This window comes from Pseudomonas sp. 13B_3.2_Bac1, assembly GCF_025466205.1.
In the GTDB taxonomy this organism is placed as follows: Bacteria; Pseudomonadota; Gammaproteobacteria; order Pseudomonadales; family Pseudomonadaceae; genus Aquipseudomonas; species Aquipseudomonas fluorescens_H.
This window is the reverse complement of the sequence record NZ_JANLOG010000023.1, coordinates 1-57,671: the sequence shown is the minus strand read 5'-3', so window position 1 is coordinate 57,671 and position 57,671 is coordinate 1. Positions and strand designations below refer to the sequence as shown.

The 57,671-nt window shown below is 61.1% G+C and carries 45 protein-coding genes, 1 pseudogene and 1 riboswitch (1 of these 47 running past the window's edge); of the genes and pseudogenes, 11 read left to right on the top strand and 35 right to left on the bottom strand.

Features of this window, described 5'->3' with window-relative positions:
* The 9 genes from NTD85_RS03850 to NTD85_RS03810 form a co-directional block, all read right to left on the bottom strand.
* On the bottom strand, positions 1-285 hold the 5' end (the start) of the coding sequence (locus NTD85_RS03850) for a membrane integrity-associated transporter subunit PqiC (RefSeq protein ID WP_003221076.1). 426 nt of this gene lie to the left of the window's left edge; only the first 285 of its 711 coding nucleotides appear in the window; its start codon is at positions 283-285; its stop codon lies beyond the left edge, outside the window.
* A 186-nt stretch (positions 286-471) separates the two neighbouring features.
* On the bottom strand, positions 472-2,736 hold the full coding sequence (parC, locus tag NTD85_RS03845) for a DNA topoisomerase IV subunit A (protein ID WP_003221074.1): 2,265 nt from the start codon (positions 2,734-2,736) through the stop codon (positions 472-474).
* Between the two features lie 7 nt (positions 2,737-2,743).
* Positions 2,744-3,268, bottom strand: a complete 525-nt coding sequence (locus NTD85_RS03840; protein WP_103485526.1) for a TIGR02281 family clan AA aspartic protease — start codon at positions 3,266-3,268, stop codon at positions 2,744-2,746.
* Positions 3,265-4,254, bottom strand: coding sequence for an esterase-like activity of phytase family protein (locus NTD85_RS03835; protein WP_262141470.1), 990 nt, complete (start codon positions 4,252-4,254; stop codon positions 3,265-3,267). The genes NTD85_RS03840 and NTD85_RS03835 overlap by 4 nt, the downstream gene beginning before the upstream one ends.
* Positions 4,254-6,161, bottom strand: a complete 1,908-nt coding sequence (gene parE / locus NTD85_RS03830) for a DNA topoisomerase IV subunit B (protein ID WP_003221068.1) — start codon at positions 6,159-6,161, stop codon at positions 4,254-4,256. The genes NTD85_RS03835 and parE overlap by 1 nt, the downstream gene beginning before the upstream one ends.
* Positions 6,162-6,203: 42 nt before the next feature.
* The gene (locus NTD85_RS03825) at positions 6,204-6,812 is read right to left on the bottom strand and encodes a YqiA/YcfP family alpha/beta fold hydrolase (protein ID WP_003221066.1); all 609 of its coding nucleotides are present in this window, start codon (positions 6,810-6,812) and stop codon (positions 6,204-6,206) included.
* Between the two features lie 241 nt (positions 6,813-7,053).
* Entirely contained in the window at positions 7,054-7,869 is an 816-nt protein-coding gene (gene cpdA, locus NTD85_RS03820; RefSeq protein ID WP_262141469.1) for a 3',5'-cyclic-AMP phosphodiesterase, read from the bottom strand.
* Positions 7,870-7,968: 99 nt separating this feature from the next.
* Positions 7,969-8,421 carry a DUF1249 domain-containing protein gene (locus NTD85_RS03815; protein ID WP_007967395.1) on the bottom strand — a complete coding sequence of 151 codons (453 nt, stop codon included), beginning with the start codon at positions 8,419-8,421 and terminating at the stop codon, positions 7,969-7,971.
* Positions 8,412-9,029, bottom strand: a complete 618-nt coding sequence (locus tag NTD85_RS03810) for an NUDIX domain-containing protein (RefSeq protein ID WP_103485530.1) — start codon at positions 9,027-9,029, stop codon at positions 8,412-8,414. The genes NTD85_RS03815 and NTD85_RS03810 overlap by 10 nt, the downstream gene beginning before the upstream one ends.
* 228 nt (positions 9,030-9,257) lie before the next feature.
* Here NTD85_RS03810 and NTD85_RS03805 point away from each other — a divergent pair, with 228 nt between their 5' ends.
* Positions 9,258-10,004 (top strand): RsiV family protein, encoded by a 747-nt coding sequence (locus NTD85_RS03805; protein ID WP_103522583.1) that lies wholly within the window; start codon positions 9,258-9,260, stop codon positions 10,002-10,004.
* Here NTD85_RS03805 and cytX read toward each other — a convergent pair.
* Entirely contained in the window at positions 9,973-11,265 is a 1,293-nt protein-coding gene (gene cytX / locus NTD85_RS03800) for a putative hydroxymethylpyrimidine transporter CytX (RefSeq protein WP_003221056.1), read from the bottom strand. The genes NTD85_RS03805 and cytX overlap by 32 nt on opposite strands.
* Positions 11,266-11,453: 188 nt before the next feature.
* Positions 11,454-13,343, bottom strand: coding sequence for a phosphomethylpyrimidine synthase ThiC (thiC, locus tag NTD85_RS03795; RefSeq protein WP_262141468.1), 1,890 nt, complete (start codon positions 13,341-13,343; stop codon positions 11,454-11,456).
* A gap of 145 nt (positions 13,344-13,488) precedes the next feature.
* A riboswitch (TPP riboswitch) is annotated at positions 13,489-13,594 on the bottom strand.
* A gap of 206 nt (positions 13,595-13,800) precedes the next feature.
* Here thiC and NTD85_RS03790 point away from each other — a divergent pair.
* The gene (locus tag NTD85_RS03790; protein ID WP_003221054.1) at positions 13,801-15,234 is read left to right on the top strand and encodes a TolC family outer membrane protein; all 1,434 of its coding nucleotides are present in this window, start codon (positions 13,801-13,803) and stop codon (positions 15,232-15,234) included.
* A 147-nt stretch (positions 15,235-15,381) separates the two neighbouring features.
* Here NTD85_RS03790 and waaA read toward each other — a convergent pair whose 3' ends face one another.
* Complete coding sequence (waaA, locus tag NTD85_RS03785) at positions 15,382-16,656, bottom strand: lipid IV(A) 3-deoxy-D-manno-octulosonic acid transferase (protein ID WP_262141467.1); 1,275 nt, start codon at positions 16,654-16,656, stop codon at positions 15,382-15,384.
* Positions 16,657-16,667: 11 nt separating this feature from the next.
* Positions 16,668-17,570, bottom strand: coding sequence for a LysR family transcriptional regulator (locus tag NTD85_RS03780; RefSeq protein ID WP_262141466.1), 903 nt, complete (start codon positions 17,568-17,570; stop codon positions 16,668-16,670).
* Between the two features lie 102 nt (positions 17,571-17,672).
* Here NTD85_RS03780 and NTD85_RS03775 point away from each other — a divergent pair, with 102 nt between their 5' ends.
* The 4 genes from NTD85_RS03775 to NTD85_RS03760 all read left to right on the top strand — a co-directional run bounded on the left by NTD85_RS03775 (position 17,673) and on the right by NTD85_RS03760 (position 21,192).
* On the top strand, positions 17,673-18,005 hold the full coding sequence (locus tag NTD85_RS03775) for a DMT family transporter (RefSeq protein ID WP_003221050.1): 333 nt from the start codon (positions 17,673-17,675) through the stop codon (positions 18,003-18,005).
* A gap of 205 nt (positions 18,006-18,210) precedes the next feature.
* Entirely contained in the window at positions 18,211-19,386 is a 1,176-nt protein-coding gene (locus tag NTD85_RS03770; protein ID WP_262141465.1) for an NAD(P)/FAD-dependent oxidoreductase, read from the top strand.
* Entirely contained in the window at positions 19,383-20,195 is an 813-nt protein-coding gene (locus NTD85_RS03765) for an aldo/keto reductase (protein ID WP_262141464.1), read from the top strand. The genes NTD85_RS03770 and NTD85_RS03765 overlap by 4 nt, the downstream gene beginning before the upstream one ends.
* Before the next feature lie 31 nt (positions 20,196-20,226).
* A complete protein-coding gene (locus tag NTD85_RS03760; protein ID WP_103485534.1) occupies positions 20,227-21,192 on the top strand; it encodes a metal ABC transporter ATPase in 966 nt (321 codons plus the stop codon).
* Between the two features lie 3 nt (positions 21,193-21,195).
* Here the strand turns inward: NTD85_RS03760 and NTD85_RS03755 are convergent, their stop codons facing one another.
* The 5 genes from NTD85_RS03755 to msbA form a co-directional block, all read right to left on the bottom strand.
* Positions 21,196-21,996: a hypothetical protein gene (locus NTD85_RS03755; RefSeq protein ID WP_103485535.1), complete on the bottom strand. Its 801-nt coding sequence runs from the start codon at positions 21,994-21,996 to the stop codon at positions 21,196-21,198.
* 60 nt (positions 21,997-22,056) lie between these two features.
* Positions 22,057-22,758 carry a hypothetical protein gene (locus tag NTD85_RS03750; protein WP_103485594.1) on the bottom strand — a complete coding sequence of 234 codons (702 nt, stop codon included), beginning with the start codon at positions 22,756-22,758 and terminating at the stop codon, positions 22,057-22,059.
* 3 nt (positions 22,759-22,761) lie between these two features.
* A complete protein-coding gene (locus NTD85_RS03745; RefSeq protein WP_262141463.1) occupies positions 22,762-23,736 on the bottom strand; it encodes a glycosyltransferase in 975 nt (324 codons plus the stop codon).
* A gap of 127 nt (positions 23,737-23,863) precedes the next feature.
* Positions 23,864-25,285: a bifunctional D-glycero-beta-D-manno-heptose-7-phosphate kinase/D-glycero-beta-D-manno-heptose 1-phosphate adenylyltransferase HldE gene (gene hldE, locus NTD85_RS03740; protein WP_103485537.1), complete on the bottom strand. Its 1,422-nt coding sequence runs from the start codon at positions 25,283-25,285 to the stop codon at positions 23,864-23,866.
* Positions 25,286-25,575: 290 nt separating this feature from the next.
* On the bottom strand, positions 25,576-27,378 hold the full coding sequence (gene msbA / locus NTD85_RS03735; protein WP_103485539.1) for a lipid A export permease/ATP-binding protein MsbA: 1,803 nt from the start codon (positions 27,376-27,378) through the stop codon (positions 25,576-25,578).
* Between the two features lie 154 nt (positions 27,379-27,532).
* Here msbA and NTD85_RS03730 point away from each other — a divergent pair, with 154 nt between their 5' ends.
* Positions 27,533-29,398 (top strand): O-antigen ligase family protein, encoded by a 1,866-nt coding sequence (locus tag NTD85_RS03730; RefSeq protein WP_262141462.1) that lies wholly within the window; start codon positions 27,533-27,535, stop codon positions 29,396-29,398.
* A gap of 69 nt (positions 29,399-29,467) precedes the next feature.
* On the opposite strand, the gene NTD85_RS03725 is transcribed toward NTD85_RS03730, so the two are convergent.
* The 17 genes and pseudogenes from NTD85_RS03725 to NTD85_RS03645 all read right to left on the bottom strand — a co-directional run bounded on the left by NTD85_RS03725 (position 29,468) and on the right by NTD85_RS03645 (position 48,108).
* The gene (locus NTD85_RS03725; protein WP_103485595.1) at positions 29,468-30,352 is read right to left on the bottom strand and encodes a glycosyltransferase; all 885 of its coding nucleotides are present in this window, start codon (positions 30,350-30,352) and stop codon (positions 29,468-29,470) included.
* Between the two features lie 14 nt (positions 30,353-30,366).
* A complete protein-coding gene (locus NTD85_RS03720; RefSeq protein WP_103485541.1) occupies positions 30,367-31,521 on the bottom strand; it encodes a glycosyltransferase family 4 protein in 1,155 nt (384 codons plus the stop codon).
* On the bottom strand, positions 31,518-32,954 hold the full coding sequence (locus tag NTD85_RS03715; RefSeq protein ID WP_262141461.1) for a PIG-L deacetylase family protein: 1,437 nt from the start codon (positions 32,952-32,954) through the stop codon (positions 31,518-31,520). The genes NTD85_RS03720 and NTD85_RS03715 overlap by 4 nt, the downstream gene beginning before the upstream one ends.
* 8 nt (positions 32,955-32,962) lie before the next feature.
* Positions 32,963-33,859, bottom strand: coding sequence for an antimicrobial resistance protein Mig-14 (locus NTD85_RS03710; RefSeq protein ID WP_262141460.1), 897 nt, complete (start codon positions 33,857-33,859; stop codon positions 32,963-32,965).
* Positions 33,859-34,989, bottom strand: coding sequence for a glycosyltransferase (locus tag NTD85_RS03705; protein WP_262141459.1), 1,131 nt, complete (start codon positions 34,987-34,989; stop codon positions 33,859-33,861). The genes NTD85_RS03710 and NTD85_RS03705 overlap by 1 nt, the downstream gene beginning before the upstream one ends.
* Positions 34,973-36,730: a carbamoyltransferase gene (locus NTD85_RS03700; protein WP_003221021.1), complete on the bottom strand. Its 1,758-nt coding sequence runs from the start codon at positions 36,728-36,730 to the stop codon at positions 34,973-34,975. The genes NTD85_RS03705 and NTD85_RS03700 overlap by 17 nt, the downstream gene beginning before the upstream one ends.
* A gap of 228 nt (positions 36,731-36,958) precedes the next feature.
* Positions 36,959-37,114, bottom strand: a pseudogene (locus tag NTD85_RS03695) (DUF3800 domain-containing protein); the annotation flags it as partial.
* 128 nt (positions 37,115-37,242) lie between these two features.
* The gene (locus tag NTD85_RS03690) at positions 37,243-37,578 is read right to left on the bottom strand and encodes a YceK/YidQ family lipoprotein (protein WP_201135965.1); all 336 of its coding nucleotides are present in this window, start codon (positions 37,576-37,578) and stop codon (positions 37,243-37,245) included.
* A gap of 213 nt (positions 37,579-37,791) precedes the next feature.
* Positions 37,792-39,243, bottom strand: coding sequence for a lipopolysaccharide kinase InaA family protein (locus tag NTD85_RS03685; protein WP_262141458.1), 1,452 nt, complete (start codon positions 39,241-39,243; stop codon positions 37,792-37,794).
* Positions 39,243-39,995 carry a lipopolysaccharide kinase InaA family protein gene (locus tag NTD85_RS03680; protein WP_262141457.1) on the bottom strand — a complete coding sequence of 251 codons (753 nt, stop codon included), beginning with the start codon at positions 39,993-39,995 and terminating at the stop codon, positions 39,243-39,245. The genes NTD85_RS03685 and NTD85_RS03680 overlap by 1 nt, the downstream gene beginning before the upstream one ends.
* Positions 39,992-40,726 (bottom strand): lipopolysaccharide kinase InaA family protein, encoded by a 735-nt coding sequence (locus tag NTD85_RS03675; protein ID WP_003221011.1) that lies wholly within the window; start codon positions 40,724-40,726, stop codon positions 39,992-39,994. The genes NTD85_RS03680 and NTD85_RS03675 overlap by 4 nt, the downstream gene beginning before the upstream one ends.
* Entirely contained in the window at positions 40,726-41,532 is an 807-nt protein-coding gene (gene rfaP, locus NTD85_RS03670; RefSeq protein WP_098966890.1) for a lipopolysaccharide core heptose(I) kinase RfaP, read from the bottom strand. Before rfaP ends, NTD85_RS03675 begins: the two co-directional genes overlap by 1 nt.
* Complete coding sequence (locus NTD85_RS03665) at positions 41,533-42,654, bottom strand: glycosyltransferase family 4 protein (RefSeq protein ID WP_103485548.1); 1,122 nt, start codon at positions 42,652-42,654, stop codon at positions 41,533-41,535.
* Positions 42,654-43,715, bottom strand: a complete 1,062-nt coding sequence (gene waaC / locus NTD85_RS03660; protein ID WP_262141456.1) for a lipopolysaccharide heptosyltransferase I — start codon at positions 43,713-43,715, stop codon at positions 42,654-42,656. The genes NTD85_RS03665 and waaC overlap by 1 nt, the downstream gene beginning before the upstream one ends.
* Position 43,716: 1 nt before the next feature.
* A complete protein-coding gene (gene waaF / locus NTD85_RS03655; RefSeq protein ID WP_262141455.1) occupies positions 43,717-44,751 on the bottom strand; it encodes a lipopolysaccharide heptosyltransferase II in 1,035 nt (344 codons plus the stop codon).
* A gap of 295 nt (positions 44,752-45,046) precedes the next feature.
* The gene (gene glnE / locus NTD85_RS03650) at positions 45,047-47,986 is read right to left on the bottom strand and encodes a bifunctional [glutamate--ammonia ligase]-adenylyl-L-tyrosine phosphorylase/[glutamate--ammonia-ligase] adenylyltransferase (protein ID WP_262141454.1); all 2,940 of its coding nucleotides are present in this window, start codon (positions 47,984-47,986) and stop codon (positions 45,047-45,049) included.
* A complete protein-coding gene (locus NTD85_RS03645; RefSeq protein ID WP_256198919.1) occupies positions 47,983-48,108 on the bottom strand; it encodes a hypothetical protein in 126 nt (41 codons plus the stop codon). Before NTD85_RS03645 ends, glnE begins: the two co-directional genes overlap by 4 nt.
* A 262-nt stretch (positions 48,109-48,370) precedes the next feature.
* Between NTD85_RS03645 and aceE the strand changes: the two genes are divergently transcribed.
* The 4 genes from aceE to NTD85_RS03625 all read left to right on the top strand — a co-directional run bounded on the left by aceE (position 48,371) and on the right by NTD85_RS03625 (position 57,590).
* Entirely contained in the window at positions 48,371-51,016 is a 2,646-nt protein-coding gene (gene aceE / locus NTD85_RS03640) for a pyruvate dehydrogenase (acetyl-transferring), homodimeric type (protein WP_003220999.1), read from the top strand.
* A gap of 11 nt (positions 51,017-51,027) precedes the next feature.
* Positions 51,028-52,983: a dihydrolipoyllysine-residue acetyltransferase gene (aceF, locus tag NTD85_RS03635; protein WP_262141453.1), complete on the top strand. Its 1,956-nt coding sequence runs from the start codon at positions 51,028-51,030 to the stop codon at positions 52,981-52,983.
* A 273-nt stretch (positions 52,984-53,256) separates the two neighbouring features.
* On the top strand, positions 53,257-54,654 hold the full coding sequence (locus NTD85_RS03630; RefSeq protein ID WP_262141452.1) for an alkaline phosphatase D family protein: 1,398 nt from the start codon (positions 53,257-53,259) through the stop codon (positions 54,652-54,654).
* Between the two features lie 239 nt (positions 54,655-54,893).
* A complete protein-coding gene (locus NTD85_RS03625; protein WP_003220992.1) occupies positions 54,894-57,590 on the top strand; it encodes a putative bifunctional diguanylate cyclase/phosphodiesterase in 2,697 nt (898 codons plus the stop codon).
* Positions 57,591-57,671: the final 81 nt, after the last annotated feature.

Here is a 57,671-nt window from a genome sequence, read left to right as displayed (position 1 = left end):
CTGACGCATCAGCAATTGATCAATATCCGACGAAAGGCTGCCGGCCCAGCGACCGTCGGTCGAGGCTTGCAGGCTGCCGTCCGGTTGACGTTGCAGCAGGGTTTCACGTTGCAGGTAGTCGGCCACGACTACCGGACCCAACAAAACCGCCATGCCTGCGCTTTGCGCAGGCTGAACCGGACTTCCACTGTCCAGTTGATACAGCGACACCGGCTGGTGAACGCTGCAGCCCGCCAGGCCCAAAACGCCAGCGAGCAGGAAAATAAGGGGGCGCAGAGCAGTCATCATCCCGTCCAGGTGGCCGCCACAAGGCTGACCACAGTGAAAATACTCAATAAATATGAAGAACGCTCGGCCACGCCGGCGTTTGGAAAGGCCATATCATCCGTGAATATGCGTTCCGACTCCAGCGCCAAAGCGTCGATCTACGCGTTAAATCGCAGATCGAGCTCTCTAGGAGGGCGTTCTCGCCTAATTGAGGTTTTCGACGAGCAGCGCATCTACTCGCTGGAAGCCACGTGGCAGCTTATTGCCACGACGTCCGCGTTCACCCTTGTAGTGTTCGAGGTCGTCGGCCTTCAGCGACAGAGTCCGCTTGCCGGCCTGCAGCACCAAGGTGGCGCCTTCCGGAAGCACGGCGATGTCCGTGACATATTCTTCGCGGCTGGCCACGCGCTCACCGGAAATCCCGATGATCTTGTTGCCTTTGCCCTTGCCCAGCTGTGGCAGATCGCTGATTTTGAAAATCAGCAGGCGCCCTTCGGTCGTGACCGAGGCCAGCCAGTTCTGTTCACGATCGGCGACCGGACGCGGCGCGATGACTTTGGCGTTGTTCGGCAGGCTCAACAAAGCTTTACCAGCCTTGTTCTTGGCTTGCAGGTCTTCGCCTTTGACCACAAAACCGTAACCGGCGTCGGAGGCGATCACGTACAGCGCATCGTCTTCCGGCATCAGCACGCATTCGAAGGTCGCGCCCGGTGGCGGGGTCAGGCGGCCGGTCAACGGCTCGCCCTGGCCCCGGGCCGATGGCAAGGTGTGCGCGGCCACCGAGTAACTGCGGCCGGTGGAGTCGATAAACACCGCAAACTGGTTGGAACGCCCCGCCGCCGAGGTCTTGAAGCCGTCGCCAGCCTTGTACGACAGACCGGTGGCGTCGATGTCATGCCCCTTGGCCGAGCGAATCCAGCCTTTTTCCGACAGGACAACGGTGACTTTCTCGTTCGGCAGCAGATCGTGCTCGGTCAGCGCTTTGGCTTCAGCGCGCTCGACGATTGGCGAACGACGGTCATCGCCATAGGTTTCCGCGTCTTTCAGCAGCTCGGTGCGCACCAGCTTCTTCAGCTTGGCTTCGCTGCCCAGCAGGGCTTGCAGCTTGGCCTGTTCCTTGAGCAGTTCGTCCTGCTCGTCGCGCAGTTTCATCTCTTCCAGTCGCGCCAACTGCCGCAGACGGGTGTCGAGGATGTAGTCGGCCTGGATTTCGCTGAGGGCGAAACGCTCGATCAGCTTGGCTTTCGGGTGTTCCTCGGTGCGGATGATGTGGATCACTTCATCCAGGTTGAGGTAGGCGATCAACAAACCGTCCAACAGGTGCAGACGACGTTCGACCTTGTCGAGGCGGAATTGCAGGCGGCGACGCACAGTCAGCACGCGGAACTCCAGCCATTCGACCAGCAACGCACGCAGGTTTTTCAGCTGCGGTTTGCCGTCCAGACCGATGATGTTGACGTTGACCCGGTAGGTCGACTCCAGCTCGGTGCTGGCGAACAGGTGCTGCATCAGCGCTTCGTGATCGACGCGGCTGTTGACCGGAATGATCACGATACGGCACGGGTTTTCGTGGTCGGATTCGTCACGCAGGTCGGCGATCTGCGGCGCTTTCGACGGTTTGGCCTGCATCAGCGCGGCGATCTGCTCCAGCACTTTGGCCCCGGAGACCTGGTGCGGCAGCGCGGTGACGATGATGTCGCCGTCCTCGACGTGGTACACGGCGCGCATGCGCACCGAGCCCTTGCCGGTTTCGTACATTTTCAGCAGGTCGGCGCGCGGGGTGATGATTTCCGCTTCGGTCGGATAGTCCGGGCCTTGAATGTGCTCGCAGAGCTGTTCGACCGTGGCCTTCGGCTCATCGAGCAGACGCACGCAAGCGGTGGCGACTTCGCGCAGGTTGTGCGGCGGTACATCGGTGGCCATACCGACAGCGATGCCGGTGGTGCCGTTGAGCAGGATGTTCGGCAAACGTGCCGGCAACACCAGCGGTTCCTGCAAGGTGCCGTCGAAGTTCGGCCCCCAGTCAGCGGTGCCTTGGCCCAATTCGCTGAGCAGCACTTCGGAATAACGCGACAGACGGGCTTCGGTGTAACGCATGGCAGCGAAGGACTTCGGATCGTCCGGCGCACCCCAGTTGCCCTGGCCGTCGACCAGCGTGTAGCGATAGCTGAACGGCTGGGCCATCAGCACCATCGCTTCGTAGCACGCCGAATCGCCGTGCGGGTGGAACTTGCCGAGCACGTCACCGACGGTACGCGCCGATTTCTTGTGCTTGGAATCGGCGTCCAGCCCCAGTTCGCTCATGGCGTAGACAATACGCCGCTGTACCGGTTTCAGGCCGTCGCCGATATGCGGCAGGGCACGGTCCATGATCACGTACATGGAGTAGTTGAGGTAGGCATTTTCGGTGAAGTCAGCCAGCGAGCGGCGTTCTACACCGTCCAGGCTGAGATCAAGGGAGTCGCTCATGCGGGCCTCATCGGTTCGTTGTCTGGCGCAGCAGCATGGTGCCACCGCGCTGGGTAAATTCAAGTTTGTTCAGGGCGCTCATGCCGAGCAGCACCTGATCGCCATGCAGCCCCGGCGCCACCAGTGCGCGGACATCCCGCAGCACGATGTCGCCCAGTTGCAGGCGGTCGATTTTTGTACGATAGCCCTGGCTCAGGCCGTTGGCCGTGCTCAGGGTCACACCGAAACCTTCTTCCAGTTTCAAGCGTTTGGCCAGATCCGCCGGGATCGCCACATCGGTGGCGCCGGTGTCGAGCATGAACTCCACCGGTTCCCCGTTGATCTGGCCGCTGGCGACAAAATGCCCTTGGGCGTTGCCGGCCAGTTGCACTTCGATCACCCCGTCATGCTGCTCGGACGTGACCACGACGTTCGGATTCTGCTGCCGTTCTTCCCACTGGCCGAAAAACCGCGTGGCCAGAAACAGCCCCGCGCACCAGGCCAGAATCATCAACACCCGACCGGCGCGCTTGCCCGGCGGTTGCTGACTCACGGCTTGGCGCTCCAGCCACCTTCAGGCGCGGCGAAACGCCAGACGATCGGCCGAACCTCACCGTCGGCCCGCGGGCCGAAATTATTGTCGACGCCGACCCACGCACCCTCAGCGTCAACGATCAATGCTTCTTCCAACCCGAAGTTCTGCGCGTAACGGCGGTTGGCCTGCAACAGTTCAGCGGCGTACGACCAGCAGCGCTCGACCTTGGCAGTCTGCGCATCGCGCCGACAAATCTGGAAGGCGTTGCGTTCAAGGGTAAACAATTTGCCGTTGAACAACGAAAGGTCGGAAAAGTCGCGGTCGACCGCTTTGGCGTGCGGAAACTGCGGCGGCTGCATCTCCTTGCCGCCCTCGCTGAGCAGCACGCAACGACCGTCGCAATCCCACACCGTCTGCTGACGCTTGATCAGCAGCAGGCCGCGGTTTTGCCGTTCGCCGGCCAGCCACATCTGATCACCCGCCGGGTTGATCGCCAGACCTTCGAAGATCGCATTGAAATGCAGGAGCATGCCACTGGCCCGCGCTTCGCGAACCATCATCGGCGAAATCTTCAGCCAGTTGACCGGGCCGCTGACGGGCACCTGCAAGACCGCCGCGTGGCCCTCGCTGACGATGTAGCGATTGCCGGCGCTGTCGCAGCTGATGCCTTCGAAATCGAGGTCGCCACCGCGCACGAACGACGCGGCCCAATTGCGCGAGCGCAACCCCCACGGCAAACCGGTCTCCGGCACTGGCGGCACGTCGATGTGCAAGGCCTCGGCCTGCCAGACCTGATCGGCGGTATTGAGCCGGTAGATCTGATCGTCATCACGGTCCGACACCGCCCACAACTCGCTGCCACACATGGCCAGTCCCGACAGGTTGCCGCCACGCATGCCTTCGACCGGATGTTCCGAGAGCACGCGCAACTCCTGCAGCGGCTCCGCCGACACGCCCATCGCACTCAGCAGCAATGCACCCGCCAAGGCCCAGCCAAACCGCATCAGGCCAGCACCTCGGCAAGGTTGCCCTTGGATTCGAGCCAGGTCTTGCGGTCACCGGCGCGTTTCTTCGCCAGCAACATGTCCATCATTTCCGAGGTTTCGGCAAAATCATCGCCCAGCGTCAACTGCACCAGGCGCCGGGTGTTCGGGTCCATGGTGGTTTCACGCAGTTGCGGCGGGTTCATTTCACCCAGACCTTTGAATCGGGTGACCTGCGGTTTGCCGCGCTTCTTCTCGGCCACCAGACGGTCGAGAATCCCGTCGCGCTCGGCTTCGTCGAGGGCGTAGTAGATCTCTTTGCCGAGGTCGATGCGGTACAGCGGCGGCATCGCCACGTAGACGTGACCGGCATCCACCAGCGGGCGGAAGTGCTGGACGAACAACGCGCACAGCAGCGTGGCGATGTGCAGACCGTCGGAGTCGGCGTCGGCGAGGATGCAGATCTTGCCGTAGCGCAGCTGGCTCATGTCTGCGGCGCCCGGATCGACCCCGATCGCTACGGCGATGTTGTGCACTTCCTGGCTGGCGAGCACTTCGCTGCCATCGACTTCCCAGGTGTTGAGGATCTTGCCGCGCAACGGCAGGATCGCCTGGAATTCCTTGTCCCGCGCTTGCTTGGCGGAACCACCGGCGGAGTCACCCTCGACCAGGAACAGCTCGGAACGCATCGGGTCCTGACCCGCGCAGTCAGCCAGTTTGCCCGGCAGCGCAGGGCCTTGGGTAACGCGCTTACGCTCGACCTTTTTGCTCGCCTTGAGGCGGCGACCGGCGTTGTTGATTGCCAGTTCGGCCAGCGCCAGACCGGTTTCCGGGTTGGCGTTGAGCCACAGACTGAACGCGTCCTTGACCACACCGGAGACAAACGCCGCCGCTTCACGGGACGACAGGCGCTCTTTGGTCTGGCCGGAAAATTGCGGTTCCTGCATCTTCATCGACAGCACGAAAGCGATGCGTTCCCAGACGTCTTCCGGCGCCAGCTTCACGCCGCGCGGCAGCAGGCTGCGGAATTCGCAGAACTCGCGCATCGCATCCAGCAGGCCCTGACGCAGACCGTTGACGTGGGTACCGCCCTGCGCCGTCGGGATCAGGTTGACGTAGCTTTCCTGCACCGCGTCGCCACCTTCCGGCAGCCACAGCAGCGCCCAATCGACCGCTTCCTTGTTACCGGCGAGGCTGCCACAGAACGGCTCGTCCGGCAGGCGCTCGAATTCGCTGACCGCGTCCACCAGATAGGAGCGCAGACCGTCTTCGTAATGCCACTCGACTTTCTCGCCGGTGCCTTTGTCTTCGAAGCTGACCAGCAGCCCCGGGCACAGCACAGCCTTGGCCTTGAGCACGTGCTTGAGGCGGCTGATGGAGAATTTCGGTGAATCGAAGTATTTCGGATCCGGCGCGAAGTACACGCTGGTCCCGGTGTTGCGCTTGCCGACGGTGCCGACGATTTCCAGTTCGGTGGCCTTGAAGCCATCGGCGAAGGTCATCTGGTATTCGTTGCCGTCACGTTTTACCCGTACCCGGACTTCGGTCGACAAGGCGTTGACCACGGAAATACCCACCCCGTGCAGACCGCCGGAGAACTGGTAGTTCTTGTTGGAAAACTTGCCGCCCGCATGCAGCTTGGTGAGGATCAGCTCGACCCCCGACACACCCTCTTCCGGGTGGATGTCGACCGGCATGCCGCGACCGTCGTCGCTGACTTCCAGCGAGTGATCGGCGTGCAGAATGACCTGCACCGATTTGGCGTGGCCGGCCAGGGCTTCGTCGACACTGTTGTCGATGACTTCCTGGGCGAGGTGGTTCGGCCGACTGGTGTCGGTGTACATGCCGGGGCGTTTACGCACCGGGTCGAGGCCCGAGAGGACTTCGATGGCGTCGGCGTTATAAGAGCTAGCGCTGGGAGTGGCCATAGGGTCTCGTCGTCAGTGATTCAATGAAAAAGGGGCAAGACTTCACAGTGCGGTGAAATCGATTGCCTGATACAAATCGGCGCCAATGCCGGCAAAACTCAGCAACGCCGGCAACTGCCCGGCAAAACCCTGGAAACCATGGTCGCCGCCGGCCTGAATGCGCAGAGCACAGGCCCGGTAATACTGCTGGGCGAGGCGATAATCCAGTGTTTCATCGCCGGTCTGCAACCACACCTGATAACGCTGTGCATCCACGGGCGCCGGCACTTCCAGCTCGGCCAGGGCCGTCACATGGTCGCGGGTCAATTCCCAGGTCTCATCGGTATACAGGTTTTTCTGCGTGCCCAGGTATCCGTCGAACATCCGGTGCGGGCTGACCGCCGGGTTGACCAGCAGGGCTTTCAAGCCGTGGCGCTCAGCCAGGTGAGTCGCATAGTAGCCGCCGAGCGAGCTTCCCACCAGCAACGGCCGGCCCAGCTCGGCAATCGCCTGCTGCAACTGACCGATGGCTTCACGCGGATGGTGATGCAGCGCCGGGACACGCAATTGGTCGCTCAAACCCAGCCGCTCCATTACCTCGACCAGCTGACAGGCCTTTTTCGAAGCCGGGGCGCTGTTGAAACCGTGGATATAGAGGATCGAACCGGACATTTGAGCTCCCTGAGTGTCGGCGAAAGATAGCGGAGTTTACAGGGAGAAAGCCCCTCACCCTAGCCCTCTCCCGGAGGGAGAGGGGACTGAATGGGGGATATTCAAGAGCTACACCGACTTGAGCGAGTTTCAGCGAATCCATAATCGACACATTCTTTCAGGTCGATGGATAACGCCAGACACCTCGGTCAGCTCCCTCTCCCTCCGGGAGAGGGCTGGGGTGAGGGGCTCTTGATCGAAATCAGTAGCCTTCGGAGCCGTAATCGACGGTGAATTGGAAGTCGGTAACGCGCTCGACACCGGTTTCCAGCCGTCCATCCGGCAACAGCCGCAACCAGCGATATCCCGGCGCCTGCTCGCCCACCTTGAAGTCTTCACTCCCCGGTTCGAACTGAATGCAGGTCGAAGGCGAGGCCATCAGCCGAACGCCGTTGCGCTCGCGGTCGAATTCCTGATGCACATGCCCCCAGAGCACTGCGCGGGCCTGCGGAAAACGATCCAGCACCGCGAAAAACGCTTCCGGGTTACGCAAGCCGATCGGCTCCGCCCACGCGCAACCGATCGGCACCGGATGATGGTGGAAACACACCAGATGATGGCGCTGCGGGGCTTCGCTCAGCGAACGTGCGAGCAGCTGCAACTGATCGTCCTGCAGATAACCCGGCACAGAACCCGGTACCGCCGAATCGAGCAAGGTCACCCGCCAGTTACCAATGTCCACCACCGATTCCAGCAATGCGCTTTGCTCCGCGGCCTCGGCCATGATTCGCGGCTCATCGTGATTGCCGGGAATCCAGCGCGCCGGCGCATCGATCTGCGCGGTCATCTGGCGAAACTGTTGATATGAGTCCAGCGTGCCGTCCTGGGAAATATCCCCGGTGGCCAGAATCAGGTCGATCCGCGGTTGCTGCCTGAGCACCTGTTCGATGACCTTCTGCAGGCTCTCGCGGGTGTTCATGCCCAGCAGCGTGCCGTCCGCCTCGGCGAACAGATGACTGTCGGATAACTGCACCAGCAACGCCGGATCGGCGGTGGTCAATGTGGATACGCTCGGCAAGGCGTTCTCCCAGGGCAAAAGCACGGAATCGGTTGAGTGCCGCAATTATGCTGGGGGATGACACAAAGAGGAAACCGACGAACCGGACGCAGTTCACAACTAGCGTACGACTTCGTACTCGTGCCCCAGGGCCAGACAATGGCTCAGCCATTCCCCCAGGAACAGATTGAGCTGGGCCTTTTCATCCGGCTGATGCATCGCGGCGTTCGGGTAAGGATAGATGCCGCGAAAGCGTCGTGCATGTTCGGCGCTGATTACCTCGGCCATGCGCGCGTCGTGGTAGACCTGCACTTCCAGCTGCGGCACCGGCAGCCACGGCAGACTGTGCTCCTGACGCACCTGCAAGGTGGTGGTGTACGGACAGGTCTGCAGCACTTCGAGGGCCAGCACGCCGAGCATCTGCTCGCCCTGGGTCACGGCGATCCGCCGCGCCTCGGGGTCGTTGCGCATATCCGGCACCAGTCGCATCAGGCGCGCGTAGTTGGCCTCGCAGGCGGCTTGCAGCCCCGCGAGGTCGACTCGATAACGATCGCGCAGCTTGTTTACGACCATAACCCCCTCACTTCGGCGCGGTTCAGCGCCAGCCATTGCAAGGCGATGATGCTCGCCGCGTTGGCAATGCGTCCGTCACGGACGGCCTGCAAGGCATCTTCGAACGCCCAGACCGTGACGCGGATATCTTCTGCTTCTTCCTCCAGCCCATGCAGGCCGCCTACGCCGTCGGTGCTGCAGTGCCCCAGGTACAAATGCACGAATTCATTGCTGCCGCCCGGCGACGGAAAATACTTGGTCATCGGCCACAAGGACTTGATGTCCAGTCCAGCTTCCTCCTGCGCCTCGCGGTGAGCAACTTCTTCCGGCACTTCAGCCTTGTCGATCAGACCGGCGACCAGTTCGACCAGCCACGGGTTGTCGGTCTTGCCCATGGCGCCGACGCGAAACTGCTCGAGCAGCACAACTTCATCGCGCTGCGGATCGTAGGGCAGCAGGCACACGGCATCGTGACGCACGAAGACTTCGCGGTTGATCTCGCGGCTCATGCCGCCGGCGAACAGCTCATGGCGCAGGTGCAAACGGTCGAGCTTGTAGAAGCCCTCGTAGCAGCGCTCGCGCTTTACAACATCGACGGTGGCCGGAGTGGCGTTGGCAAAATCAGTCATGAGCATCCTCTCTACTGCAAATCCGATTCGAGGTTGCTTTGGGTGACCGGCAACCTCGACTTCGCGCCATCCTAACGCGCCCGCGATGATTGATGCAGCCCCTTTACCGTCAGCGGGATGGACGGTGGAGGCGAAACCCACTCTAATTAGCTTAGTGGCGAACTGACTGCCTCGACGAGAGTCGAAGCGGATAACTTTTTGCCTTCCTCTGTTTCACAAAGGACGCCCATGTCGCTCTTCAAAATTGCCTCCGTGGCCGCCATCGCCCTGACTCTTGGCGCATGCTCGAGCCTGTTCCAGCCCAGCTACCGCACGCCGCTGGAAACCACCCGCGATGCGTCGGAAACCCTGAAACCCGGCTGTTCCGGCCCGGACTGCCCACTGGTAAACATCGATACCCTGCGCTTCCCGGCTGAGCCGGCACTGGATGGCATCATTGAAAAGCGTCTGCTGCAAATGACCCGCAGCGAGCCGAATGCGCCGGTGGCACCAACGCTGGCCGCCTATCGTGATCAGTTCCTGCGCACCGCCGACCCACACTACGGCAGCTATTTGCAGGCCAAGGTACGTGAGCAGCATGACGGCTTGGTGATCATCGAGTTGTCGAGCTACCTCGACACCGGTGGCGCTCATGACACACCGGGGCGCGGCTTCATCAACTATTCGCGTCAGCAGCACAAAGTGCTGAGCCTGTCGGACATGTTGCTGCCGGGTCAGGAAGAAATGTTCTGGAAAGCCGCACAGGTGGTGCACAACAGCTGGCTGATCAACACCAGGCTCGATCAGGAGCCGGAGTTCGTGAAGAATTGGCCATTCGTGAAAACCCCGAACGTGGCCCTGACAACCGGCGGCGTGGTGCTCAAGTACAACGTGAGCACCATCGCGCCTTACGCGCTGGGCCTGATCGAAATGACGATCCCTTACTCGCGCCTGAACGGCATCCTCAAGCCCGAGCTGTTTCCGGGCCGTAGCTGAAGGCTCGGCCGAGCACCAGCTGTAGCAGCCCTGCCAGCACCAGCGCCGGCAGGGTCGCGCCGACATCCGGATACAGATTCGCCAGCAAGTGGTAGGTGCTGATACCGCCCAGCCACGCCAACAGCGCCGGCCAGCGCAACGCGGCCGCAGCGACCTGACCCCGGCGCTTGCGCAGGATGAAGTGATCGACCAGCACCACGCCGAACAGCGGCGCAAACACCGAGCCGATCAGCAGCAGGAAGTTCTGGTACTGCGCCAGTGGCGCCAGCAGCGCGATCAGGGTGCAGAGCACGCCGATGGCCAAGGCCAGATGCTCGACTTTCAAACGCAACAGAATCCCGCTCGACACCGCCGCCGAGTGAATGTCGGCGAAGGCGTTTTCCGACTCGTCCAACAGAATCAGCAACAGCGGAATCCCCAGGCCAGCACCGGCCAAAGCCAACAGCAACGCGTTGACTTCACCGCTCGGCGCGAACGCCAGGGTGTAGGCCACGCCGAGGCTCATCAACCAGAAATTGCCGATGAAGAAACCGATCGCGGTGCCACCAAATACGTTCTTCGCGCGCTTGCCGAAACGCGAGTAGTCGGCGATCAGCGGCAGCCACGACAGTGGCATCGCGATGGCAATGTCGAAGCCCACGGCGAAGGGCATCGAACCGTCCCCGGTACGCGCCCAAAGCGCAGCCAGATCGGCCTTGGCAAACAGGTTCCAGGTCAGCCAGATGCAGGCCGCGAGGATCAGCCAGATGCCCCATTTGCGCAGGATCTTGCGCACGAACGTCAGCGGCCCGCTGACGGCGAGCAGGGTCGCCAGCGCACCAAAGCACAAGGTCCAGAGCATCGGGCTGGCCCACAGCGAACCTTCGCTGAACGCACGGGTGCCGAGCAGGCTGGCGGCGTCACGCATGACGATGATTTCGAACGAGCCCCAACCGATCAGTTGCAGCAGGTTGAGCAGCGCCGGCAGGCCCGCGCCTTTGCTGCCGAGGCTGAGTTTCAGCGCGGCCATCGACGACAGGCCGGTGTCGCTACCGATCACCCCGACTGCTGCCAGCAATAGCACGCCGACCAGGGTGCCGAGAAAAATCGCCAGCAGTGAACCGGACAGGCCCAGACCGGGCGCCAGCAAGGCACCGGTCTGCAACACCATCAGGCCGATGCCGAGGGAAAACCACAGGGAAAACAGATCGCGACCGCCGAATACCCGCTTGTCGGCGGGTACGGCGAGGTCGGGGGAATAAGTGCTGGGTTGAATGCTCAAGGGTGTTATCTCGGAGGAGTATTTTTGTCATTGAGATCCTTGGCGCCTGTTCTGACGCCTTCGCGAGCAAGCCCGCTCCCACACTGGATCTCCCGTGAACACAAGTTTTGTGAACAACTGGATTCAGAATGTGGGAGCGGGCTTGCTCGCGAAGAGGCCAGCACAGACACCGCAGACTTCAGGTCAGATCAAACCTTCTTGTACAGCTGACTGCCTTCCTTCTTGAACCGCTCGGCCTGTTCCGCGAGGCCTTGGGCGACATCCACGTCGACCGCGTCGATCCGCTGGTTGGCCGCGTACTCGCGGACTTCCTGAGTGATCTTCATCGAGCAGAATTTCGGCCCGCACATCGAACAGAAGTGCGCGACCTTGGCCGAGTCCTTCGGCAGGGTTTCATCGTGATACGAACGGGCAGTGTCCGGGTCGAGACCGAGGTTGAACTGGTCTTCCCAACGGAATTCGAAACGCGCCTTGCTCAAGGCGTTGTCACGAATCTGCGCGCCCGGATGGCCCTTGGCAAGGTCGGCGGCATGGGCGGCGATCTTGTAGGTGATGATCCCGGTTTTCACGTCATCCTTGTTCGGCAGGCCGAGGTGTTCCTTCGGCGTCACGTAGCAGAGCATCGCGCAACCGAACCAGCCGATCATCGCCGCACCGATACCCGAGGTGATGTGGTCGTAACCCGGAGCGATGTCGGTGGTCAGCGGGCCGAGGGTGTAGAACGGCGCCTCGTCGCAGCACTCCAGCTGCTTGTCCATGTTCTCTTTGATCAACTGCATCGGCACATGGCCCGGGCCTTCGATCATGCACTGCACGTCGTGTTTCCAGGCGATCTTGGTCAACTCGCCGAGGGTCTCCAGTTCGCCGAATTGCGCTTCGTCGTTGGCGTCGGCAATCGAGCCCGGACGCAGGCCATCGCCCAGCGAGAAGCTGACGTCGTAGGCCTTCATGATTTCGCAGATTTCGTCGAAGTGGGTGTAGAGGAAGTTCTCTTTGTGGTGCGCCAGGCACCACTTGGCCATGATCGAACCACCACGGGAAACGATGCCGGTCACACGCTTGGCGGTCAGCGGCACGTAGCGCAACAGCACGCCGGCGTGGATGGTGAAGTAGTCGACGCCCTGCTCGGCCTGTTCGATCAGCGTGTCGCGGAACAGCTCCCAGGTCAGGTCTTCAGCGACGCCGTTGACCTTCTCCAGCGCCTGATAGATCGGCACGGTACCGATCGGCACCGGCGAGTTGCGGATGATCCACTCGCGGGTTTCGTGAATGTGTTTGCCGGTGGACAAGTCCATCACGGTATCCGAACCCCAGCGAATGCCCCAGGTCAGTTTCGCCACTTCTTCTTCGATGGACGAACCCAGGGCGCTGTTGCCGATGTTGCCGTTGATCTTCACCAGGAAGTTACGGCCGATGATCATCGGCTCCAGCTCGACGTGGTTGATGTTGGCCGGAATGATCGCGCGGCCACGGGCGATTTCTTCACGGACGAACTCGGGGGTGATTTCTTTCGGGATGCTCGCACCGAAGCTGTGACCGGCGTGCTGCTGGGTCATCAGGCCAGCGGCGCGGGCCTCTTGCAGCTTCATGTTTTCGCGGATGGCGACGTATTCCATCTCGGCGGTGATGATGCCTTTGCGCGCGTAGTGCATCTGGCTGACGTTGGCCCCGGCCTTGGCCCGGCGCGGGTTGTTGACGTGAGCGAAACGCAGTTTGGTCAGCTCCGGGTCAGCGAGGCGTTCCTGACCGAAGTTCGAGCTCAAGCCTGGCAGACGCTCGGTGTCGCCACGGTCGTCGATCCACGCCGAACGCACGTCGCCCAGACCTTTGCGCACATCGATCACCACGTTCGGATCGGTGTACGGGCCCGAGGTGTCATAGACGGTGACCGGCGCGTTGATTTCGCCACCGAAGTCAGTCGGGGTCACATCCAGGGTGATTTCGCGCATCGGCACGCGGATGTCCGGGCGCGAGCCCTGAACGTAGACTTTCTGCGAACGAGTGAAGGGTTGAACGGACTGTTCATCGACCTTGGCCGAGTCACTCAGGTTGATCGCGTTTTTTGATTTTGTCGTCATCACGGGCTCTCCAGACAGCATCCAGCAGTGGATTGTCGGAGCAGAACCTGAAAGGCACGGACGCACCAGGACTGGTGCTGTGCATCGTCGTCGAGCGTTCGATTGTCGAACAATTTCCCGGACGAAGCACAAGAGGACTCGCCGGGTGACGAGAAATCTTGTTCCCTACGCAGGCGCTAACCTGATCAGGTTCAACGGGATCCGAAATTATTCGATCTCAGCCTCATAGCAAGGCACCCCGACAAGAACCCGGCCAGTCTAGACACAACCGGCAAAGAACGCCAACACCGCAGCAAACACCTTGATGAATGGCGTAATTAGCGGGACTTGCAGGATTGTTGCCGCACGTTTGCACAACTACACTCGCTGTGCCTTGCGCGCCTTGACGCTGCCGGGGCCGCGCCGTAGCCTTGGCGCGCACATTATTTTCATAATATTTTTTGCTAGGGATCGCCTCATGCTGCGCAAACTTTCACTGGCTCTTGCCGTGTCTTGTGCGTCCAACGCAATGGCCTGGGCAGCAGAAGCGCCCTTGTCGACCAAGACCGATCTGGTCAGCGTCTATCAGGAAGCGGTCGACAACAACGCCGATCTGGCCGCCGCCCGCGCCCAGTACGGTGCACAGAAAGAAGTGGTGCCACAGGCCCGCGCCGGCTTGCTGCCCAACTTGTCTGGTGGCGCCGAAGTGGCGGACGTGCGCACCTCGATCGACCAGCCTTCGGCCATTGCCAATCGCAGCGCGCATTCCTATCAGGCGACCCTGGCCCAGCCATTGTTCCGCGCTGATCGCTGGTTCCAGTACCAGGCCGCCAAGGACGTCAACGAACAGGCCGCCCTGCAACTCTCGGCCACCGAGCAGAACCTGATCCTGCAATCGGCGGAAAGCTACTTCAACGTGCTGCGCAGTCAGGACAACCTGGCTTCGACCAAGGCTGAAGAAGCCGCGTTCAAGCGTCAGCTTGACCAGTCCAACGAGCGCTTCGATGTCGGCCTGTCGGACAAGACCGACGTGCTGCAATCGCAGGCCAGCTACGACACCGCGCGCGCCAACCGCATCGTCGCTCAGCGTCAGGTGGATGATGCGTTCGAAGCGCTGATCACCCTGACCAACCGTCAGTACAACTCGATTCAGGGCATCGTTCACACGCTGCCGATCCTGCCGCCGACGCCAAACGACGCCAAGGCCTGGGTCGACACCGCAGGCAAACAGAACCTCAATCTGCTGGCGAGCAACTTTGCGGTCAGCTCCGCCGAACAGACCCTCAAACAGCGCAAGGCCGGTCACCTGCCGACCCTCGATGCCGTGGCCAAATACGAAAAGGGTGACAACGACGCCCTCGGCTTCGCCAACCCGAACGCCTTCGGTACTCCGTACGGTGGCAACGTCGAGCAAAGCACCCTGGCCCTGCAACTGAACATTCCGATCTACAGCGGCGGGCTGACCAGCTCGCAAGTGCGCCAGTCCTATGCGCAGCTGGATCAGAGTGAGCAACAGCGCGAATCCCTGCGCCGGCAAGTGGTGGAAAACACCCGCAACCTGCATCGCGCGGTGAACACCGATGTCGAGCAGGTGCAGGCGCGCCGCCAGTCGATCATCTCCAACCAGAGTGCGGTGGAAGCCACGGAAATCGGTTATCAGGTCGGTACGCGCAACATCGTCGACGTGCTCGATGCGCAGCGTCAGCTGTACACCTCGGTGCGCAACTACAACAACACCCGCTACGACTACATCCTCGACAACCTGCGTTTGAAGCAGGCAGCGGGAACGTTGAATCCGGGTGATTTGCAGGACCTGGCGCGCTATCTGAAGCCCGACTACAACCCGGACAAGGACTTCCTCCCGCCGGATCTGGCCAAGGCAGCGGAAGCACAGCTCAAGGCGCGCCCGTAAACAGCAAACAAGACACCTGTGGCGAGGGAGCTTGCTCCCGCTCGGCTGCGCAGCAGTCGTAAACCTGGCAACTCGATGTATCAGGGCTTGGGGCAGCTGCGCTGCCCAACGGGAGCAAGCTCCCTCGCCACAGGGGTTGAGTGCAAATCAGCGAATCAACCTGCCCAGCCCATCCAGCAACCGCTGCAACGCCCCCTGATTACGGCGCATCACCGCCAGCCCGGCCTCGGCCATGCGTTGCGCATCGCGGGGTAATTCGAACAGGCGCTGCACTGCCACCGCCAGCCCTTCGGCGTCATCCACTTCGGCCAACGCCCCGGCTTCGCGCAATTGCGCGGCGATGTCGAGGAAGTTGAACAGGTGCGGGCCACTGATCACCGGTTTGGCCAGTGCCGCCGGCTCCAGCAGATTGTGCCCACCGTTCGGCACCAGGCTGCCGCCAACGAAAGCGCTGTCAGCCAACGCGTAGAGAAACAGCAACTCGCCCATGGTGTCGCCGAGCAGCACTGAAGTGTTCGCCTCGACATTGGCACCACTCGAACGGCGCACCGTGGCCAAGCCTTCACGCTGGCACAGCTCGAACACCGAGTTGAAGCGTTCGGGATGGCGCGGCACCAGAATCAGCAGCGCATTCGGGTAGTTCGCCAGCAGCCGACGATGGGCGTCGAGCACGACCTCGTCTTCGCCTTCGTGGGTGCTGGCGGCGATCCATACCGGGCGCTCCAGCGCTTGCCACTGTCCGCGCAGCTCAGCGGCACGTTGCAGCAGTTGCGGGTCGATGGTCAGGTCGAACTTGATCGAGCCGGTGACTTCAACCGTCTGCGGGCGCGCGCCCAGATCCCGGAACCGTTGGGCTTCAGCCTCGGTCTGCACCGCAAAAAAACTCATTTCAGCGAGCATCGGCGCGGTCAGTTTGCTGAAGCGGCCATAGCCTCGGGCCGAGCGCTCGGACAATCGCCCGTTGGCCAATGCCACTGGAATCCCGCGCTTGGCGCACTGATGGATGTGGTTGGGCCACAGTTCGGTTTCCATGATCACCGCCAGTTTCGGTTTGGCGTGATCAAGAAAACGCGCCGCTGCGCACGGCAAGTCATAGGGCAGATAGCAATGCTGGATGCGCGGCTCGTTGGCGAACAGTGCCTGAATCCGTTCCGATCCGGTCGGGGTCATGCAGGTCACGGTGATCGGCAGCTGTGGATAACGTTGCAGCAAGGCGCGAATCATCGGCGCAGCGGCGATGCTTTCGCCCACCGACACTGCGTGCACCCAGATCCCGCCGGGTTGCAGTGGTGGCATCCCGTAGGAGAAGCGCTCGCCAATCCGTTTGGCATATGCCGGGGCCTTGCGCGAGCGCAGCCACAGCCGAATCGCCACCAATGGCAGCCCCAGGTAAAACAGCACGGTGTAGAGAGTTCTATTCATGGCGGCGGAGTTTATCGACTTTTGTCGCCAATCGCCCGCAAGTGCACGGCAAAACGTTCGGCCAGCCAGCGCGCCGCAGGCCCCAGGGGTTCATCCCGGCGCCAGACCAGTTCCACCACCAAGGCCGGCGGGGTCCATTCGCTGTCCAGTTCAACCATCAAACCCTGATAGGCCGAGTACTGCACCACATGCCGGGGCAGCCACGCCCAACCGAGATCGCGCACCAGCCATTCGGCCATCACGTAAAAACTGTCGGCGCGCCACACTTGCGGGCTGGCCGGTTCGTTGCCGGGGTAGACGCTGGTCTGCGTCGACATCAGCAATTGCCGATGCTGCGCCAGTTGCTGGCAGGTGACGTAGGACTGCGTCGCCAGCGGATGGTTGATCCCGCAGACGGTGACCATTTCCACCCGGCCCAGTACCCGTCGTTCCAGCGCTTCGGGGATTTCATCGTGATAGAACAGCAGACCCAGATCGGCGCGACGCTCGACCAGTTTGCGTGCGACTTCACCCTGGGCGGCGCTGGTCAGTTGCACTTCGAGACTGGGAAATTGCTCGGCCAGCGCATCGAAGCTTTCCACCAGTGCCTGATAGGGCATCGCTTCATCCTGAGCCACGCGCAACTGCGCTTCCTGGCCGCGCATCATCGCCATCGCCCGACCGTTCAGCCGCGCGCATTGACGCAACACTTCGCGCGCCTCTTCGACCAGTGCTTCCCCCGCTTCGGTAAGCCGGGGCTGGCGACCACTGCTACGCTCGAACAGGCTGACACCCAAATCGTCCTCCAACATGGCGATGGCGCTGCTGATCGCCGACTGCGCCTTGCGCTGCTGGCGCGCCACGGCGGAGAACGAGCGTTGCTCGGCGACGCTGACGAAGGCGCGCAGTTGATCGAGATTCCACTGGGTATTCATGCTGCGGCCCATCTTGAAAACAGATAGGTAATGACTTTACCCCATCTGGCGAGCGACTAGAATGCTGCCTCAGCAAGCAACGTTTTACATGAGGATCTACACATGAACGCCTACGCCTTCCTGGCTATCGCCATCTGCGCCGAAGTGATCGCCACCGTTTCGATGAAAGCGGTCAAAGGCTTGAGCACCCCGCTGCCGCTGATTCTGGTCATCGTCGGCTACGGGATCGCTTTCTGGATGCTGACTCTGGTGGTGCGCACCGTGCCGGTGGGTGTTGCCTACGCCGTGTGGGCCGGTATGGGCATCGTGATGGTCAGCGTCGCGGCGCTGTTCATTTATGGGCAGAAGCTGGACGTGCCAGCAATGCTCGGAATGGCGTTGATCGTGCTCGGTGTGGTGGTCATCCAGCTGTTCTCGAAAACTGCCGGTCACTGATTTGCAGTAACGCACATCCCCTGTGGGAGCGGGCTTGCTCGCGAATGCGCTGTATCAGACAACATTTCTGTTAACTGACACAGCGCATTCGCGAGCAAGCCCGCTCCCACATTTGGTTTTGCATCTGCCCTGTTGATCATCGACAAATCCCCCTCTTTCCCGAGTCTGTATACTGCGCCCTCGTCTTGAACACTGAGGTCGCTGCATGCCATCCGTTATTTCCACCGACGTTCTGATTGTCGGCGCTGGTGTCGCCGGCCTCTGGCTGAATGCGCGTCTGCGCCGCCAGGGTTTTTCGACCGTGCTGGTGGAAAGCGCCAGCCTCGGCGGCGGACAGAGTGTGAAGTCCCAGGGCATCATCCACGGCGGCGCCAAGTATGCGTTGCACGGTGCGCTGACCGGTGCCTCGGAAGCCATCGCCGACATGCCGCGCCGCTGGCGTGAAGCGCTGGCCGGCAACGGCGAGCTGGATCTGTCCGGCGTGCGCCTGCTGTCCGAAGCGCATTACCTGTGGTCACCCGGCACCCTCGCCGGCAATCTCACCAGTTTCTTCGCCAGTAAAGCCGTGCGTGGCCGGGTCGATCAGGTCAAGGGCGAGCAACTGCCGCCCGCGTTGCAAGACAAACGCTTCAAGGGCAAGGTCTACCGCCTCGCCGAGTTGGTGGTCGACGTGCCAAGCCTGATTCAGCGCCTGGCCGATCTGGCCGGTGACGGTCTGCTCGCCGGACAAACCATCGAGCCGCTGCTGGAAGCGGGTGTACTGGTCGGCCTGAAGGTCGACGGCCGCGAGATTCGCGCCCAGCGCATCGTCCTCAGTGCCGGTGCCGGTACCGCCCGATTGCTGGAAGACCTGGGCCTGACCCAACCGGCGATGCAACGTCGGCCGCTGCACATGATCATCGCCAAGGGCCCGAGCCTGAAGCCGTTGTACGCCCATTGTCTGGGCGGTGGCACCAAGCCGCGCATCACCGTCACCACTCACCCGGCCGCTGATGGCAACTGGGTCTGGTATCTGGGCGGCGACATTGCCGAAAGCGATGGCGTGGCCCGCGAGCCGGCCGAGCAAATCGCCACCGCGCAGAAAGAACTCGGCCAGTTGCTGCCATGGATCGACCTGAGCCAGGTGCAATGGGCGACCTTGCGCGTGGATCGCGCCGAGCCGCTGCAAACTGGCTTGAGCCGTCCGGACAACGCCTTCCTCGCCGAGCAGGGTCGCCTGCTGGTGGGCTGGCCGACCAAACTGGCACTGGCGCCAGACTTCGCCGACCGGGTCATCGCCTCTCTGGAACGCGACGGCATCCAGCCGCAACCGACCGAGCCGTTGCCGGCATTGCCAAAACCACCGATGGGCGTACCGGCCTGGGAGCAATTGTTGCCATGAGCGTCCCTACCCTGCACGAACTGCATCGCCCACTGGGCAGCACCGGTCTGATGGTTTCACCGCTGGGCCTGGGCACGGTCAAGCTTGGCCGCGACCAGGGTGTGAAATACCCCAACGGCTTTCAGATCCCCGACGATGACGCGGCACGCATGCTGCTCAATCAGGCCAAAGGGCTGGGCATCAACCTGATCGACACCGCGCCGGCCTACGGGCGCAGCGAAGAACGCCTCGGCCCGCTGTTGCGCGGCCAACGGCAGGACTGGGTGATCGTCAGCAAGGTCGGCGAAGAGTTTGCCGACGGCCTGTCGCGCCATGACTTCAGTGCGGCGCATACGCGGATGTCGGTCGAGCGCAGCCTGCAACGTCTTGAAACCGATTTTATCGACCTGGTGCTGGTGCACTCCGACGGCAACGACATGGCCATCCTTGACCACGAAGAGGTCTACGCCACCCTCGCCGCACTCAAGGCCGAGGGCAAGATTCGTGGCTTCGGCTTCTCCGGCAAAACGGTCGAGGGCGGACTCAAGGCGCTGGAGCAAGGGGACTGCGCGATGGTCACCTACAATCTGAACGAACAGAACGAGAAGGCAGTCATTGACTATGCTGCTGCCCACGGCAAAGCCATTCTGGTGAAAAAAGCCCTGGCCAGCGGCCATGTGTGCCTGAGTCCGGGCGTGGATCCGGTGCGCGCCAGCTTCGAGTTGTTGTTCCAACAGCCCGGCGTGGCCAGTGCTATTGTCGGCACGATCAATCCGCTGCACCTCGCCCACAACGTTGCGACCGTTGCCCAGGTCCTTCGTGGTCACTGACGCCGCCCCGCGGCCTTAAGCAGGAGCCGACATGCCGCGCACGCTCATCAGAAAGAACCCGAGCAACTTCAAGACACTGCCGCTGTTCGTCGAGGCCACGCCCGAAGGCCTGACGTATCAGAGCGTCGGCATGCCGCTGAATTTCGCCCAGACCCTGCAACGGCGCAAACCGGTGAGCGTGGCGGATGCCGAGCGCTTCGCGGTGGAGCTGGCCAACCTAGGGGTCTCGGTGCGCCTGACCCTGCATTGGCAGAATCGCGATTACTGGGTGCTGGTGCGCCAGCGTCGGCAGGATCGTGGCGATGTGGTGCTCAAGCTGATTTCCGGTTACGTGCCTGCTCAAGAACTGAACATCCCGTTGCACACGGCGATTCAGGAAATCGCCGAAGAGTGTCTGCTGGAAACCCCGGAAGGCTGGCTCGGCGGACGCTTCAACGACACTTGGCTACCCGCACCCTACTCGTCCGCCCTGCATTACCGCGAGGCCCTGCCATTTCGCCTGACGCCACACTCCGGTTCGGCGCGGCCGGTGCGCTGCGCCAATCTGCAATTGCTCGAACGGCCACGGGCCTACGTGCATCTGCCGACCGCATCGCTGCAACTGATCTATGACTTACGCCTGGAGGTGCCCAAGGAAGTCAAATCCTTGAGCCTGTTTCACGTCGATGAGCGACTGGAAGGCGATCAGCTTGTCGCGCGACTGGACCGCAAGCGCCCCGATCTGTACCTGATGCCGTTGCAGGACGGCGAACCGCTGGCCGAGCTGTATACCTTGAAGAAAGGTCAGCTGTCTCCGGCAGGCACACGCGGTCTGTATCTGGCCGAAAGCTTCGCCAGACAGGATGGCTGGCTGGTGCGTGACGAGCGGATTCGCTGGAAGGACTGGCTCGTGGCGCAGGGGCTGGCGACGCCAAAAGCACCCCGCACCAGTCTCAGACAATTGAGCCTCAAGGCACTGAAGCTGGTCGGTCTGGTTAAACGTCGCCAGAGCAAATAGCGTTTAGCGTCGACGGTCCATGAACGTGCGCAACGTGGCGAACCAGTGAAAGTAGCGATTCTCGCGTTTGCCCATGCCCCGCTTGGGCGAAAACGACTCCTCGGCAAACGCACCATTGATCCGCACGCGTGACGCCTGGGTCGGCAGCGTGCAGACCTTGGCATCTGCCCGCTGCATGGCAAACTTGAGCAGGCGCTCGGAATGCAGCTTCCTGCCCGTCTCCTTGCAGAAGTCGAAGATGCGCTCGATTCTTTTGCCATATGCCCTGTAAGTGTCGCGCCCACAGACGGCAAAGCGGTCGTTCAGCCCGCCCCACCACTGCCAGTCAGGTATGTAGACGTTATGTCGACGGGCATCGGGCTGATTGAACATGTAGGCCGGCAACGGCGTGTGAAAGAAATTGTCCGGGCGCACGAACACCACGAAATCCGGGTTGAACGCCTCAATCATCGTGGTCACGGTGTGCAGCGAATTGAGCTGATAAATCAGGTTGCGCAGCGAGGCGTAATCGTCATTCCAAGTGTCGCCGAGGGTTTTTACCCGTTCGAAATCCCAGCGCTCCAGCACGCCGTCGGTGGCGGTGATGCCGCCCTTCATCGACTCGAAAGGTCGATAGTTGTCAGCCGCAAGCTCACCCTGCTCGCCGGACCTTGCGTTGCTGACCTCGCCAACCTGATACAGATGGTAGAAACACTGCACATTGCAGTCGGCTGGCAATTGCGCCAGAACGTTTTGCTCGATGGAAGGGAAACAGATGTCCGAGTTCCTTGGAATCCCGAAAAACGCCACCGCAATGTTCAACACTCGACCACACCTTTTATAAGTAAAACCAACCGCGAGCCCGCTCCGCGAATGTCGCATTGTTTAGCGACGGCGGAACCACCGCTGCCACCAGGGACGCGGCAACAGCGGCACGGTGATCACGTCTGATTGCAGCAGCCATTGCCGCTCATAGTCCCAGGCATGGCCGCTCCACAGTTTGCCCGCTTCGTTGGAGAAACCGAGCGTCATGAGCTGGTAGTTGTAATCGCCCTGCCCGCGCAACCAGTCCAGCAGCACCAGCGCATTGAATCCCGTGGACGGCCCTACAAAGCGCTTGCCGCCTGGACGCTCCACCGGATAATTCCACAAGGGCGGCAGCGGAATACGCTCCCAGAAAAGGGCGACGCCCGGGATCGGACACATCGCCCCGGTGGCGCCCACCAGCAGGGTGAAACACCGTCCACCCTGCTCGATCAGCCGCTGCACCTCCGGGCCGGGAGGGAGGCCGAAGAAGTAGGCGTCCGGCGCATTGAAACCATGAACAAACAGGTTGACGCTCTGCGGGTTGAGCAAAGACGCTTTGACGCAGGTATTGAAACTGACCACCACATCATCGGCGTTGATGGCCAATCGGTCGACGTCGGCCTGGGTGATGGCTGGGTTGTTGGCTATAAGTAGCACCCGTGGTGCTCGACGCAGACAGTCGATCAAGGCGTGCGGCAATGCCTGAGTCACTGATTGATGGCCGCCTGGCAGTGCATCCAGCGCCATGGGCGCAACGGTTCGTGGCGCTTGATGCTCCATCATTTAAGCCGGCACCTTCATCCCATAGCGTAACTTGACCCATAGCCGCGAAAATGCCGAGGGTGGTTGCCACGGACGCATTTCGCGCTGGATTTCGGCAGCGAGGGTTCGCCCGACACGGGCAAAGGAGTAGCGGTCTTCGGCAAATGCCTGGCCATTGCGGGCAATGCGATCGGCGAGCTGCGGATTGCTTTGCAGGAGCCGGATCTTCTCCACGGCCTCGTCTTCGCTGCGATAGAACACCGTGTTGTGCATGTCCTCGAAGCCCAGCAGACGGTCCTCTTCTCCCTGACTCCACGCCAGCAGCACACAACCGCACGCCATTGCCTCGAAGTTCTTGATCATGAACTCATTCATGCCGATGTCGGCACTGACGAAGATTCTGATGCGATTGAGCGTTTCCAGGTATTCAGCGCCGGAATTGGTGCGTGTCACCAGCAACCCGGTGCGCTGCGAAAGCGATTCCAGCAGTGCTTTGCGCAGTGCGTACTCGGTGCTTTTCAGACTGCCGAGAAAACCCAGTGGAATGTCGCGCTCGGTGCCGGTATTACGCAGCATCTGCTCGTCATAGCCCTTGGATACAAACACCGTATCAATGCCTTCAGCCTGCATCTTGCGGGCGACCACCGCCCCGGACACCAACGCCCGGCACGCGGGAAGTCGCTTGTACAGCCGTGAATACACGCCGCGGTACTTACTCTGGGGCATGTAGTTCTGGTACGCGTCGTGTTCGAGGAAGATCAGGCCGGGAATGCATTTGAGCACCCGCAACTGACGCACGACGCGTTTGACTCGCGTGAAAATCACAACACGATCGAAAGTCTGATACTCCACAGATGCCAGGAACGGTCCCAGGTTCATCTGCTGCTGCTTGCTCAAACGGTAGACGACGCATTCATCGCAGTTCTGCTGCACGATTTCGTACAACCGGTCCAGAATGACTCGCTGCTCGTCCATAACCAGGAGCATGACTTTCATAAATTAAATTACCGGGTGACAAAAGCTGGCGCGCGCAACGGTATTTGGCCCCAGCTTTGATGGAACGAATGAATCCCCATGACAACGTGCGCTCCCGCACGGTTCAAAACACTCATGACTCTTCACATCAACGACTGCGAATCTTTTCGACAATCGCCGTAGTCGAACTGTTTTCCACCAGCCCGAGTACTTTTACGGTGCCGCCGTAAGCGCTCACGATGTCGGCACCGACCACTTGGTCGATTCCGTAATCCCCACCTTTGACCAGTACGTCCGGCTTGACCTCGCGCAACAGGTTTTCCGGGGTACCTTCCGGGAAGCTGATAACCCAGTCGACGGCGCCCAGACCAGCGAGTACCGCCATGCGCCGGTCAACGCTGTTGATCGGTCGCCCAGGCCCTTTCAGCCGGCTGACCGAGGCGTCATCGTTGACTGCTACGATCAGGCGATCGCCCTGAGCCCGCGCCTGCTCCAGATAAGTCACGTGACCCGCATGGAGAATATCGAAACACCCGTTGGTAAAGACGATTTTCTCGTTATGCGCCCGAGCGTCGTCGACTGCCAGCAGCAACTGTTCAATACCCAGTACACCGCGTTCGGAACCTTCTTCGCGCTGAATCGCGCGGCGCAGCTCCGGCGCACTGATCGCCGCCGTACCCAGTTTGCCAACGACAATACCCGCCGCCAGGTTGGCCAGCGCGACCGCGTGAGGCAGCTCTTCACCGGCAGCAATCGCCGCCGCCAGGGTGGAAATCACCGTATCACCAGCGCCGGTCACATCGAACACCTCACGGGCGCGAGCCGGCAAGTGTAGCGCCGGATGATCAGGGCGCAACAATGTCATCCCGTGCTCACCACGGGTCACCAGAAGTGCACCTAACTCCAGGTCGTGCATCAGGGCTGCGCCCTTGCTCACCAGTTCGTGCTCATCGGCGCAACCGCCGACGATGGCTTCGAATTCGCTGAGGTTCGGCGTGATCAGACTGGCGCCACGGTAGATCGAAAAATCCTTGCCCTTGGGATCGGCCAGCACCGGAATGCCTTTGGCACGAGCCGCCTGAATCAAGGCCTGATGATTCTTCAGTGCGCCTTTGCCGTAGTCCGACAGCACCAGCACCTTGATGCCTTCGAGCAGATCATCGACCTGCGAAGCCAGGGCCAGCGCATCGGTGGCAAACGGTTCTTCGAAGTCGATACGCAGCAATTGCTGGTGCCGGCTCATGACCCGCAGCTTGACGATGGTCGGCTGATGCGCAATGCGCTGGAACAGGGCACGCACGCCCGCGCCCTTGAGACTGTTGCTCAGGCTGTCGGCGGCTTCGTCATCACCGGTCACACCGACCAGTGACGCCGGCGCGCCCAGCGCGGCAATGTTCAAGGCAACGTTGGCAGCACCGCCCGGGCGGTCTTCGATTTGCTCGACTTTTACGACCGGAACCGGTGCCTCAGGGGAAATCCGTGAGGTTCCACCATGCCAGTAACGGTCGAGCATGACATCGCCGACCACCAAGACTGGGGCTTGATCGAATCGCGGCATGGACAACTTCATGGAGCAACCCACATACAAAATGAACAGGGGCGCGATATTAACACAGGGTTGGCGCAGGCTTGTGTGCAGGCTGCAACAGTATGAAACAGCTATAGGCCTTGCTGGCTCTTTTGAACACTTGCCAGCCCTCGACAAGCGTCAAAGTTCTTCGAGGAACCCAAGTCAGCGCGGCGCGCGGAATTTATTCGGTCTGGACAAGGAAGATGAAAATCTCGATACCAGATAAAACGGGAGACCAGTATTCCGGGCAAAGCCCCGAACAATGATCTCCCGCCAGATTTGAAGTGGGTTCAGGCGATATCTTCGGCCGGAGCGTCGAGCCCCATGGCGTTCAGACGAGCGTAATAACCGTTTTGTGCCAGCAGTTCGTCGTGGGTGCCGCGTTCGACGATTCGCCCCTGATCCATGACCAGAATCAGATCGGCTTTCTCGATGGTCGAGAGACGGTGCGCAATCACCAGTGTGGTGCGCCCCTTCATCACTTGGTCCAGTGCCGCCTGAATGTGCCGCTCGGATTCGGTGTCGAGTGCCGAGGTGGCTTCGTCGAGAATCAGCAGCGGCGCGTTTTTGAGCAGTGCACGGGCTATAGCCAGGCGCTGGCGCTGACCACCGGACAGCAGCACGCCGTTCTCGCCGACCTGAGTGTCGAGGCCTTCGGGCAGTTGCGATATGAAATCCATCGCGTAGGCATCACGCGCGGCTTTCTCGATGTCTTCGCGCGGCGCACCAGCCAGATCGCCATAGGCAATGTTGTTGGCCACGGTGTCGCTGAACAACGTCACGTGCTGCGTGACCTGGGCAATATGACGGCGCAGGTTCAGCAACTTGTACTGTTCGACTTCCACACCATCGATAAGGATTTCGCCTTTGTTGTGGTGGTAGAAGCGAGGAATCAGGTTGGCCAGCGTCGACTTGCCGCTGCCCGAACGACCGACCAGTGCCACCATCTGCCCTGGCTGGACCGAGAAGCTGATATCGTCCAGCACCTGACGTTCGGTGCCAGGATAGGTGAAGCTCAGATTGCGCACATCCAGGCGACCGGTGACCGAGTCGCGCTCGACGGTACCGGTATCGACTTCCGGCTCGACATCCAGTTGTTCGAAGATGCTCTCGGCACCGGCCACGCCTTTCTGGATGGTCGAGCTGACTTCGGACAATTGACGAATCGGCTTGGGCAACAGGCCCGCGAGGGTAATGTAGGCAACCATGTCGCCGGCCGAAGCATCGCCGCGCAAATACAGCACGAGGAACATCAACACGGCCATCGCGGTGTAGATCACCAGTTGCAGCATCGGCGTGTAGATGGCACCGGTGCGGGTCATGCGCAGTTGCTTGTCGGTGTTGCTCTGGCTGGCCTTGAGGAAGCGTTTTTCCTCGTAGACTTCGCCGCCGAAGCTGCGGACTACACGATAGCCCTGAATGGTTTCCGAGGCCACGTGCGTGACGTCGCCCATGGCCAATTGGATCTTCTTGCTCTGCTTGCGGAATTTCTTGCTGGCGGTTCGCACCATCACGGCGATCAGCGGCAGGATCGCCACCATCACCAGGGTCAGCTTCCAGTTCATGAACAGCAGCGAGGCAAACAGGAAGATCACCGTCATGCCTTCACGGATTACGACCTTGATCGCATCGGTTGCCGCCCCCGTGACCATGGTCACGTTGAAAGTGATGCGCGAAATCAGGTGACCGGAGTTATGTTTGTCGAAGTAGCGGTTGGGCAGTACGAGCAGGTTGTTGAACAACTGCACCCGCAAGTCATGCACCAGGCCGAGGGAAACCTTGGCCAGAAAATAGTTGCCCAGATAAGATCCCAGCCCTTGCCATGCGGCGATCAGGATGATCAGCAGCGGCACGGCCTGCAGCAGTTGCAGGTCACGCAGGTACGGCACCGAGGGGAACAGCACCGCTTCAGGGTTGGACAGGCCGTCGACAAAATACTTGAGGATGTAGCCAAGCATCGGCTGGGTCGAAGCGAAAATCAGAAAGCCGACGATGCTGATCAGGAACAGACTGATGTACGGCCGGACATAGCCGAGCAGGCGGAAGTAGATTTTCAAGCTCGATGGGCTTGCGGCGGGACTGGAGTCGGTCATATCACGCGAAAGTCGATAAAAAGGACGCTGACTTTAGCACAGCTTCTTCTGGGTTCTGGCAATCGGCGAAAGGCTGTTATTGTTAAGCATCTTTTTCAGCATCAAATAGCCATCACTCGAATGGTCGATCAACTTCAGGATTGAATCTCACAGCATGCAACTTCGCAGCTTCAGCAGTACGTCCAATCGAATCTTCGATTTCATTTGCCTCTGGATTCTTCCAGTTGGCTACCTTTTGCTCCTGTGCGCATTGTTCTTTTTGCCCGGACGCAGCTCACTGCACAAAATCTATTACGGCCTGTTCAGCATTCCAGCGCTGTTTGCACTGTGCCTGCGCCCAAGGGAGCTGAAGGAACTGCTGCGCGAGCCCATCATCATTGCCGTCCTCATATTCGTCGCCTGGGCGCTGCTCAGTGTGGTTTGGGGCCCCGAAGGCGAATCCTTCGGCAGCACAATCAAACCGCCGTTGCACACGTTGATGCTGTTTGCCGGGAGCTATCTGCTGGTGCGCTATCGCAGCGACATCCTGCAACCCTTGATGTTCGCCGCCGCACTGGTCGCACTGATTGCGACGATCTTTTTTCTGTTCACGTTCGCCCGGGAGTATGCACCGGGCATGCGCCTGATCGGTGGCGGCGCGTTCGATAACCCGCTGCTCAGCTCGCACTTGTTCGGGTTCTTCTGCACTTACTGGCTGGCCGTGACCATGACCTGCAAGCGCCGCCAGTTAATGTGGCTGAGCGTCCCGGCGATGGCGATCATGTTCATGGCGGTGATCGGCACCGGCTCCCGCACCCCGCTGGTCGCCCTGACCCTGGCAGCGTTGTGGCTGTGCTTCATCTGCTGGAATCGGCGTTCGCTGGGCATGCTGGGGGCGCTGCTGGTCAGCGGTGTTGCCGTGGTGACCGTGTTCTCACACATGATCCTGGAACGTGGCGATTCCTTCCGGCTCGAAATCTGGCAAAAAGTGCTGCACATGATTGCCGAGCATCCGTGGATCGGTCATGGCTACAGCGCCGAACTGAGCGTCGATCCAGGCATCGGGGTGAGCTTTGAGGAGCCGCACAGTTTTGTCCTGGGCGTTCTTTATTACGTCGGCATCCTCGGCTTGCTGCCCTGGCTGTTCTTTCTGGCCTGGGGGCTGCTGAGCAGTTGGCGTCAGCGTGTGCAGCCGCTGCTGATCCTTGCTTCGACCTGGCTGGTGTTCGGCATCGGTGCCGGCCTGACCGAAGGGGGCGGGATCATCTCGCGGCCCAAGGAACACTGGTTCCTGCTGTGGATCCCGCTGGCCCTGATCGCCGCCTTGAGCATCAACCAGCGCGCGCGGCGCCTGCTGACATTGCCCGTGCAGACACTCTCGGCAACTGAGCTTCAGCGGCTGGGTGCGGACGCCCAAGTGATCGAAGAGGATGGCCTGGGGCCCAAGGTCCTGCGCCTGAATGACGGTACCTTTCTCAAGCTGTTCCGACGCCGGCGCTGGTACACCTCAGGCAGTTTCAACCCGTACTCCGAACGCTTCGCCGTCAATAGCGAACAGTTGCGCCAGAGGGGGATTCCCACCCCGCAGGTACTCAATCTGTATCGACTGGAGGACCGCAGCAGCGCTGTGCACTACGCGCCATTGCCGGGGCATACCCTGCGCCAGGTACTGCAGAGCATCACCGCGCCGGCCGTTCGCCAGGCATTGGTGGAACGCTTCGGCAGGTTCATGGCACAACTGCATGACAAGGGCGTGTACTTCCGCTCCCTGCATCTGGGCAACGTGCTGGTGCTGGAGGACGGAGAGTTCGGCTTGATCGATCTGGCGGACCTGTACGTCTACCCGAGCGCCTTGAGCAACTCGCTACGCCAGCGCAATTTACGCCACATGCAACGCTACACCGTGGACAAGCGCTGGTTGTTCGAGGATCACCTTGATGCGCTGCTGACGGGTTATGCCGTGACGGCATCGCCATCCGCTGTGGATAAATTGCGCAGGCAAGTACTGGCCGGCGACCCAGCGACCCCTGCACTGAAATAGTCGTTGGCTGGTCGTGTTCCGAACAGCCGAACACGACCTAAGCCGCTCGCCAATGGCGGGCGGCGAGGCTCAGCTTTTTTCCAGGGGAGAAAAGTACATCCGCGCCAGACCGCGCCAGGTTTTCTTGTTCCAGGCCTTGAACGGAATCTGCGCCAGCAGCTCTCTGGCGAATTGGCGATCGCGATTGGAGACTTTGAGGAACATCGAGCTGAGAAACCGGTAGCGCACGAAGTCGTACAGCGGATGCTCGCTGAATAATGCGTAGGTGCGCAGGATGTTTTCAGTCATGAAGCGGTTGTTCTTGTACGAGTTGGTGGCGTGCTTGCGGTAGCGCGCCATCACCACATTCAAACCGTCGATGAAGTACCCGGCGTGGGTCACCTTCAGCTCGATGTACAGGTCTTCAAGACGAATCGTCGGATCGAACCCCCCGACCTTGTCCAGCGCTTCGCGCCGAATCATCAGCGTCGGCGCCGGCGGATACGGCTTGCGTTCCAGGAACATGTCATCGAAATCGAGGCGGCGAAAAGGCACATCGCGACGCTGACGCTTTTCTGGATAAAGGCTACCGTCAGCGTGCATCAGCTCGATATTGCCGGCACAGATCCCGACCTCGGGCTTGCCGTCCATGTGTGCAACCTGAATCGCGATCCGCTCCGGATACATGATGTCATCGGAGCCGAACGGCACGATCAGGCTGCCCTTTGCACGGGCGATAGCGCCGTTGAGGGTATTGGTCAGGCCCTGATTCTGTTGCACACGAAAATCGAAACCGTACTGCGCCTGCAACGCGCTGATGCGCTCGACGCTGTCGTCCTTCGAACCGTCATCGATCACCAGCAGCTCAATGTTCTTGTAGCTCTGGTTGAGGACGCTGAGGATGCTTTCCTCGATGTACGGACCATGGTTGTACGAGGCGATGATCACCGTGACGAGGGGTTGAGCTTCGCTCATGTGTTTTTCAGCGCTCACGGCTGTTCCTTGCGGGCCTGTTCGAGGCCAGAGTCGATCAGGTCCAGGTATTCCTGGCGGAACACCTCGATGTCGTGTTGTTCCTGCAGATAGCGGTAGGCTTGTTCGCCCTTGGCCTTGAGTTCATCGTCCGACAGCGCGAGATAGGTATCCAGTGCGGCGACCAGACTCGGCACGTCCTTGGGCGTGATCGCCAGACCACCGGCACCTTCGATCAGCGGCAACATCGCCGGCACGTTCGAGGCAATCACCGGCAGGTGCCCGCTCATGCCCTCAAGCAACGCCAGGCCCAGGCCTTCGGCCAGCGATGGCATGGTCCAGATGTCGAACGCGCGCACGTATTGCAGAGCGTTTTCCTTGAAACCCAGCAGGTGTGCTCGACCGCTCAGGCCCAGTTGCTCGATCTCGGCCGCCAGCGGCGCTTGCAGGCGTCCGGCACCGATGATTGCCAGTTGAGTGTTCGGGTATTTGTCTTTCAGCGCGGCAAAGGCCTGCAGCAGATAGGTGTGCCCCTTGACCGACACCAGCCGCCCCAATGCGCCGATCAATCGGACATTCGGGTCGAGGCCCAACAACTCGCGAGCTTTTTCGCGGCTGTGTTGCAAGCCCTCGGCCTGCTCGATATCAATCGCGTTGGTAATGGCGTAAGTGTTCTGGTCGGTGAAGCCGCAGTCGCAATCGAGCAGGTACTGTTTGACCGCGGGCGACACACCGACGAAGCGCCAGTGCCGATCGATCAGGCGCTGGGTCTGCCGACGCCGGTAGAAGCGATCGTATTCGCCGAAACCGTGGGAGATGCCAATGCACAGCGGCACCTTCAACCAGCGGTTGAGCGCGAGCATCATGTTCACCGGTTTGAAGCGATTGCAGATCACCACGTCGAACTTTTCCCGGCGACAGAACTTGTACAACTGCCACATCGCCCGCAGGCGCATGCCCTTGAGCGACTTGTCGGAAAACTCGAAGTACACCGAATGGTCGGCGCGGCTCACCGGCTCGCCCGGTCCCGGTTTGCCGCGCAGGAAAGCGGCGGTAATCTCATAGCGCTCGCTCGGCAATGCCTTGACGATCTGTTCGGCGAGGTCGGCAAAGTCATGGGCTTTGACGTTGTAGTCGGGTTGCAGCTGCAACACCTTGAACCGTTGACTCATGACTCTCCCCGCTGGACGCCTGTCTCACCGTGCTTCAGTAGCCAGAACAACTCCTGGCGCCTGACGGCTTTTCGAAAAAATTCGTTTTCGCCGTATACCGACGAGGCCCGACCGGCCAACACGCGCTGGATCACCCGGCGCAGGCGACGCTTGAACGGTGCCGGCGGCTGCAAGTCATGCATCATGCCCAGCGCCATGGCCTTGTCGCGTTGCAACTCGATGGACAGCGGCAGGCACAGCGGCTGCATCGGCACTGCCGAATCGAAGGCCGGCGGCAAAGCGATGCCCTGCCCGGTGCTGCCCATCGGCCAACGGTCGTTGTCATGCAGATGGTTGGCGTAGCCGAGCAGCGTCGGCTGCCAGTCGAGACCGTGCAGCGCCTGCAACACCGCTTGCTGGGCGCAGAGGTGATCGGGATGCGGATCGAGGGTCGGGTGCGGCAGCACGATCACCTCCGGACGTGCGCGCAGCAGCACTTCACGCAGGTCGGCCAGCAGGTTGTTCCAGGTCGGCGCGCCATCGGCATCGCCGGGCAAGGTGAACGGATTCAACTGGCGAAACAGTCGCGTGTCGCTCAAGTCCGCTTCGCGCGAAGCCACCACCTGATTCGGCGCAGCCTGCATCGCTGCCAGTTGCAGACAGAAGTAACCGAGCTGCACGCAGTGCTCCTGCGGTACACCGGCCCAACGCGGTACGGCGAGGCTGTCCCAGGCGCGCAGCCGGCCCTTGAGCCGTGCCGCCTCGACCTTGCTCATGCCCATCTGTTGATAGTGTTCGGCTTCGATCTCGCCAGCGGTCAGGGTGACAATCCAGGCTTCGTCGGCCTGGCTGTACAAGCCATAAGCCGCCAGTTCGGCATCGTCGGCGTGCGGGGCAATCACCATCACCCGCTGACGGCGGTAATCCGGCTGCTCCAGCGCCCACAGCACCGGCTCGCCGGACACCCGGCAGAAGCGCCCGCGCAAGCGCAACTGACCTTGCGCCAAGGCTTGAGCCTGACCGCTGAGGTTCAGGTAACGCAGGCCATTGACCCCGCGCTCGAAGGTTTGTGCATCAGGATGCGTCCCGCCGAGCAGTTCGACGCGTGGATCGAGAAAACGTCCCAGCCAAGTGCTTTTGACCTTTATCGCGAGGATCAACGTCGCTTCGTCGACCAGCATCACGCCTTCGTCCAGACGCAATTGCTCGCCGCTCAAATGCACCTTCGGCTGCGGTGTGAACGGCGGAAAGCTGTACTGGTAATCGTCTTTCGGCGAATAGAACAGGTGATCGGCAAACCACGCCTCATGGGCGACCCAGCCAACCACTGCAAGCACCAACGGCAACCACCACGCCACCAGCACCCCGAGCACGATCAACACGATCAGGGCGATCAGCAAGGTGATGCGTTTATTGCGACGATGACGCTTGAGCAGTTGCTGTTTACGGCTCATGGGCTGACTCATACGGTGAACACCGGCACAGGATTGCACCAGCGATCCTTGTATTCACGGTCGGCGCGACCGAAGGAAAACCGCAGTGGCTTGTCCAGTGCCCGCGCATGCTCCCAGGCGCTTTGCGTATTGAGAAAGCTCAACACGCTGCCCGGACTGAATTCGCGGGTCTCGGGATCGACGCCGCCGTTGATGTATTCGACGCTGATCCACTCCGGCGCTTCGACGCGGTACACCAGTTGAATGGCGATCGGTGCATCGTTGAGGAAAATCACCGAGCCGATCAACAGTTCGCGCAGCAGCTCGATGACTTCGGCCATGCGCGCCGCGCCGGTGGCCGGGAAGCCCCAGCGACGCTGGAACAGATCACAGTAGATCGCCGCCAGTTCGGCGCTGGAGAACTCGCCGACCGGGCGCACCACACCACCCGCCTCTTCCAGCAGACGCAGTTCGCGGCGCTGGTTGTAGCGAAACTTCTTCGATAGTTCTTCGGGGGTGCGGGCCATGGCCAGTTGCTCGGTCTGCAACTTCATGCCGCTGAAGCGGTTTTCGTTGAGCGCCGACAGATAGCGTGCACGATGGCGCAACGGCGCCTGGGCATCGGCGGCGGCCGGCAGGATCAGCTCGGCATTGCCGAGGTCGAACAGGCCTTTCTTGCCGTTGCGCTTGAGCACGTCTTTGGACAGCGCCAGATCGCGGCCCCAGGTCGGGATCGCCGCTTTGACGTCACCGCCCTGCTCCCAGGCCAGATAGCGCACCGGGATGCCGGCCAGATCGGCCAGACGCTCGACCACCATAGGATGCGTCGCGACGCTGCCGCCAAAACGCTGCCAGGCGGTGGCATAGGTGGAGGCGTCAACGGGAGACCAGCCACGTTCGCGCCAGCCTTGAAATCGGTTGAGCATCAGCCCCTCGGTGCCAGATCGGTAACTTGCGGCAGACGCCAGAAGGTGTCGCGCACCGCACGGTCGGAGAAACGCTCACGCAGGCGATCGAGCATCAGCTCGGCACACTGCCGACGCTGCTGATCATCCATACCGGCCAAATGTTGCAGGCCTTGTGCAAGGTGCTCGGCATCGCCCAGCGGGAACAGAATGCCCACACCTTCGACCACTTCCTTCGCCCCGCCACCCGCCGTGGCGAGCAGCGGTACGCCGGCGGCCATGGCCTCCAGCAGCACCATGCCGAACGGTTCGTGATCGGAGCTCAGCGCAAACACATCGAAGGCACGGAAGTAATTGCGCGCGTCCGGCACCTGACCGAGAAACAGCACGCGATCACCGATACCCAGCTCGCGGGCCAGTTCCTTGAGGTCCTGTTCCAGACGCCCCTTGCCGAGAATCACCAATTGACTGTTGCCCGGCAGACCGGGCAACGCCGCGGCAAAACCGTGCAGCAACGTCGCCTGATCCTTGTCCGGGTGCAGCCGCCCGACGTTGCCGACAATGAACGCATCCGCCGCCAGCCCGAGGGTCTCGCGCGCTTCGCGGGCCGACACCTGACTGGCCTGCAAGGCCGGTACGTCGATGCGGTTGTACAGGGTCTGAATGCGAGTGGACGGCCATTTCGGCAGGCAACGACGCATGTCGTCGCGCACCGCATCGGACACGCCGAGCAGGCTCAGGCGCTTGCGAAAAATGTGCGCGAACAGCTTGCGCGTGCCGCGTTTGTAATCGTCAAACGCGTGGTGCACGCCAATCACCGGCAGCGAAGTGCCAAGCAAGGCGATGTAGATCGGCTTGAAGCGATGGGCGATGCAGAAACTGAAATTGCGTGAAGCGGCGATCTTGCGCAGATCGCCGATGGCGCCCAGCTTCAGGCCACGAATGGCCTTGGAGCTGTATTCCATGAACAACACTTCATCGGAAGCACACGCGGCGGCCACCTCGCTATCGGCGACCCCGGTCAGAAAGACCGTGGTCACCCGATAACCGGTGCCCGCGAACAGGCTGGCATACTGCCGTGCGCAGTCGAGGAACGGCCCGTCATAGCCGTGACAGAACTGCAGCACATGGCGTTCAGCCGAGCGTGTCATAAGCGTTTGCGCCCTCTTTGACCACCAGAATATCTTCCATGATCAGATACTGTAGATCCGAACCGAAGAACATGTTCAGGGCGTCGGTCGGCGAGCAGATCATCGGTTCACCACGACGGTTCAACGAGGTGTTCAGCGACACGCCGTTGCCGGTGAGGTTTTCCAGCGCCTTCATCATGTCGTAGTAGCGCGGATTGTATTCGCGCTTCAGCACCTGGGCACGGGAAGTACCGTCTTCGTGAACGACTTCCGGCACGCGGGTCTTCCACTCTTCCGCCACTTCGAAGGTGAAGGTCATGAACGGCGCCGGGTGATCGATCTTGATCATCTGTGGCGCAACGGTGTCGAGCATCGACGGGCAGAAAGGCCTCCAGCGCTCGCGGAACTTGATCTGGTGGTTGATGCGGTCAGCCACACCGGCCACGCTCGGGCAACCGATGATCGAACGACCACCGAGCGCACGCGGGCCGAACTCCATGCGGCCCTGGAACCAGGCCACCGGGTTGCCATCGACCATGATTTTGGCGATCTGCTCCGGCATGTTGTCGAGCTTGCGCCAGGTCGGCTTGTTCTCGTGACGGGCGCACGCGGCGATCACGTCTTCGTTGCTGTACGACGGGCCGAGGTAGACGTGTTCCATCTTCTCGACCGGCACGCCACGGGCGTGAGACACATAGGCCGCTGCGCCCACCGCGGTGCCGGCATCGCCGGACGCCGGTTGCACGAACAGTTCCTTGATGTCATCGCGGGCGATGATTTTCTGGTTCAGCTTGACGTTCAGCGCACAGCCACCGGCGAAAGCCAGTTTGCCGGTTTCCTTGAGCACGTCGCCCAGGTAGTAGTCGATCATCTGCAACGCCAGTTTCTCGAACAGCGCTTGCATGCTCGCGGCGTAGTGGATGTACGGCTCGTCGGCGATGTCGCCTTCGCGCTTCGGACCCAGCCACTCGATCAGCTTCGGCGAGAAGTAGAAGCCCTTGCCCTTCTCCTTGTAGCGACGCAGGCCGATCACGTTAGCGTAGTCGGTGTTGATCACCAGCTCGCCGTTCTCGAACGAGGCCAGGCGCGAGAAGTCGTATTTGCTGGCGTCGCCGTACGGCGCCATGCCCATGACCTTGAACTCGCCGTCGAGCATCTCGAAACCGAGGAACTCGGTGATCGCGCCGTACAGGCCGCCGAGGGAGTCCGGATCGAAGAATTCCTTGATCTTGTGGATCTTGCCGTTTTCGCCGTAACCGAAGAAGGTCGTGGCGTACTCGCCTTTGCCGTCGATGCCGAGGATTGCGGTTTTCTCTTTGAAACCCGAGCAGTGATAGGCGCTGGAAGCGTGAGCCAGGTGGTGCTCGACCGGCTCGATCTTGATCTTCTTCGGATCAAAACCCAGTTGCTCCAGGCACCAGACGATCTTGTTGCGATAGCGCTTGTAGCGACGGTTGCCCATCAGGATCGCATCGAGGGCGCGATCCGGCGCGTACCAGTAGCGCTTGGCGTAGTGCCAGCGGGCCTTGCCGAACAGGCTGATCGGGGCGAACGGAATCGCCACCACGTCAACGTCGGACGGCTTGATACCGGCCTGTTCCAGGCAGAACTTCGCCGATTCGTAGGGCATGCGGTTCTTTGCATGCTTATCGCGGACGAAGCGCTCTTCTTCAGCCGCCGCCACCAGCTTGCCGTCGATGTACAAGGCGGCTGAAGGGTCATGGCTAAGGGCGCCGGACAGGCCAAGAATCGTCAATGCCACAGGGTCTAGCCTCTTTAGTCTGCATTCAGGCGCGATGCGCCTTGAAAATTGATGTGCCCTCGCACCGGGCGAGAGACAGCTAAAGGGCGGGATTATAGCGTAAAAGCGCCGACAAGCCTCTAGCGGAACTGGCCGGCCTTTGCGTTGACACTCCCGAGCCTCTCAACATAGACTTCCGTGCAAATGGGCTGGGGGATCCCGGTCGGCGCTAATGCCTCGGTGAGACCACCGGGGCTTTTCGCTTTCTGGGGGAGGGAAAACCTTCAACCCCCAGTTCTCGAAACCTTTCCCAACTTTATTCCGCCCACCACTGCAATAGAACTTGCGCCTGAGCACGTCAAAAGCTCGATTTTCCTGACCTGCTCGCAAAATGCTCATGCCAATGTGATCGCCACTCTCATCAACATAGATGACGAAGTCGCTGTATTTCCCTGACGGGTTTGAAAGCACCGCCGCTTCATTAAGTGCATTCGACTCACGCTGGTTTTCAAAAAGAGAAAACTGCAAAACAGCTACCCGCGATCCGATCGCCAATAGATGCCGATATTGCCATCCACGACCTGTTGATAAATCGTATACGGCAACACCACCGTATCCAGCACACCGGACAACGGCAGGTCCAGCAGCACGAACGGCACCAGGACGCCGGAGGGGTCAGGGGGCGCGTGGAGTACGCAGAAGTCGAACGCCAGACCGCTGTAGATTCGCGGAATCGATTGGCAGTAGGTTTTCTGTTTGCGCATGTCGCGGGCGACGTCGGCGTCCATTTGCATTACCGAGGCGGCGGTGCCGCAGCCGGATAAAAGCCATGCGCAGGTGCTCAGTGTTAAGGCGTTTTTGATGGTCAAGATTTGCCCTCCGAAGTGGTCAGGGCAAGCTAGCATCGGGGCTGGAGCGGGCACAGTTCATAGCTTCCGGAGAAGCTGTAGGACAAATCAGTGGAGTTTGTCCGTCATTGCTCAAGAGCAGATTTTTGAGGTTTTAAAGCCTTATCGCGAGCAGGCTCACTCCTACAAGGGAATGCATTTCCATGTGGGGGTGAGCTTGCTGGCGAAGGCGGCTCAGGCCGCGCTGGAGATGTCCTTGGGCAACCGCTGATCGATCACCCGATACAACGCGCTGCTCTCGGGCCAGTTGCGCATGAACCGCGCCCGATCGCGCGCATAGGCCGGCGCGAAACTGCTGGCAGAGGTGTGCTGACACATTGAGTCCAGATCGATCAACGCCCAGCGATCCTCCTGCCAGAACAGGTTATGCCCCTTGAAGTCGCCATGACTGATGCGTTCGGCGATCAACCGTGCGAACAGTTGATCCAGGGCCTGCAACTCGGACTCCGGCGCCGCACCGCTTTCAACATACGGCGCGAAGCGCTCGATGATGTCCGGCCCCGGCAGAAACTCGGTCACCAGATAGGCGCGGCTGCGCAGCCACAGAAAACGCTTTTCCAGCACCGCCAGCGGCTTCGGCGTAGCGATGCCGAGGAACGCCAGGCGATTGCCTTCGCGCCATGAATGCCAGGCGCGGCTCGGGCGCCAGAAACGCTTGAGCCAGTGCGCAAAGCCCTTGATGTTGTAGCGTTTGATCACCAGCGTGCGCCCGGCCACCTCGACCTTGCCAACGCTCGCCGCACCACCGGTCTTGTACAGATGGCCCTGATCAAGCAGCGCATCAGCCTGCTCCAGCACCGGCAGCATCGCCGCCTCTTCCTCACGACGGATTGCTCGCAAACCAAACGCATCGCGCTGCACACTGAACAGCGTGCACTCGCGGCCGACCTTGATCAGGTAATCCTTCAGGCGCCAGGCGCGCACCTTGGCGATCTGCTTCTGCAAGGCTTCCAGCGGCAACGCGTGCTCGCTGTTGCTCAGCAGGTAATACACCAGCAATTCTTCGGTGAACGGCTCCAGTGACTTGGGCATCTGGGCGAAAAACACCCCGAGGTTTTCCAGCACTTTCTGCCGCGACAACGGCTGGCCAGCGGTCTCGGCGCAGATCCCGGCGCCATCGATCAGGTACAACTGACTGCCATGGCGCAGCAGGTTGTCCAGGTGCAGATCTTCCTGCCACAGGCCTTTGCCATGCAGTTGACCGATAGCGCCCAGCGCTTCGGCCAGAACCGCCGATTGCTCGTCCGCCAGCAGCGGCAGCGATTCGACTTGCTGCCAGGCATCACCGAGGCTTTCGGCACCTTCGAGAAACTCGAACAGCAGCCAGCCACCCTCGCCGTCCTTCAAACCATCGGCCAGCAGCAGCGGCGTGGTCAGGCCCTGTTCGGCGAGCAACTTGACGCCCGCCAACTCGCGCTGAAAATGCCGCGCAGCCTTGCTGCCCACCAGCAATTTGGCCAGCACCGGCCGGCCGCGCCACACCCCGGCACCGACATAGCGCTGCCCGGGCAAAACCCGCAGCAGGCTCAGCAACTGCAAATCTGCAGGACCGGCCGCGTCGGCGAGAGTGACCGTCAGCGGCAGATTTGGCGTACGTCCGCTGCGCCTGAGGTCGGACAACTGCATCAGCGGGTCTCCTTCTGGCTGCGGCGCGCGGTCAACCGCGAAACCCAACTGTCCACCAGCGAACTGTCCGCTCCTTGATCGAGATACGCCGCGAGCAATTCACGCTGTTGCGCCGCCCCCCACTGCACGGCACGACGCAGCAGCGGCTCCAGATCCTTGACCCGATCACGCATGCCGAACAGCAGTGGCCGGGTCTTTTCCAGATCGATCAACTGCGCCCGATAGCCATCGCCGTCGGCCTGCAAAAAGATGTGTTTGGGGTAGAAACAACCGTGTACCTGACGCACACCGTGCAGATGCCGCGCGAGTTGGCCACAGGCCTTGAGAATGGCCGATTGCTGCGTCGCGCTCAGTGACGCCCAGCGTTGCAACAGCGAATCGAGGTCATCCCAGCCATCGAGGGCGCGGGTCAGCAGGATCGCGCGGACGTCGCCCTTGACCTTGCGCTCACCGAAGAACGCTGCCTGTAGCGCCGGAATCCCCAGCTTGTTGTAGCGGCTGATATTGCGGAACTCGCGGGCGAAACTCGGCTCGCCGAACGGCGCGTGCAAGGTGCGGGTCAGGTAGTTGCTCTGGCGCTTGAGGTAGTAAGCCTGCCCTTCCAGCTCCAGACGAAACACGCTGCTCCAGCCACCGCCATCGGTGTTGGGTTCGTCCACGGCTTCGAGCTGTTTGGCCCAGAGCGCGTCGAAAGTGCCGAGGCCATGACGCTCAAGCAGCGCCCGGTCTTCAGCGGCCAGGAAATCAGTCATTCACGTCCCTCGAAAAATCTCACCACGTGGCGAATCCGTTTCTTGTCGGCGGCGTTGAGCCGATCACGTCCGCGGTATTGCAGGTAGAAACGCAGGCGCTGGGTATTCGACAGGTGATACTTGGCCACCTTGTCGAGGCAGGCCAGATCCTTGGTGATCCGGTATTTAAGCCAGAAGCCGCGCCAGAAATCGCCGTTCGGGCAGTCGATCAGAAACACCTGTTCCTGATCGTCGATCAGCAGGTTGCGCCACTTCAGGTCGTTGTGGGTAAAACGGTGATCGTGCATGGTCCGGGTGTAACCGGCCAGTTGCCGGCTGATGCCATCCACCCACAGGCGATCCTTGAGTTTCGGATCGTTGCGCTCGGCCAGCGCCGAGAGGTCTTCGGTGTGCGGCAGCTCGCGGGTGATCATCGCGCCACGGGCATAGGCCGCGCCACGTCGCTCCAGGCCCCAGGCCACCACTTCGGCGGTGGGAATGCCCCACTTGGCGAAACGCTTGAGGTTCTGCCACTCCATCTTCACCCGTGGCTTGCCCAGGTAACGGCGCAAGCCTTTGCCGGCGCCGACGTAGCGTTTGACGTAGTAGTTGACGCCGTTGCGTTGCACGCGGATGACTTCGGACAGCGGATCACGGGTCAGGCGCTCGCCCTGCAGGGCAAACACCGCTTCGAGGCTGCCGAAATCTTCAGTCAGTTCGCCGTATTGCGGTTCAAGCGTCCAACCCGCCATCAGAGCGCATCCCCGTAACGCTGTTTGCGCGCATAGAGCTTGTTGGCCTTGCCTTCGAGCCAGCTCAGCAGCGGCGCTTCTTCCGCCAGGATCTGCCGGAGCGGTTGCTGGAAGTAGCCCTTGAGGAAGCGCAGCTTGTCACGACGGGTCAGGCCGATGTCCAGTGCCGAAAAATACAGCGCCGCCAGATCCTTGTTGCGCCAGCGCTGAGTAATTCTGGGGCGGGTCTGGGCGCGGTGCAGATCGATCACCGAGAGTTTGAAATCATCCGGGGTGATCGGCTTGTCGGTGTGCAGCAGAAAGTGGCAGATGTAGCAGTCGCGGTGGTTGACCCCGGCGCGGTGCATCATGCCGGTCATGCGTGCCACTTCAGCGATCAGCGCGCGCTTGAGTTTCGGCTGCGGCGGGTTCTTGACCCAATCGATGCTGAAATCTTCGAGGCTGATGGTCGGCGCCAGCTCTTCGGTGACAATGAACGAATGCTGATCCGCCGGGTTGCTGCCCTTCTCGCCGTAAGCCACGGCGGTCATGGTCGGCACGCCGACTTCCTGCAGACGCTGGATTGCCTTCCATTCCTGACCCGCGCCGAGCACCGGCAGCTTGGCGGTCAGCAGGTTCTTGAAGATCTCGCCCCAGCCGATGCCACGGTGGATCTTGACGAAAAATCCGTTGCCGTCGACTTCCGTGCGCAGCGTGCGGCGAGCTTCCAGCTCGCGGTAGACCTCGCCCTGCAAGCCTTCGACTTCGGCGAACGGGTCGCGCCCGGCCCAAAGGCTCTTGAACGGTTCAGCCAGCATCAACTTCATTTAAGCGTGCTCCGCCAGAATCACATCGGCCGCGTGCTGCGGCATGCTGTAGAGGTCGGCCGTCTCGGCGAAGGCCAGACCATTGCGGCTCCAGGCCGCGCGTGCAGAGGCGTCGCCCAACATCTCAGTCAGGTATTGCGTCAGTTGCGCCTGATCGAACGGCTCGTCCAGCACTCGCCCGGCATCTGCCTCGGCAATGTAATGGGCGTAACCGCAGACCGCGCTGACCAGCACCGGAAGCCCGGCGACCAGCGCTTCGAGCAGCACCGTACCGGTGTTTTCGTTGTACGCCGGGTGGATCAACAGGTCGGCGCCGAGCAGGAACCGCGGAATATCGCTGCGGCCCTTGAGGAACGTCACGTTGTCGCCCAGGCCCAAAGTGGCACTCTGCATCTGGAACAATTTGGGGTCATCCTGGCCGATTACAAACAGCCGGGTGCGCTTCTTCAGCTCGGCGGGCAGTGCGGCCAGCGCCTTGAGGCTGCGATCGACGCCCTTGGTCTTGAACCCGGAGCCGATCTGCACCAGCAGCAACTCGTCGTCCGTGAGGTTGAATTCGGCGCGGAAACCGGCGCGAATCTCGTCGGCATCCGCCGGCCGACGACGATCCTGGGCGATGCCCGGCGGCAGCAGGTGGAAGCGTTCAAGCGGCGTGCCGTAGTGCTTGATGAACAGCGGCTGCTGCACTTCGGAAATCATCAGCACTTCGGTTTTCGCATCTTTGGCGAACACCGCGCGCTCGTACTCGGCGAAGTGCCGGTAGCGGCCCCAACGGCGGTACAGCGAATGGCGCAGGTTCTGCGCCTTGTCTTCGAAGCAGCCGTCGGCGGCGTAATAAACGTCCAGCCCCGGCATCTTGTTGAAGCCGATCAGGCGGTCCACCGGACGCTTGGCCAGATCCGCCTCCATCCACGCGCTGAGCTTCTCGTTGCGCCGATGGTTGAAGAACGCCTTGACCGGCGCCACCAGCACTTCGAAACCGGGCGGCACGTCGCCTTCCCAGATCAGCGTGTAGACGCGAATCTGGTGGCCGCGCTTCTGGCATTCGAGGGCGATGCGCATGAAGTCGCGCTGCAAGCCTCCGAACGGAAAATATTTGTACAGGACAAAAGCCAATTGCATCAGCGCAGCTCCTCAGCCATTAACAACGTGCTCAGTCGGCTGGCGACACGCTCGGGATTCAGACGCGTGAAGCACAGAGGCTGTTCACGCTTGAGGTCAAACTGACGGGCATCCTGCGCGGTCGGTTGGTAAGTACATTTCTTTTGCAGGCAAGGGGCGCAGGGGAAATCACTGGCCATGTGAATCTGCACCTTACCGTAAGCGCCGGTCAGGCCCGGATTGGTCGGGCCGAACAGCGAAATCGTTGGCACATCCAGCGCGGCGGCGAGGTGACCGAGACCGGTGTCCACCGCCACGCAGGCCTGGGCGCCGGCCAGCACTTTGCCGACCCCGGCCAGATTCAGCTTCGGCAACACTTCGGCGTGCTTGAAGCCAGCGGCGATGCGCTCGGCGCGGGCCTTCTCCAGCGGGTTGCCCCACGGCAGTTTGACCCCGACGCCCAGATAGCCAACGCGTTCGGTCAGCTCGCGCCAGTAGGCTTCCGGCCAGTGCTTGGTGTCCCACGTGGTGCCGTGCAGGAACACCACGAAGGCGCTCTTGCGCGGCAATTCCACCAGCCGCTCGACGTTGAGGCCGTAATCGCCCAGACCTTTGGGCAGGTCATAACCGAGGGCGATAGCGAACAACTGGCGCACCCGCTCAACGGCGTGCTGCCCACGGGCCACCGCCAGTTTGCGGTCGTAGAAACGTGCGGCGATCGGCTCGCGCGCCGAGCCTTTGTCGAGGCCGGCCACCGGAGCTTTGACGTAGCGCGTCAGCCAGGCGCTTTTCAGCAGACCCTGAGCGTCGATCACCAGATCGTATTTATGGACGCGCACGCTTTGCTTGAAGCGCTTCCACTCGCCGCTCTTGATCGTCTGCCAGAGGTTCTTGCGCCAGCGGCGGATCGCCACCGGAATCACTTTGCCGACGGCCGGGTGCCAAGTCGGGATTTCGGCGAAGCCTTCTTCCACCACCCAGTCGAACTTGATCCCGGGAATGGCCCGGGCTGCGTCGGTCAGCGCCGGCAACGCGTGAATCACGTCGCCCAGCGATGAAGTCTTGATCAGCAATACCCGCAACTTAATGAACCTCGACCACAGTGCCCTGCAATTTCTGCAAGGCATCGTTGACCGCGTCCGGCATCAACTGGCGCAGACAGTTGTAATGGCCGAATCGGCAGGTACGGTCGAAACACGGGCTGCAATCGAGACCCAGCCGAACGATTTCGACGTGTTCGGCCAGCGGCGGGGTGAAACCCGGCGAAGTCGAACCATAGACCGCCACCAGCGGACGGTTCAGTGCTGCCGCAACGTGCATCAGGCCGGAGTCGTTGGACACCACCGAATCGGCGCAGGACAGCAGGTCAATGGCCTCGGCCAGCGAGGTACCGCCGCTGAGGTTGACCGATTCCTCACGCAGGCCGGGAATCAGCCGTGCGCGGATGTCTTCGCCCACCGAGTGGTCGTTTTTCGAGCCGAACAGCCACACCTGCCAGCCTTCGCGAATCCGCGCTTCGGCGACCTTGGCGTAATGCTCGGACGGCCAGCGCTTGGATTCGCCGAACTCGGCGCCGGGGCACAGGGCCAACACCGGGCGGTCGAGGGTCAGGCCGAATTTGGCCAGCGCCGCTTCGCGGGTCACCGGATCGATTTGCAGGCTCGGACGCGGATAAGGTTTCGGCAGCTCGGCGTTCGGCTCGTAAGCCAGGGCCATGAAGCGCTCGATCATCAGCGGATAACGTTCCTTATCCAGCGTGCGCACGTCATTGAGCAGGCCGTAACGGAATTCGCCACGCCAGCCGGTGCGCTGCTTGATGCCGGCGAAAAACGGCACCAGCGCCGACTTCAGCGAGTTCGGCAGCAGGATCGCCTGATCGTACTGACCGGCCAGGGACTTGCCGATCCGCCGGCGCGTGGCCAATTCCAGCACGCCATGGCCGAGCGGAAAGCTCAAGGCCTTGCGCACTTCGGGCATGCGCTCAAGGATCGGCCGGCTCCACTCGGGGGCCAGCACGTCGATTTCGCATTGCGGGTGGCGCTGCTTGAGACACTGAAACAGTGTCTGCGCCATCACCATGTCACCGACCCAACTGGGCCCAACGATCAGAATATTCATGTGGTTTCCATAAACGAACCGGGGAGGCCAATGCCTCCCCGCCTCGAGAATCCAGCACCCACCAGCACTGGCTGGAGGGTCATTTGGACGAGCCGGTAAAGACTCGTCAGATCAATTCGTACATTCAGCATAAACCTCTGTGGCGAGGGAGCTTGCTCCCGCTGGGCTGCGTAGCGGCCCCAAAACGTCACATCACTTTATACCTGACACACCGCGCCGCCTGACTGACGACTGCTTCGCAGCCGAGCGGGAGCAAGCTCCCTCGCCACAAAAGCTCGCGTCCATGCTCGATGAATCAGCTTAGCCCCAACTCTTTCCAGATCCGCAATACCTGCCGGCGCTCCTCGACAAACTGGTCGCCTGCAATCACCCCGGCGTCCTTCTGCAAGGCCTGTCGGTGGGCGGCGGAGCGGTAGGCTTTATAGGCCTCACGCAACAGGCTGGCATCTTCGGCAGGCATCAGCCCTTCGTGTTCCAGCTCTTCCAGAATGCGGATGTTATCGGTCCAGCGCAGCAATGGCGGGTGGCTTTGCGACCACGCCAGGGCCGCGTATTGCACCATAAATTCAATATCGACGATACCTCCGGCGTCCTGCTTGAGGTCGAACGGCGCTGTGGCCTCGAAGGCATTTGCCGCCGTGCCGGCCGCCGTGCTCTTGCTGCCGAGGTTATCGCGCATCTTGGCGCGCATCTCGCTGACTTCCTGCTGCAGCTTCGCCAGATCCCGCGCCTTGCCCAAAACCTGCGCGCGGACTTTCTCGAAGGCCTGACCGACATCCTGACTGCCGACCAGCACCCGCGCCCGCACCAGCGCCTGATGTTCCCAGGTCCAGGCTTCATTTTCCTGATAGCGCTCGAAAGCACCGAGCGAACTGACCAACAGCCCCGACGCGCCGGACGGGCGCAAACGCATGTCCACTTCATACAGCTGACCGGAGTTTGTCTGCGCCGTCAGTAAGTGAATGATCCGCTGCCCCAGCCGGGTGAAGAACTGCGCGCCATCGATTGGCTTCGGCCCATCGGTTTCCGCCTGCGGATCGCCGTCATGGATGAACACCAGATCCAGATCCGAACCATGCCCCAGTTCCAGCCCGCCGACTTTCCCGTAACCGACAATGATGAAGCCGGGATCGCACAGGGTGCCATCAGTGCGCAGCGGCGTGCCGTACTTGGCCACCGTCTGACGCCAAGCCAACGCCAGCACTTGCTCGAGAATCGCCTCGGCCAGCCAGGTCAGGTAATCGCTGACTTTCATCAACGGCAGGCTGCCGGCGATTTCCGACGCGGCGACGCGCAAGCGGTGCGCCAGTTTGAAGTGACGCAGGGCTTCCATCTGCTGTTCGAGGTCGTCTTCGGGAATCCGCGTCAGGCGTTCGCGCAACTCGGCAGCCAGTTCCGGCGCCAGGGGCGGCTTGAACAGCCGGCCTTCGTTGAGCAATTCGTCGAGCAGCAGCGGGAAACGGGTGATCTGTTCGGCGATCCACGGGCTGGCCGCGCACAGCGTCAGCAAGCGCCGCAGGGCACCGGGGTTTTCCGTGAGCAACACCAGATAGGCCGAACGTCGGGCGACCGCTTCGACCAACGGCAGCACCCGCTCCAGCACCAGATCCGGGTTGTCATGCTCCACCGCCTGGGCCAGCAGGCGCGGGATAAACGCATCAAGACGCTCGCGACCCAGCCGCTGCATCGCGCGCAATTGCGGACTGCCACGCAGGCTCGCCAGCGCTTTCAGGGCCTTGGTCGCATCGGCGAAACCGCCCTCTTCGAGTTGCCGGCAAGCGGCCTCTTCATCCTGCGCCTCTTCCCACAGCGGCAACCACTCACCGCCGACCACCACTTCGCAGTCGGCGCCCTCTTCTTCATCGGGATCGGCGATCACCTGCGCGAAGTGCCAGGCCACGCGACCGCGCCAGAACATCAGTTTTTCGTGGAAAGCTGCCCAATCGGCAAAACCGAGCATGAACGCGATACGCGCCTGATCCTGAGCGCCGTCCGGCAACATCTGGGTCTGGCGGTCGGCAATCGCCTGGATCGCGTGTTCGGTGTAGCGCAGGAATTCGTAACCTTCGCGCAGTTCGCCGATCACCGCCGGCGGCAGGTAACCCTGCCCTTCCAGCGTGCTCAGCACCTTTAATAGAGGACGCTGTTGCAGGCTCAAATCGCGCCCGCCGTGGATCAACTGAAAGGCCTGAGCGATGAACTCGACTTCGCGAATACCGCCGGAGCCGAGCTTGATGTTGTCGGCCATGCCCTTGCGCCGCACTTCCTGCTGGATCAGCTGCTTCATGGTGCGCAGCGCTTCGATCGCCGAGAAATCCAGATAACGCCGGTAGACGAACGGGCGCAGCATATCGAGCAACTGCGCGCCGGCCGCTTGATCGCCGGCCACCACTCGCGCCTTGATCATCGCGTAGCGTTCCCAGTCGCGGCCCTGGTCCTGGTAATACTGCTCCAGCGCATTGAAGCTCAGCACCAGCGCGCCGGACGAACCGTACGGGCGCAGGCGCATGTCGACGCGGAACACGAAGCCGTCGACCGTCATCGGGTCGAGGGCCTTGATCAGGCGCTGACCGAGACGGATGAAGAATTCCTGATTATCCAGCGCGCGTTTCACGCCGACGGTTTCGCCGCCCTCGGGGTAGGCGAAGATCAGGTCGATGTCCGACGACAGGTTCAGCTCGACCGCGCCAAGCTTGCCCATGCCGAGGATGACCATCTGCTGCGGCAGACCGCTGCGTCGACCGGTCGGCGTACCGAACTGCTGGCAATGGCGGCTGTACAGCCATTGATAAGCCTGGTCGATGGTGGCGTCGGCCATGTCCGACAGGTCGCGGCAGGTCTGTACCAGATCAGCCTGGCGGTTCAGGTCACGCCAGATGATCCGCACTTGATGGCGGGCACGCTGGCGACGCAGGACGCGTCCGAGTTCGTCTTCGCTTTGCGCGGTGTTCACAGCGGCAGCAATCTGCGCACACAATTCCCCCGGCGCGAACGGCCGGTCGAGTTCGCCGGACTGCACCAGCGACAGCAACATCAAAGGGTCACGAACGCTCTGTTCAATGACGAAATCGCTGGCGGCACTGACGCGGGCGAATTGCGCCCAGCGTTCCGGCGTCCAGTTGGAGAAGCCGTGATCGTCTTCCAGCGCGGCGACGGCCGTACGGAACGACTGCTCGGATCGAGTGACCAACGGCAGGAGAATGGCGGGGAGTTCGGCAAGCACAGGCAGGGTCATGGTCTATCCTTGATCGGCGTGTAAATGGCCGCTTGTAGTGTTTGATGAAAACCCGCTACGCGAAGGACTGTCGAACAAAAGTTAGAAATAGCTGAAATTTCTTCTTCTTTGGCATCCAGCATCAAACTTTCACCTTTTTCGGATGGTAATCGACCAACCTTAACGATTATTCTCACAACGCAGTCGGAGGCCACAAGCCTTTCCTCTGTAGTTTTACTACTCGTCTATACAGGCGAAAGGCTGAAATGCTCAAAGATTTGTAGTAAAACTACACGCCGCCGGAACAACCTGTCGGCAATCCAAGAATTTTAAATCGTCTGCCCACAAGGCCAGTCGCAAACTCAGGCAACCGATTCTGGAAGCCTTTCCGCCCTGGAGCAAGCCATGCAAGACCTCGATCCCGTCGAAACCCAGGAATGGCTGGACGCCCTGGAATCGGTTCTCGACAAAGAAGGCGAAGACCGTGCTCACTATCTGATGACCCGTATGGGTGAACTGGCGACCCGCAGCGGTTCGCAGCTCCCTTACGCCATCACCACGCCTTACCGCAACACCATCCCGGTAACCCACGAAGCACGCATGCCTGGCGACCTGTTCATGGAACGCCGCATTCGCTCGCTGGTGCGCTGGAACGCGATGGCCATGGTAATGCGTACGAACCTGAAAGATTCTGACCTGGGTGGTCACATCTCCAGCTTCGCTTCCAGCGCGACCCTGTATGACATCGGCTTCAACTACTTCTTCCAGGCCCCGACCGACGAACACGGCGGCGACCTGATCTACTTCCAGGGCCACACCTCGCCAGGCGTTTACGCCCGTGCGTTCATGGAAGGCCGCATCACCGAAGACCAGATGAACAACTTCCGCCAGGAAGTCGACGGTCAGGGCCTGTCGTCCTACCCGCACCCTTGGCTGATGCCTGACTTCTGGCAGTTCCCGACCGTATCCATGGGTCTGGGTCCGATCCAGGCGATCTACCAGGCACGCTTCATGAAGTACCTGGAACACCGCGGTTTCATCCAGCCGGGCAAACAGAAAGTCTGGTGTTTCCTGGGCGACGGCGAGTGCGACGAGCCGGAATCCCTGGGCGCAATCTCCCTGGCCGGCCGCGAGAAGCTGGACAACCTGATCTTCGTCATCAACTGCAACCTGCAGCGCCTCGACGGCCCGGTTCGCGGCAACGGCAAGATCATCCAGGAACTCGAAGGCGTGTTCCGCGGTGCTCAGTGGAACGTGACCAAAGTCATCTGGGGCCGTTTCTGGGACCCACTGCTGGCCAAGGACGTCGACGGCATCCTGCAACGTCGCATGGACGAAGTCATCGACGGCGAGTACCAGAACTACAAAGCCAAAGACGGCGCGTTCGTTCGCGAGCACTTCTTCAACACGCCTGAACTCAAGGCGATGGTTGCCGATCTGTCCGACGACGAGATCTGGAAACTCAACCGTGGCGGCCACGACCCGTACAAGGTCTATGCGGCGTACCACGAAGCGGTCAACCACAAAGAACAACCAACCGTCATCCTGGCCAAGACCATCAAGGGTTATGGCACCGGTGCCGGCGAAGCGAAAAACACTGCGCACAACACCAAGAAAGTCGACGTCGACAGCCTGAAGTTGTTCCGCGACCGCTTCGACATCCCGGTCAAGGACGAAGAGCTGGAGAACCTGCCGTTCTTCAAGCCAGAGCCAAACAGCGCCGAAGCCCGCTACCTGAGCGAGCGCCGTGCTGCCCTGGGCGGTTTCGTACCGCAGCGCCGCGCGCAGAGCTTCAGCGTACCGACGCCGGACCTGGACACCCTGAAAGCCATCCTCGATGGTTCGGGCGACCGTGAAATTTCCACCACCATGGCTTTCGTGCGGATCCTCGCGCAACTGGTCAAGGACAAGGAAATAGGCCCGCGCATCGTGCCGATCATCCCGGACGAAGCCCGTACCTTCGGTATGGAAGGCATGTTCCGTCAGTTGGGCATCTACTCCTCCGTCGGCCAGCTCTACGAGCCAGTCGATAAAGACCAGGTGATGTTCTACAAGGAAGACCAGAAAGGTCAGATCCTTGAAGAAGGCATCAACGAAGCGGGCGCCATGAGTTCCTTCATCGCCGCCGGTACTTCGTACTCCAGCCACAACCAGCCGATGCTGCCGTTCTACATCTTCTACTCGATGTTCGGCTTCCAGCGTATCGGTGACCTGGCCTGGGCCGCCGGCGACAGCCGTACCCGTGGCTTCCTGATCGGCGGCACCGCCGGCCGTACCACCCTGAACGGTGAAGGCCTGCAGCACGAAGACGGTCACAGCCACCTGCTGGCCGCGACCATCCCGAACTGCCGCACCTACGATCCAACCTACGGCTACGAGCTGGCGGTGATCATTCAGGACGGCATGAAGAAGATGACCGAAGAGCAACAGGACATCTTCTACTACATCACCGTGATGAACGAGTCGTACCAGCAGCCAGCCATGCCGGCCGGTGCCGAAGAAGGCATCAAGAAAGGCATGTACCTGCTCGAAGAAGACACCCGCGATGCGGCGCATCACGTACAACTGATGGGCTCCGGCACCATCCTGCGTGAAGTACGTGAAGCGGCGAAGATTCTGCGTGAAGAGTTCAACATCGGCGCTGACGTATGGAGCGTTACCAGCTTCAACGAACTGCGTCGCGACGGCCTGGCCGTAGAGCGCAGCAACCGTCTGAAGCCTGGCCAGAAGCCTAAGCAGAGCTACGTTGAAGAGTGCCTGAGCGGCCGTAAGGGTCCGGTCATCGCTTCTACCGACTACATGAAGCTGTTCGCCGAGCAGATCCGTCAGTGGGTACCGTCCAAGGAATTCAAAGTCCTGGGCACCGACGGTTTTGGCCGCAGCGACAGCCGCAAGAAACTGCGTCATTTCTTCGAAGTCGACCGTCATTTCGTGGTGTTGGCAGCCCTGGAAGCACTGGCTGACCGTGGTGATATCGAACCTAAAGTCGTGGCTGAGGCCATCGTCAAGTTCGGCATCGACCCGGAAAAACGCAACCCACTGGACTGCTGAGGAGACATTTTGTGAGCGAACTCATTCGCGTACCTGACATCGGCAGCGGTGAAGGTGAAGTAATTGAACTGTTTGTGAAGGTCGGCGACCGTATCGAAGCCGACCAGAGCATCCTGACCCTGGAATCGGACAAGGCCAGCATGGAAGTGCCGGCCCCGAAAGCCGGCGTCATCAAAAGCCTGAAAGTGAAGCTGGGCGACCGTCTGAAAGAAGGCGACGAACTGCTTGAGCTGGAAGTCGAGGGCGCCGCTGCTGCGGCCCCTGCTCCTGCTGCTCCGGCCAAGAAAGCCGAAGAAAAACCGGCTGCGCCCCCTGCCGCCGCCGCGCCAGCCGCTGCGCCTGCTGCCGCTTCGGTACAGCAAGTGCACGTGCCGGACATCGGTTCGTCGGGCAAGGCCCAGATCATCGAGATCCAGGTCAAGGTCGGCGACAAGGTCGAAGCTGATCAATCGCTGATCACCCTCGAATCCGACAAGGCCAGCATGGAAATCCCGTCGCCTGCCGCAGGCGTGGTCAAGGCCATCAGCGTCAAGCTCAACGACGAAGTCGGCACCGGCGACCTGATCCTCGATCTGGAAGTGGCGGGTGCTGCGGCCCCTGCTGCGGCCGCTCCGGCTCAGGCTGCTGCGCCAGCCGCTACCGCTGCGCCTGCTCCTGCAGCAGCCCCGGCTGCTCCAGTTGCCGACAGCGTTCAGGACATCCACGTTCCGGACATCGGTTCGGCCGGCAAGGCCAAGATCATCGAAGTGTTGGTCAAGGCTGGCGACAGCGTTGAAGCCGACCAGTCGCTGATCACCCTCGAATCCGACAAGGCAAGCATGGAAATCCCATCGCCTGCCGCCGGCGTGGTGGAAAGCGTTTCGATCAAGCTGGACGACGAAGTCGGCACCGGCGACCTGATCCTCAAGCTGAAAGTCAAAGGCGCAGCGCCTGCTGCTGCCCCGGCTCCAGCTGCCGCTGCTGCAAGTGCTCCGGCACCTGCCGCTGCTGCTCCGGCTGCCGCTGCACCTGCGGCTGCCGCTCCGGCTGCTGCTCCGGCCAAGCCTGGTGCCAAAGTTCACGCCGGCCCGGCCGTGCGTCAACTGGCCCGTGAGTTCGGCGTCGAGCTGAGCGCTGTTGGCGCCAGCGGTCCGCACGGTCGCATTCTCAAGGAAGACGTGCAGGTTTACGTCAAGGCGATGATGCAGAAGGCCAAGGAAGCGCCGGCTGCTGGCGGCGCAACCGGTGGCGCGGGCATCCCGCCGATCCCGGTCGTGGACTTCAGCCGCTTCGGTGAAATCGAAGAAGTGCCGATGACCCGCCTGATGCAGGTCGGCGCTGCCAACCTGCACCGCAGCTGGCTGAACGTGCCGCACGTGACGCAATTCGACTCGGCGGATATCACCGAGCTTGAAGCCTTCCGCGTTGCGCAGAAAGCCGTCGCAGAGAAGGCCGGCGTCAAGCTGACCATCCTGCCGCTGCTGCTCAAGACCTGTGCGCACCTGCTCAAGGAACTGCCGGACTTCAACAGTTCGCTGGCGCCAAGCGGCAAGGCGATCATTCGCAAGAAGTACGTCAACATCGGTTTCGCGGTCGACACTCCAGATGGCCTGCTGGTACCGGTCATCAAGAACGTCGACCAGAAGAGCCTGCTGCAATTGGCTGCAGAAGCTGCTTCGCTGGCTGAAAAAGCCCGCACCAAGAAGCTCTCTTCGGACGAGATGCAAGGCGCCTGCTTCACCATTTCCAGCCTCGGCCACATTGGCGGCACCGGCTTCACGCCGATCGTCAACGCGCCGGAAGTGGCGATCCTCGGTGTTTCCAAGGCAACCATCCAGCCAGTCTGGGACGGCAAAGCCTTCCAGCCGAAACTGATGCTGCCACTGTCGCTGTCCTACGATCACCGTGTGATCAACGGCGCTGCTGCTGCACGCTTCACCCAGCGTCTGGGCAGCCTGCTGGGCGACATCCGCACCATCCTGCTGTAAAGCGTTCGGCCCTCCGGCAACGGAGGGCCGATTGCGTTTCACGTTTTCGAGCGCCACACGCTCGTACCTCAACCCCGTCAGTTTGACGGGGCTTTTTTTGCCCAGAGAAAAGTACAGCGCCTCTTCCTACAAGTTCGGTTTACTTGAACTACGAACGCAGTCCACTTCGCCTCGATATTTTTCGTCGACCGCCAACTAATCTTTGCCTCCCGATCAAATAAACAACTTCCTGCGTTATTTATCAAAACCAGACTTACTCGAATGGATTCGAATATGTTCAAACCAACTATCGGCCCGATTATCGGCCACACCACAACTAATCATGCCCGCATATTCATGCGCGCAGACAATCAAGGCACCGCACCGGTATTTGCCGCCATTCGCCATCGCACTGCAGGAACACAACAGTGGTCAGCAGGCACTTTCGCTGAGCCCAGCGCACTGCGCGACATGACCGAAGTGTTCACCCTCAACAACTTGAGCAGCGACACCGAATATGAATACCAGATCGGCTGGTTCAGCCCGATGAATCCGGTACATACCGTGGACAGTGTCGCCGAACTGCCGCTGCAGTGGCCCCGGGAAATCTATCGATTACGCACCCGCTCCAGCAAAGCCCTGCAGCCAAGGGCCTATATCGTCGGCTCCTGCCGTTACTTGCGCATGACCGCCGGCATCCCGTCGCTGCCGCATCTGGGTGACCGGATCTTTGCTTCCATCAACCAGTTGATCGAAGGCGCGCAACCACCGATCAGTGCCACGTTAATGACGGGCGATCAGATTTATGTCGACGACCTCAATCTGTTCGCACCCGATCGTGAATATAAGGAAATCCTCAGCAAGTACCGTGCGGCATTCTCTCAACCCAACATTCAGCGTTTGATGTCTTGCACATCGACTTACATGATCCTGGATGATCACGAAATCGAAGACAACTGGCCGGCGAACGCCAGCAAGTCAGATCAAGCGTTATATCGCAATGCCATGGCCGCCTATGAAATCTATCAAGCCAGCCACGGCCCTGCGCACGAACTTACAACTAACAAAGAGGTGAATCGCGTAAAGCTCGAGCACTACTGGTATCAATTCAGTGACGGTGACATCGAATGGTTCGTGACCGACAGCCGCACTCGACGCAACTTGTCCGCCGATGATCGCCGCATACTGGATGAGGCGCAGGAACAGGCGCTGCTCAAGTGGCTGATCAACAGCCCGGCGCGAGTGAAATTCGTGGTGACCAGCGTAATGTTTTACCCGGATCGCAAACTGTATGGTGACGATGCCTGGAAAGCCTTCCCGGAGCAGCGCTTGCGGCTGCTGGAAACCATCCGCACCCGACGCATCAAGAATGTCGTGTTTGTCTCGGGCGACGTGCATGGCTCGCTGACCTCGCGCCTGACCCACAGCGAAGACCCGGACTTCGAAGTGCACACCATCGTTTCCTCGCCGTTTTGCAACAGCAAGCTGTTGCCCTATGCCAAGGCGTCGACGTTTATCCTTGATCAACCGCTGGCGCGCACGGCAGCAGGCGATTATCAACATGAATTGACCAGCACAGTGGTCAGCGAAGACAACTTCGCCCATGTGGTGGTTGAGGCCGGAAAAATTCAGGTCAATTACCATGATCGCGACGGCAAACGCCTGCAATCGATCGAAATCAACCTGCGCTGAAGCCCTGAACAAAATGCCGTTCCCGCGCGCCAGGCGCTCTGGAACGGCACTCGCGGCGCACATCCGTATTACTTTTTGCCGCGCGCTGGAGAAATGCCCTGCGCGGCCGACATATTCTTATAGCACTTGGCCTTCATCTCTCTTGTCAGTCGGTGCCGCAATGATGCAACCTTGCCGCAGGCAACAGTAAAGAGGGCGCGAGCCCGGCGCGTTCAGCATATTTCCAAGCGAGTTCCTTCATGAAGAGCCAACCCGATGCCGCCAGCCGTATGGCGGTCGAGGTAGTGACGCAGCTGCCTGTGCCCTCGCGGCTCGGCATGCTGCGTTTCGAGCGCTTGAATGAAGCGAGCTGGGCGATGCTGTTTCTCGACCCCAACTGCGAACGCCAGTTCGGCCAGCCGGCCGTCGAATTGTGTGCGTTGGTCGGCTCGCCTTACGCCAGCCTGATGGAACCCGAAGCGCGCTATCAACTGCACGACACCATTCAGCAACAACTGCGCGACAGCCCGCATTATCTGGTGCGCTACACCCTGCACACCGCCGCTGGTGCGCTGAGCATCCTTGAGCTGGGCGAGGCCTATAAGCAGCACAATCGGCACTTGCTGCGCGGTTATCTGCTGGCGGTCGATGATGTGTTCGACGGCGCGCCAGCGGTGCCCTGCGTCGACCTCGAAACCCAGAATTCGCGCCTGCAGATCGCTTTGGAACTGAACCAGCGCGCCCAGCAGGAACAACTGCAGCACCTGGAGCGGGTACGCGCCCAGCAGGATCTGATTCTGCTGCTGGCTCGCCAGCGCTACAGCAGCCACAACTCGCTGCAGGAAGCCGCCGAGCTGATCACCCGCAGCGCCTGCGATATCTATGAGATCGACTGTGCCAGCCTGTGGAACCTCGAAGGCAGCCTGCTGGTGCCGATTTCCGCGTATCACCGCGCGACGCAGGAATACATCCTGCCGGAGGTGATCGACATCAGCGGTTTCCCCGACTACATGGAAGCCCTGCACGGCAGCCGCGCCATCGACGCGCACAATGCGATGCGCGACCCGCGTACCCGCGAGATGGCCGAAGCCCTGCGTCCGCGCGACGTCAACGCGATGCTCGACGCCAGCATCCGGGTCGATGGCCAAGTGGTCGGCGTGCTCTGTCTGGAGCAGACCGGCGTCACCCGCGCCTGGCAGTCCGACGAAATCGCCTTTGCCGGTGAACTGGCCGACCAGTTCGCCCAGGTCATCAACAACCATAACCGGCGTACCGCCACCAGCGCTCTGCACCTGTTCCAGCGCGCAGTCGAACAAAGTGCCAACGCCTTTCTGCTGGTCAATTGCGACGGCGTGGTCGAGTACGTCAATCCGAGCTTCACCGCGATCACCCAGTACTCCACCGAAGAAGTCCACGGCCAGCGCCTGTCGGAACTGCCGGCGCTGGAAAACCTCAGTGAACTGCTGTTCGACGCGCCGTCGGCGCTGGCCAAGAGCAACAGCTGGCAGGGCGAATTCAAGAGCCGGCGCAAGAACCTCGAACCGTACTGGGGCCAGTTGTCGATCTCCAAGGTGTATGGCGACAACCGCGAGCTGACGCACTACATCGGCATCTATGAAGACATCACCCAGACCAAACTGGCGCAGCAGCGCATCGAACGTCTGGCGTACACCGACAACCTGACCAACCTCGGCAACCGCCCGGCGTTTATCCGCAATCTGGACGAACGCTTCGCCCGCGATAGCGATACCCCGATCAGCCTGCTGCTGGTGGACATCGACAACTTCAAGCGGATCAACGACAGCCTCGGTCACCAGACCGGCGACAAGTTGCTGATCAGCCTCGCCCGCCGCTTGCGCAACAGCCTGAGCCCGAGCGGCAGCCTCGCGCGGTTCGCCAGTAACGAATTTGCGGTGCTGCTCGATGACACCGACCTCGCCACCGGCCAACAGATCGCCAACCAGTTGCTGGCGACCCTCGACAAGCCGATGTTCGTCGACAACCAGTTGATCAGCGTCACCGGCTCCGTGGGCCTGGCCTGCGCGCCGCTGCATGGCCGCGATCCGCAAACCCTGATGCGCAACGCCGGCCTCGCCCTGCACAAGGCCAAGGCCAATGGCAAACACCAGGTTCAGGTGTTCACCGAAGCGCTGAACGCCGAAGCCAGTTACAAACTGTTCGTCGAGAACAACCTGCGCCGCGCCCTGACCCAGAACGAGCTGGACGTGTTCTACCAGCCCAAACTGTGCCTGCGCAGCGGTCGCCTGCTCGGCATGGAAGCGCTGCTGCGCTGGAATCACCCGGAACGCGGCATGATTCGCCCGGACCAGTTCATCAGCGTCGCCGAAGAAACCGGCCTGATCATCCCGATCGGCAAGTGGATCGCCCGCCAGGCCTGCCGCATGAGCAAGGCGCTGACCGCCGCTGGCCTGGGCAATCTGCAAGTGGCGATCAACCTGTCACCGAAGCAGTTCTCCGATCCGGATCTGGTCGCGTCCATCGCCAACATCCTCAAGGAAGAAGCGCTGCCGGCCAATCTGCTCGAACTGGAGCTGACCGAAGGCCTGTTGCTGGAAGCCACCGAAGACACTCACTTGCAGCTCGATCAGCTCAAGCGTCTGGGCCTGACCCTGGCCATGGACGACTTCGGCACCGGTTACTCGTCGCTCAGCTACCTGAAGAAATTCCCGATCGACATCATCAAGATCGATCGCAGCTTCATCCACGAAATCCCCGACAACCAGGACGACATGGAAATCACCTCCGCGGTGATCGCCATGGCCCACAACCTGAAGCTCAAAGTCGTGGCCGAAGGCATCGAGACCGCCGAACAACTGGCGTTCCTGCGCCGCCACCGCTGCGACGTCGGCCAGGGCTACCTGTTCGACCGGCCGATCCCCGGCGGTGAGCTGATTCAGGCGCTCAAGCGCTACCCGCGCGGCCCACTCTGCCTCTAGCCCCCACCGATGTCCCTGTCGATGAACTCCCCTTGTGGGGGGGGGGGGGGGGGGGGGGGGGGGGGGGGGGGGGGGGGGGGG

Excerpts from the sequence above, each read along its gene's own strand:
- NTD85_RS03725 (WP_103485595.1), bottom strand. The coding sequence starts at position 30,352 with ATGAGCGAAGCTCAACCCCTCGTCACGGTGATCATCGCCTCGTACAAC.
- NTD85_RS03710 (WP_262141460.1), bottom strand. The coding sequence starts at position 33,859 with ATGCTCAACCGATTTCAAGGCTGGCGCGAACGTGGCTGGTCTCCCGTT.
- NTD85_RS03730 (WP_262141462.1), top strand. The coding sequence starts at position 27,533 with ATGCAACTTCGCAGCTTCAGCAGTACGTCCAATCGAATCTTCGATTTC.
- NTD85_RS03810 (WP_103485530.1), bottom strand. The coding sequence starts at position 9,029 with ATGACTGATTTTGCCAACGCCACTCCGGCCACCGTCGATGTTGTAAAG.
- NTD85_RS03780 (WP_262141466.1), bottom strand. The coding sequence starts at position 17,570 with ATGAATACCCAGTGGAATCTCGATCAACTGCGCGCCTTCGTCAGCGTC.
- NTD85_RS03765 (WP_262141464.1), top strand. The coding sequence starts at position 19,383 with ATGAGCGTCCCTACCCTGCACGAACTGCATCGCCCACTGGGCAGCACC.
- rfaP (WP_098966890.1), bottom strand. The coding sequence starts at position 41,532 with ATGAAGTTGATGCTGGCTGAACCGTTCAAGAGCCTTTGGGCCGGGCGC.
- NTD85_RS03760 (WP_103485534.1), top strand. The coding sequence starts at position 20,227 with ATGCCGCGCACGCTCATCAGAAAGAACCCGAGCAACTTCAAGACACTG.
- msbA (WP_103485539.1), bottom strand. The coding sequence starts at position 27,378 with ATGACCGACTCCAGTCCCGCCGCAAGCCCATCGAGCTTGAAAATCTAC.
- NTD85_RS03745 (WP_262141463.1), bottom strand. The coding sequence starts at position 23,736 with ATGAAAGTCATGCTCCTGGTTATGGACGAGCAGCGAGTCATTCTGGAC.
- NTD85_RS03665 (WP_103485548.1), bottom strand. The coding sequence starts at position 42,654 with ATGCAATTGGCTTTTGTCCTGTACAAATATTTTCCGTTCGGAGGCTTG.
- NTD85_RS03815 (WP_007967395.1), bottom strand. The coding sequence starts at position 8,421 with ATGGTCGTAAACAAGCTGCGCGATCGTTATCGAGTCGACCTCGCGGGG.
- NTD85_RS03685 (WP_262141458.1), bottom strand. The coding sequence starts at position 39,243 with ATGCAGTTGTCCGACCTCAGGCGCAGCGGACGTACGCCAAATCTGCCG.
- NTD85_RS03715 (WP_262141461.1), bottom strand. The coding sequence starts at position 32,954 with ATGAGCCGTAAACAGCAACTGCTCAAGCGTCATCGTCGCAATAAACGC.
- NTD85_RS03630 (WP_262141452.1), top strand. The coding sequence starts at position 53,257 with ATGTTCAAACCAACTATCGGCCCGATTATCGGCCACACCACAACTAAT.
- NTD85_RS03675 (WP_003221011.1), bottom strand. The coding sequence starts at position 40,726 with ATGGCGGGTTGGACGCTTGAACCGCAATACGGCGAACTGACTGAAGAT.
- NTD85_RS03835 (WP_262141470.1), bottom strand. The coding sequence starts at position 4,254 with ATGCGGTTTGGCTGGGCCTTGGCGGGTGCATTGCTGCTGAGTGCGATG.
- glnE (WP_262141454.1), bottom strand. The coding sequence starts at position 47,986 with ATGACCCTGCCTGTGCTTGCCGAACTCCCCGCCATTCTCCTGCCGTTG.
- waaA (WP_262141467.1), bottom strand. The coding sequence starts at position 16,656 with ATGAATAGAACTCTCTACACCGTGCTGTTTTACCTGGGGCTGCCATTG.
- NTD85_RS03775 (WP_003221050.1), top strand. The coding sequence starts at position 17,673 with ATGAACGCCTACGCCTTCCTGGCTATCGCCATCTGCGCCGAAGTGATC.
- hldE (WP_103485537.1), bottom strand. The coding sequence starts at position 25,285 with ATGAAGTTGTCCATGCCGCGATTCGATCAAGCCCCAGTCTTGGTGGTC.
- aceE (WP_003220999.1), top strand. The coding sequence starts at position 48,371 with ATGCAAGACCTCGATCCCGTCGAAACCCAGGAATGGCTGGACGCCCTG.
- NTD85_RS03625 (WP_003220992.1), top strand. The coding sequence starts at position 54,894 with ATGAAGAGCCAACCCGATGCCGCCAGCCGTATGGCGGTCGAGGTAGTG.
- NTD85_RS03645 (WP_256198919.1), bottom strand. The coding sequence starts at position 48,108 with ATGCTGGATGCCAAAGAAGAAGAAATTTCAGCTATTTCTAACTTTTGT.
- NTD85_RS03680 (WP_262141457.1), bottom strand. The coding sequence starts at position 39,995 with ATGACTGATTTCCTGGCCGCTGAAGACCGGGCGCTGCTTGAGCGTCAT.
- waaF (WP_262141455.1), bottom strand. The coding sequence starts at position 44,751 with ATGAATATTCTGATCGTTGGGCCCAGTTGGGTCGGTGACATGGTGATG.
- NTD85_RS03790 (WP_003221054.1), top strand. The coding sequence starts at position 13,801 with ATGCTGCGCAAACTTTCACTGGCTCTTGCCGTGTCTTGTGCGTCCAAC.
- NTD85_RS03825 (WP_003221066.1), bottom strand. The coding sequence starts at position 6,812 with ATGTCCGGTTCGATCCTCTATATCCACGGTTTCAACAGCGCCCCGGCT.
- NTD85_RS03770 (WP_262141465.1), top strand. The coding sequence starts at position 18,211 with ATGCCATCCGTTATTTCCACCGACGTTCTGATTGTCGGCGCTGGTGTC.
- NTD85_RS03705 (WP_262141459.1), bottom strand. The coding sequence starts at position 34,989 with ATGACACGCTCGGCTGAACGCCATGTGCTGCAGTTCTGTCACGGCTAT.
- parE (WP_003221068.1), bottom strand. The coding sequence starts at position 6,161 with ATGGCCACTCCCAGCGCTAGCTCTTATAACGCCGACGCCATCGAAGTC.
- NTD85_RS03720 (WP_103485541.1), bottom strand. The coding sequence starts at position 31,521 with ATGAGTCAACGGTTCAAGGTGTTGCAGCTGCAACCCGACTACAACGTC.
- parC (WP_003221074.1), bottom strand. The coding sequence starts at position 2,736 with ATGAGCGACTCCCTTGATCTCAGCCTGGACGGTGTAGAACGCCGCTCG.
- NTD85_RS03750 (WP_103485594.1), bottom strand. The coding sequence starts at position 22,758 with ATGGAGCATCAAGCGCCACGAACCGTTGCGCCCATGGCGCTGGATGCA.
- NTD85_RS03805 (WP_103522583.1), top strand. The coding sequence starts at position 9,258 with ATGTCGCTCTTCAAAATTGCCTCCGTGGCCGCCATCGCCCTGACTCTT.
- thiC (WP_262141468.1), bottom strand. The coding sequence starts at position 13,343 with ATGACGACAAAATCAAAAAACGCGATCAACCTGAGTGACTCGGCCAAG.